Annotated in this window: 48 protein-coding genes (1 of these 48 running past the window's edge); 15 read left to right on the top strand and 33 right to left on the bottom strand. The window is 48.2% G+C overall.

The genetic code is table 11. The features are described 5' to 3' along the window. Positions 1–356, bottom strand: a 356-nt coding sequence (locus tag B9Y77_RS12550) for a hypothetical protein (RefSeq protein WP_139829324.1), incomplete at its 3' end; no start/stop codon positions are given. Between the two features lie 274 nt (positions 357–630). On the opposite strand from B9Y77_RS12550, the gene B9Y77_RS12555 reads away from it, so the two are divergent. Continuing rightward, entirely contained in the window at positions 631–3,192 is a 2,562-nt protein-coding gene (locus B9Y77_RS12555; RefSeq protein ID WP_085491880.1) for a VPS10 domain-containing protein, read from the top strand. 95 nt (positions 3,193–3,287) lie between these two features. Further along, positions 3,288–3,965, top strand: a complete 678-nt coding sequence (gene tsaA, locus B9Y77_RS12560; protein WP_085491881.1) for a tRNA (N6-threonylcarbamoyladenosine(37)-N6)-methyltransferase TrmO — start codon at positions 3,288–3,290, stop codon at positions 3,963–3,965. 356 nt (positions 3,966–4,321) lie between these two features. Here the strand turns inward: tsaA and B9Y77_RS12565 are convergent, their stop codons facing one another. After that, a complete protein-coding gene (locus B9Y77_RS12565) occupies positions 4,322–5,536 on the bottom strand; it encodes a sialate O-acetylesterase (RefSeq protein WP_085491882.1) in 1,215 nt (404 codons plus the stop codon). A gap of 152 nt (positions 5,537–5,688) precedes the next feature. Here B9Y77_RS12565 and B9Y77_RS12570 point away from each other — a divergent pair, with 152 nt between their 5' ends. After that, complete coding sequence (locus tag B9Y77_RS12570; RefSeq protein WP_073425035.1) at positions 5,689–6,243, top strand: hypothetical protein; 555 nt, start codon at positions 5,689–5,691, stop codon at positions 6,241–6,243. Here B9Y77_RS12570 and B9Y77_RS12575 read toward each other — a convergent pair. The 9 genes from B9Y77_RS12575 to B9Y77_RS12615 all read right to left on the bottom strand — a co-directional run bounded on the left by B9Y77_RS12575 (position 6,240) and on the right by B9Y77_RS12615 (position 16,545). Further along, positions 6,240–8,255, bottom strand: coding sequence for a transglutaminase-like domain-containing protein (locus B9Y77_RS12575; protein ID WP_085491883.1), 2,016 nt, complete (start codon positions 8,253–8,255; stop codon positions 6,240–6,242). The genes B9Y77_RS12570 and B9Y77_RS12575 overlap by 4 nt on opposite strands. Continuing rightward, positions 8,252–9,550, bottom strand: a complete 1,299-nt coding sequence (locus tag B9Y77_RS12580; protein WP_254900030.1) for a DUF58 domain-containing protein — start codon at positions 9,548–9,550, stop codon at positions 8,252–8,254. Before B9Y77_RS12580 ends, B9Y77_RS12575 begins: the two co-directional genes overlap by 4 nt. Before the next feature lie 50 nt (positions 9,551–9,600). Beyond that, on the bottom strand, positions 9,601–10,512 hold the full coding sequence (locus B9Y77_RS12585; protein WP_085491884.1) for an AAA family ATPase: 912 nt from the start codon (positions 10,510–10,512) through the stop codon (positions 9,601–9,603). Positions 10,513–10,593: 81 nt separating this feature from the next. After that, complete coding sequence (locus B9Y77_RS12590) at positions 10,594–11,367, bottom strand: glycosyltransferase family 2 protein (RefSeq protein WP_085491885.1); 774 nt, start codon at positions 11,365–11,367, stop codon at positions 10,594–10,596. Between the two features lie 20 nt (positions 11,368–11,387). Next, complete coding sequence (locus B9Y77_RS12595) at positions 11,388–12,470, bottom strand: NAD-dependent epimerase/dehydratase family protein (RefSeq protein WP_085491886.1); 1,083 nt, start codon at positions 12,468–12,470, stop codon at positions 11,388–11,390. Beyond that, positions 12,467–12,907 (bottom strand): hypothetical protein, encoded by a 441-nt coding sequence (locus tag B9Y77_RS12600; RefSeq protein ID WP_085491887.1) that lies wholly within the window; start codon positions 12,905–12,907, stop codon positions 12,467–12,469. Before B9Y77_RS12600 ends, B9Y77_RS12595 begins: the two co-directional genes overlap by 4 nt. A gap of 131 nt (positions 12,908–13,038) precedes the next feature. Continuing rightward, positions 13,039–13,749 (bottom strand): queuosine precursor transporter, encoded by a 711-nt coding sequence (locus B9Y77_RS12605; RefSeq protein ID WP_176221767.1) that lies wholly within the window; start codon positions 13,747–13,749, stop codon positions 13,039–13,041. A 2-nt stretch (positions 13,750–13,751) separates the two neighbouring features. Continuing rightward, complete coding sequence (queF, locus tag B9Y77_RS12610; protein WP_072827383.1) at positions 13,752–14,228, bottom strand: preQ(1) synthase; 477 nt, start codon at positions 14,226–14,228, stop codon at positions 13,752–13,754. Positions 14,229–14,319: 91 nt separating this feature from the next. Next, entirely contained in the window at positions 14,320–16,545 is a 2,226-nt protein-coding gene (locus tag B9Y77_RS12615; protein ID WP_085491888.1) for a fibrobacter succinogenes major paralogous domain-containing protein, read from the bottom strand. Between the two features lie 161 nt (positions 16,546–16,706). Here B9Y77_RS12615 and B9Y77_RS12620 point away from each other — a divergent pair, with 161 nt between their 5' ends. Next, entirely contained in the window at positions 16,707–18,995 is a 2,289-nt protein-coding gene (locus B9Y77_RS12620) for an endo-1,4-beta-xylanase (protein WP_085491889.1), read from the top strand. 146 nt (positions 18,996–19,141) lie between these two features. On the opposite strand, the gene B9Y77_RS12625 is transcribed toward B9Y77_RS12620, so the two are convergent. The 4 genes from B9Y77_RS12625 to B9Y77_RS12640 all read right to left on the bottom strand — a co-directional run bounded on the left by B9Y77_RS12625 (position 19,142) and on the right by B9Y77_RS12640 (position 24,103). Beyond that, positions 19,142–20,914 (bottom strand): diadenylate cyclase, encoded by a 1,773-nt coding sequence (locus B9Y77_RS12625; protein WP_085491890.1) that lies wholly within the window; start codon positions 20,912–20,914, stop codon positions 19,142–19,144. Positions 20,915–21,189: 275 nt separating this feature from the next. After that, positions 21,190–22,722: a hypothetical protein gene (locus tag B9Y77_RS12630; RefSeq protein ID WP_085491891.1), complete on the bottom strand. Its 1,533-nt coding sequence runs from the start codon at positions 22,720–22,722 to the stop codon at positions 21,190–21,192. A 758-nt stretch (positions 22,723–23,480) separates the two neighbouring features. After that, positions 23,481–23,759 carry a type II toxin-antitoxin system YafQ family toxin gene (locus B9Y77_RS12635; protein WP_176221772.1) on the bottom strand — a complete coding sequence of 93 codons (279 nt, stop codon included), beginning with the start codon at positions 23,757–23,759 and terminating at the stop codon, positions 23,481–23,483. Further along, on the bottom strand, positions 23,759–24,103 hold the full coding sequence (locus B9Y77_RS12640) for a type II toxin-antitoxin system RelB/DinJ family antitoxin (protein WP_217807243.1): 345 nt from the start codon (positions 24,101–24,103) through the stop codon (positions 23,759–23,761). Before B9Y77_RS12640 ends, B9Y77_RS12635 begins: the two co-directional genes overlap by 1 nt. Before the next feature lie 405 nt (positions 24,104–24,508). Between B9Y77_RS12640 and B9Y77_RS12645 the strand changes: the two genes are divergently transcribed. After that, a complete protein-coding gene (locus tag B9Y77_RS12645; RefSeq protein ID WP_085491893.1) occupies positions 24,509–27,049 on the top strand; it encodes a DNA gyrase/topoisomerase IV subunit A in 2,541 nt (846 codons plus the stop codon). Between the two features lie 195 nt (positions 27,050–27,244). Here the strand turns inward: B9Y77_RS12645 and ftsE are convergent, their stop codons facing one another. The 5 genes from ftsE to B9Y77_RS16060 are packed head-to-tail and all read right to left on the bottom strand — an operon-like array spanning position 27,245 to position 34,338. Continuing rightward, positions 27,245–27,934 carry a cell division ATP-binding protein FtsE gene (ftsE, locus tag B9Y77_RS12650; protein ID WP_085491894.1) on the bottom strand — a complete coding sequence of 230 codons (690 nt, stop codon included), beginning with the start codon at positions 27,932–27,934 and terminating at the stop codon, positions 27,245–27,247. Between the two features lies 1 nt (position 27,935). Further along, on the bottom strand, positions 27,936–29,219 hold the full coding sequence (locus tag B9Y77_RS12655) for a peptidylprolyl isomerase (RefSeq protein ID WP_073425046.1): 1,284 nt from the start codon (positions 29,217–29,219) through the stop codon (positions 27,936–27,938). Beyond that, a complete protein-coding gene (locus B9Y77_RS12660) occupies positions 29,219–30,022 on the bottom strand; it encodes a hypothetical protein (RefSeq protein ID WP_244536614.1) in 804 nt (267 codons plus the stop codon). The genes B9Y77_RS12655 and B9Y77_RS12660 overlap by 1 nt, the downstream gene beginning before the upstream one ends. Before the next feature lie 37 nt (positions 30,023–30,059). After that, positions 30,060–34,184 (bottom strand): DUF3418 domain-containing protein, encoded by a 4,125-nt coding sequence (locus tag B9Y77_RS12665; RefSeq protein WP_085491896.1) that lies wholly within the window; start codon positions 34,182–34,184, stop codon positions 30,060–30,062. A gap of 13 nt (positions 34,185–34,197) precedes the next feature. Then, positions 34,198–34,338, bottom strand: a complete 141-nt coding sequence (locus B9Y77_RS16060) for a hypothetical protein (RefSeq protein ID WP_012820363.1) — start codon at positions 34,336–34,338, stop codon at positions 34,198–34,200. 61 nt (positions 34,339–34,399) lie between these two features. Here B9Y77_RS16060 and B9Y77_RS12670 point away from each other — a divergent pair, with 61 nt between their 5' ends. After that, complete coding sequence (locus tag B9Y77_RS12670; RefSeq protein WP_085491897.1) at positions 34,400–34,885, top strand: acyl-CoA thioesterase; 486 nt, start codon at positions 34,400–34,402, stop codon at positions 34,883–34,885. Between the two features lie 136 nt (positions 34,886–35,021). Beyond that, positions 35,022–36,356, top strand: coding sequence for an MATE family efflux transporter (locus tag B9Y77_RS12675; protein ID WP_085491898.1), 1,335 nt, complete (start codon positions 35,022–35,024; stop codon positions 36,354–36,356). Between the two features lie 55 nt (positions 36,357–36,411). Here B9Y77_RS12675 and B9Y77_RS12680 read toward each other — a convergent pair whose 3' ends face one another. Beyond that, the gene (locus B9Y77_RS12680) at positions 36,412–37,356 is read right to left on the bottom strand and encodes an Rpn family recombination-promoting nuclease/putative transposase (RefSeq protein WP_085491899.1); all 945 of its coding nucleotides are present in this window, start codon (positions 37,354–37,356) and stop codon (positions 36,412–36,414) included. Positions 37,357–37,738: 382 nt separating this feature from the next. Here B9Y77_RS12680 and dnaG point away from each other — a divergent pair, with 382 nt between their 5' ends. The 4 genes from dnaG (at position 37,739) to B9Y77_RS12700 (ending at position 42,697) form a co-directional block, all read left to right on the top strand. After that, the gene (gene dnaG / locus B9Y77_RS12685; protein ID WP_085491900.1) at positions 37,739–39,925 is read left to right on the top strand and encodes a DNA primase; all 2,187 of its coding nucleotides are present in this window, start codon (positions 37,739–37,741) and stop codon (positions 39,923–39,925) included. 31 nt (positions 39,926–39,956) lie between these two features. After that, positions 39,957–40,706 (top strand): Fe-S cluster assembly ATPase SufC, encoded by a 750-nt coding sequence (sufC, locus tag B9Y77_RS12690; RefSeq protein WP_085491901.1) that lies wholly within the window; start codon positions 39,957–39,959, stop codon positions 40,704–40,706. A gap of 15 nt (positions 40,707–40,721) precedes the next feature. Further along, complete coding sequence (locus B9Y77_RS12695) at positions 40,722–41,756, top strand: SufB/SufD family protein (protein ID WP_085491902.1); 1,035 nt, start codon at positions 40,722–40,724, stop codon at positions 41,754–41,756. A 107-nt stretch (positions 41,757–41,863) separates the two neighbouring features. After that, the gene (locus tag B9Y77_RS12700) at positions 41,864–42,697 is read left to right on the top strand and encodes a hypothetical protein (RefSeq protein WP_085491903.1); all 834 of its coding nucleotides are present in this window, start codon (positions 41,864–41,866) and stop codon (positions 42,695–42,697) included. Between the two features lie 405 nt (positions 42,698–43,102). Here the strand turns inward: B9Y77_RS12700 and B9Y77_RS16265 are convergent, their stop codons facing one another. The 3 genes from B9Y77_RS16265 to B9Y77_RS12710 all read right to left on the bottom strand — a co-directional run bounded on the left by B9Y77_RS16265 (position 43,103) and on the right by B9Y77_RS12710 (position 46,436). After that, entirely contained in the window at positions 43,103–43,231 is a 129-nt protein-coding gene (locus B9Y77_RS16265; RefSeq protein WP_012820371.1) for a hypothetical protein, read from the bottom strand. 161 nt (positions 43,232–43,392) lie between these two features. Beyond that, the gene (locus B9Y77_RS12705; protein WP_085491904.1) at positions 43,393–45,297 is read right to left on the bottom strand and encodes a SulP family inorganic anion transporter; all 1,905 of its coding nucleotides are present in this window, start codon (positions 45,295–45,297) and stop codon (positions 43,393–43,395) included. A 209-nt stretch (positions 45,298–45,506) separates the two neighbouring features. Next, positions 45,507–46,436, bottom strand: a complete 930-nt coding sequence (locus B9Y77_RS12710) for an Rpn family recombination-promoting nuclease/putative transposase (protein WP_073425056.1) — start codon at positions 46,434–46,436, stop codon at positions 45,507–45,509. Positions 46,437–46,629: 193 nt separating this feature from the next. Here B9Y77_RS12710 and B9Y77_RS12715 point away from each other — a divergent pair, with 193 nt between their 5' ends. Then, the gene (locus B9Y77_RS12715; RefSeq protein WP_085491905.1) at positions 46,630–47,268 is read left to right on the top strand and encodes a hypothetical protein; all 639 of its coding nucleotides are present in this window, start codon (positions 46,630–46,632) and stop codon (positions 47,266–47,268) included. Between the two features lie 68 nt (positions 47,269–47,336). On the opposite strand, the gene B9Y77_RS12720 is transcribed toward B9Y77_RS12715, so the two are convergent. The 3 genes from B9Y77_RS12720 to B9Y77_RS12730 all read right to left on the bottom strand — a co-directional run bounded on the left by B9Y77_RS12720 (position 47,337) and on the right by B9Y77_RS12730 (position 48,829). Then, positions 47,337–47,678 carry a hypothetical protein gene (locus tag B9Y77_RS12720; protein WP_085491906.1) on the bottom strand — a complete coding sequence of 114 codons (342 nt, stop codon included), beginning with the start codon at positions 47,676–47,678 and terminating at the stop codon, positions 47,337–47,339. Between the two features lie 2 nt (positions 47,679–47,680). Continuing rightward, a complete protein-coding gene (locus tag B9Y77_RS12725; RefSeq protein WP_254900031.1) occupies positions 47,681–48,148 on the bottom strand; it encodes a hypothetical protein in 468 nt (155 codons plus the stop codon). A gap of 132 nt (positions 48,149–48,280) precedes the next feature. Beyond that, entirely contained in the window at positions 48,281–48,829 is a 549-nt protein-coding gene (locus B9Y77_RS12730) for a sulfurtransferase TusA family protein (RefSeq protein ID WP_085491907.1), read from the bottom strand. Positions 48,830–48,983: 154 nt separating this feature from the next. Here B9Y77_RS12730 and B9Y77_RS12735 point away from each other — a divergent pair, with 154 nt between their 5' ends. Beyond that, positions 48,984–50,537, top strand: a complete 1,554-nt coding sequence (locus B9Y77_RS12735) for a glycosyltransferase (protein WP_073425061.1) — start codon at positions 48,984–48,986, stop codon at positions 50,535–50,537. 130 nt (positions 50,538–50,667) lie between these two features. Here B9Y77_RS12735 and B9Y77_RS12740 read toward each other — a convergent pair whose 3' ends face one another. The 5 genes from B9Y77_RS12740 to B9Y77_RS12760 all read right to left on the bottom strand — a co-directional run bounded on the left by B9Y77_RS12740 (position 50,668) and on the right by B9Y77_RS12760 (position 55,328). Next, complete coding sequence (locus tag B9Y77_RS12740) at positions 50,668–50,946, bottom strand: type II secretion system protein (protein ID WP_073425062.1); 279 nt, start codon at positions 50,944–50,946, stop codon at positions 50,668–50,670. A gap of 25 nt (positions 50,947–50,971) precedes the next feature. Then, positions 50,972–51,274, bottom strand: a complete 303-nt coding sequence (locus tag B9Y77_RS12745; RefSeq protein WP_073425063.1) for a prepilin-type N-terminal cleavage/methylation domain-containing protein — start codon at positions 51,272–51,274, stop codon at positions 50,972–50,974. Beyond that, positions 51,274–52,206 (bottom strand): DUF4097 family beta strand repeat-containing protein, encoded by a 933-nt coding sequence (locus B9Y77_RS12750; protein WP_073425064.1) that lies wholly within the window; start codon positions 52,204–52,206, stop codon positions 51,274–51,276. The genes B9Y77_RS12745 and B9Y77_RS12750 overlap by 1 nt, the downstream gene beginning before the upstream one ends. Further along, positions 52,187–53,431 (bottom strand): hypothetical protein, encoded by a 1,245-nt coding sequence (locus B9Y77_RS12755; protein WP_254900032.1) that lies wholly within the window; start codon positions 53,429–53,431, stop codon positions 52,187–52,189. Before B9Y77_RS12755 ends, B9Y77_RS12750 begins: the two co-directional genes overlap by 20 nt. A gap of 100 nt (positions 53,432–53,531) precedes the next feature. Further along, the gene (locus tag B9Y77_RS12760) at positions 53,532–55,328 is read right to left on the bottom strand and encodes a type II secretion system protein GspD (protein WP_085491909.1); all 1,797 of its coding nucleotides are present in this window, start codon (positions 55,326–55,328) and stop codon (positions 53,532–53,534) included. A gap of 420 nt (positions 55,329–55,748) precedes the next feature. On the opposite strand from B9Y77_RS12760, the gene B9Y77_RS12765 reads away from it, so the two are divergent. Both B9Y77_RS12765 and B9Y77_RS12770 read left to right on the top strand, forming a co-directional pair. Beyond that, positions 55,749–56,822 (top strand): coiled-coil domain-containing protein, encoded by a 1,074-nt coding sequence (locus B9Y77_RS12765; RefSeq protein WP_085491910.1) that lies wholly within the window; start codon positions 55,749–55,751, stop codon positions 56,820–56,822. Between the two features lie 77 nt (positions 56,823–56,899). Further along, a complete protein-coding gene (locus tag B9Y77_RS12770) occupies positions 56,900–57,346 on the top strand; it encodes a hypothetical protein (protein ID WP_085491911.1) in 447 nt (148 codons plus the stop codon). An 80-nt stretch (positions 57,347–57,426) separates the two neighbouring features. On the opposite strand, the gene B9Y77_RS12775 is transcribed toward B9Y77_RS12770, so the two are convergent. After that, positions 57,427–57,671: the 3' end of a hypothetical protein gene (locus B9Y77_RS12775; protein ID WP_085491912.1), read on the bottom strand. It continues 1,216 nt past the right edge of the window; the window shows 245 of its 1,461 coding nt (coding positions 1,217–1,461); its start codon lies off the right edge, out of view; it ends in the stop codon at positions 57,427–57,429.

A 57,671-nucleotide genomic window follows, 5' to 3' on the forward strand; every position in this document is an offset into this window, starting at 1 on the left:
TGATTTTCATGCTGAATTTCAATCGAAATGCGGTCGCGCGGTATTTCACCACCACGTTCATTCGTCAGCAACAAATCAGGTTCAATACTGCGGTGTCCCAGTTCCCCCGGAACATAGGGGTTCACGAGTTTCGGATTTTCAATACGGTCTGAACCGACAAGGTTCAGCGCCGCATTAATCAAGTCCGTTGTCAGCGCGAGATTTTTCTCGCTCGCAAGAATTTTCTTGATACAGCCATCGTTAAAAAAGTAGACATTCCTATTTTCGTACTGCTTAACATAGGCATCAACATCTCCACCCTTTTCCTGAACATTTTTGAGTACCTTAAGAAAAAGCGAAAATTCATCTCTTGTCATTTCAAATCCTCATATAACGGCAAGGATCATTCCCCACCTATTACATTAACACGCTATTTTGAGGAAAAAATTCCGGAAATTTTTCTTTTTTTGCGTAAAATGATTTAAACACAGAAAAAGGGGCATAACATTTTACAACCAACCTCATTTTCAAAATGTTCTCAAAAATTTTCTCAAATTAAGGTTTATATAAGAACCGTTTTTTCAAATATTTATATATATTAACTATAGTTGTAAGGGTTTTAATTGTTCTCAAAATTCCAACGGAGACGATATGTTTGGTAAAATTTCAATAATCGGCATCGCCGCACTCGCCCTCGCCACGACCGCTAACGCCGAAAAGTACGAATGGGGCAACGTCCGCTTTGACGGCGGTGGATTCGTTTCTGCCGTGATGTTCCACCCCAAGGCCGAGAATTTGCTTTACGCCCGCACTGACGTGGGCGGTATCTATCGCTTCGATTTTCAAAATAAGACTTGGATTCCGCTGATGGACTTCATCTCGGAAAACGACAAAGGCCTTTACGGTACCGAAGCCTTTGCTCTCGACCCCAACGATCCCAAGCGCATTTACGTGCTCGCAGGTACCGGCTATTTCAGCAAGGGCCGCACGGCCGTGCTCCGCAGTGAAGACTTCGGCGCCACCTGGGACACTAGCTATGTGGAAATGCTCGCCCACGGTAACGGCATGGGCCGCCAGACCGGCGAAAAGCTCGCCGTGGACCCCAACAAAGGAAACATCATCTTCTGCGGTAGCCGCACCAAGGGACTTTACAAGAGTACCGACTACGGCAAGACCTGGACAAGCGCCTACAAGGTCGCCCTTTCTACCGCCACAGAATCCAGCCTGAACGGCGTGAACGGCATCAGCTTTGTGATGTTCGACGAATCGCAGGGCAAGAACGCCGACGGTTCCACCAAGACCATCTACATCGGCATTTCCGAAACCAAGGATAATTTGCAAGTAAGCCACGACGGCGGCGCTACTTGGGAAGTCATCAAGGGCGTCCCCACTGGACTCATGCCGCACCGTGCAAAGATTGTCGACGGCGACATGTATGTGACTTTCGCCGACGGCCCCGGTCCGTATAACATCGCAAGTGGTGGTTTTTACAAGTACAATATCGCTGGCGGCACGTGGACCGACCTTACCCCGAGCGATTCCGTGGAACACGAAGGCAGCACCACCAAGAGCTACGAAAAGGACAAGAGCTCTTACGGCGGCGTCGCCATTGATCCCAAGGACAAGAACCACATTGTGATTTCGACGCTGGGCAAGTACACCGGCCGCCACGTGACCAAAGACGAAAAGGAAAACTACGGCGACCGCATCTATGCCACCACAGACGGCGGCAAGACTTGGAATCACGGCCAGCACTACAACGACATTCCGAACATCGACGCCAACGGCACCGACTGGATCCCGGGCAACGCCATCCACTGGGCGGGTTCTCTTGAAATCAACCCGTTCAACAACAAGCAGGCCTGGGTCACTAGCGGTAACGGCATCTTCATGACCGAAGACGTTTCGGCAAAGGTTCCTCTCTGGAAGTTCATGTCTAAGGGCATCGAAGAGACTGTGCCGCTCGACATCGTGAGCATTCCGGGAGGCCCGCTGGTCACCGCCATCGGTGACTACGACGGCGCAGTCTATACGGACATCAAGCAGAGCGCCCAGCGCCACAAGCCGACCATCGGCACGACCGAAAGCATGGGTTACGCTCCGCTCACCGGAAGCTTGGTTCGCACAGGCGTGATTACCGTTTACGGCAAGTACGATTCGCAGAACTTCAACGTGATGTACCGCAGCGACGACATGGGCAAGACTTGGGACAGCGTGAAGACCACGCTCAAGGGCCCGAAGGGCTTGGTGGTACTTTCTGCTGACGGCAAAATCATGTTGCACCGTCCAGACCAGGGCGCCACCGTTTACCGATCCGACGACAATGGCGCCTCTTGGACCGCTGTTGAAACGGGCACGCAGACAAACTATTCCCGCATCGTCGCAGACCCGGTGGACCCCAAAACGTTCTACGTCATGGGCGGCATGGGTTCGCTTTACAGATCTATCGACGGAGGCAAGACTTTTGCTGAATCCGAAGCCCGTTTGCAGAACGAACAGGCCGGCGAATACTACAACGGCGGCGGACTCATCCGCACCGTTCCTAAGAGAGAAGGACATCTGTGGGTACCGATGGACCAAGCACAAGTCTGGCAGCCCAAGGGATTCACCGAATACGGACTTGCCTACACAGAAGACGGCGGCAAGAGCTGGAACCGTTGCGAAGGCGCTTCAACCGCAATCGCCGTGGGTATCGGCAAAGCTAAGGAAGGAGCCGACTACGAGACCATCTTTATCTGGGGAGCCGCAAAGTCTGGCGATCCGATTGGCATCTATCGCAGTACAGACAAGTGCAAGACTTTTGAACGCGTCAATGACGACATGCACCAGTTCGGCGGTCCGGGTAACGGAAACTTCGTGCAGGGCGACATGAACACCTTCGGCGTCGTCTACATGAGCACCGTGGGCCGTGGCACCATCGTGGGCGCTCCGGAAGGCACTGAATTTGTCGAAGTTCCGCCCACCGGCCTCAACAAGGTAGCACTCAACATTGGCAAGGCAACACTCACGCAGCAGAATAAAACTTTGCAGGTGAACGTCCCGAGCGAAAGCAAGCTAGAAGTTATCGCACTGAACGGCAAGACGCTCCTCACTGCAGACGTGAACGGCAACAGAAGCGTAAGCCTCAAAAAGCTCCCGAACGGCAAGTACATCGCAAAGGTTGTCGGCGCTAACGGCAAGTTGCTCTTGAAAAAAGCGATTGCGATTAAATAGGTTTCAATAATCATCAATCCCACACTTAAAAAGGCTAGAGTCCAAAGCGAATGCTTGCAAACTCTGGCCTTTCTTTTTTGCTATGTTGTTAGGCGATGCAAGAACTGACGTTTAAAATTATTGCGCGAATTAAAAGCGATTTCCGTGAAAAGTTTGGCATTCCGCGACAGAGCGGGCTTGTGCAGAACTTGCGTTCCACAATACGCTTTGAACCGGAATATCGCAATGCCGATGCACTCCGCGGTCTTGAGGGCTTTAGCCACTTGTGGATTATGTGGATTTTTTCGGAAAACATCCGCAGCACATGGAGCCCAACCGTGCGCCCGCCTAGACTCGGCGGGAACAAGCGTCTCGGAGTTTTTGCCACACGTTCAAGTTTCCGCCCGAATCCAGTGGCACTTTCTTGCGTGAAGATTGAAGCCATCAACCTCGACGGTCCTGAAGGTCCTGAAATCGTTGTGAGCGGCGCAGACCTCATGGACGGCACCCCGATTGTAGACATCAAGCCGTACCTCCCCTACACGGACGCGCATCCCGAAGCGGTCGGCGGTTTTGCAGACGCCGTGAAGCAGAACAAAGTACACGTCAAGAATCCCGAAGTACTTGCAAAGCTGAGTGAAGAAAAACGCACCGCTCTGATAAAAGTCTTGGAGCAGGACCCGCGCCCCGCTTACCAGAACGATCCCGAGCGCGTTTATGGTTTCCCGTTCGCCGAATTTGAAGTCAAGTTCAAAGTCGCAGGCGACGAGCTCGAAGTCGTGAGTATCGAATAAGTGTTTCCGCAACATTTCATTCTCAAAAAAGACTTTTTCCCAAAAACATGCTACTAAAACACGAAATTCAGCGATTTAGTAGCACAATTTTCGACTTTATATGTAGTAAAAAGGCATAAGCAACCCTGTTCGTGCTACTAATATTTCGTTTTTTGATATTTAGTAGCATATCCAACTCAAATTTCAGCGTTTACGCCCCAATTTTCAATTACTTTGTATCAAAATCATGCTACTAAAATTAAGTTTTCAATGATTTAGTAGCACATTTTAACACATTTCACTCTTTTTTCCATAAAAAAAACACAAGGAAAGAGCCCCGTGAAAATCACGGAGCCCTTAGCATTGAGGAGAACTTATTATTGTAAATTCACGCGCTGCACAATGTATGATGACGAAGTCATCACACTCATCATATAAACGCCCGCAGGTACTTTTCGCTTAGAGATCAAAACATTACTCAATCCCGAGCTCAATAAGCGACTTACACTAGCCACCTCTGTACCGAGCACAGAATAAAGGCGAATATTCACAAAGCCAGCATTCGATAGAGAAAGCGGAACTTGTACAAAATCACCTGCATACGCCACATGACCAATCGACACAGAACGCACAGCATCCGAGAAGATAATTCCGCCTACAGTCGAACTCGAAGAAACATCAACACTCGATGAACTTTCCGCTTCTGACGAACTCGACGGCGCTTCGCTACTGCTCGATTCTGCAACAGGATCCAACTTGTTTCCAAGGACTTCAATCATCTTTTCGGCATAACGCTTGCCAAAATCGCGGTATTCCTGCGATGTAAAATGCACATTCTGTCCATCGCCAAGAGCCTGATTAAATCCTTCGGATGAAACTACATAAAAGTTTTTTGACTGTTGCGGGAGTTTAGCGATATTGTTGTTCGCGCCCTTGCTAGAGCCGCTACGCAACACTTCGCCCGCAAGGAACGGCACATCATTGCCAAGACCCAAATCCTTAATAATGTTATCGTAAACCTTTTTGACCTTGGAGGGCCATTGACCGTCACCAGCATCCGTTTCACCCTGGTGGAAGATGATCCCCTTGATGACACCATCTTCTTGAGCCTTCTTAGCCATTTCAATCAAGCGACCGTAAGGATTTCCACCATATTCATTAATGCGCTGCGTCATCCAGCTCTGCTGGGACCTAGCATAATTGGCATAGCCATCCTTGTCGAACAGTTGGATACTGCACCCGGCAACAGCCACGACGATAACACCCACCTTAATTTTAGAATCCGTCTTTTCGACCATCGTGCGGCCAAAATAGTCCGTAGGTCCAAGTTTTGCGCCCTGACAATGCGCCAACGGAGGCACTGCCGTAGCCCATTTTCCCTTGGTTTTCCCTGAACAAGAACCATTATTTGCCGCCCAGAGCACCTGGAAACGTTCGTCAACGGTCTTATCCTGACTACCGACGTCGCCCTGGCCTTCCATATTGGATTGGCCAAAAGCAAGATAAATGTGGAAATTTGGATCTGGAGCAGCATGAGCCGACACGGCAAGCCCCAAACCGAAAAACAAGCCCACGAAACGCGAGACTTTCATCTAACACTCCTTGGGGCACTGAAAATGCCCCCCAACAACTATCTGAAATATATTTTCGATTATCCCTTTTATGTTAAATCTTTGGAAAATCGCGTTGTAGGGTTCTGCAACATCAATTTTTTTATTTATATTCCAACTAAAAGAGGATTTTTATGACAATCAAAATTTTGGCAACCCTTGCTGCAGCCGCTATGCTCGTCGCTTGCGGTGATGATACATCGACCACCCCTCCGTCCAAAGCACAGCAGTGCTCCACCGGGCTTTCCGCAGATTGCCTTATGGGCACCTGGAGCATCAACGGACCGACCGTTACAAGAACCGTTGAAGGAGAAGTCGTATCCCTCATCGACCCGAGCCACGACTTAACCGCAAACCCGGCAACACTCAAGTTCTATGTCGATGCCAAAAACGTCAATAAATTTGAATTCGTCAACTCCAGCTTAAGCAAGGCAGATTGCATTACCGGCACAGGAAAGACCTATGGCGATTGGAGCATCGCAGGCACTTCGCTCACGCTCGTGGCCAAAATCGGCAACGAATGCATGGCAAAGAGCACCATCTCGGTCACCCCCACCATCGCTGTCAACGGCAACCAAGTCACATTAACACTCCCCTCCATTTTCTTCATGGAACCGGAAATGAAGCAATCCGACGCTGTTGAAAAGCAGACTGCAAGCGAAGTCTACAAGTTCGAAACAGCCAATTAAGCACGCCAGCGGTTGCGTTCGTACTCACGCAACTGCTCTAATGCGGCAGACAAATTTTGTTCGAAGTGCGAGTCCTTGCGGCTCGCCTTTTTTGTTGTTCGCACAGTTGTCTGCACAGTATTTAACGCCTGTTCCACACGTTTAGCAAAAACGGGAACAGTCTCGCCGGGAGCCCGATTGAAGCCCAAGCGAGCAAGTCTTTTTTCAGCATCATCAAGGAGCGCAATCCATTGGGCAGCACTCTTCGAAACATTTTGTTGACTTATTTGGCGACGATGCCCACGGAACTTGAGCAATGCAAAAACAAGGAGCAAGACAACAAGAACAACATAAAGCATGGGGCTAGAAACTATACGTTCCGAAGCGGTTTGCCAGCTATCGACAATACGGCGCCACTCACCGTCCTTGAGTAAATGCATCACATAAGAGAATCGACCTTTCAAACCTTCAAGCTTTGTTGAAAGCCAGGAGGGTTTTGCAAAAGTCATTTCGGTCAATGGCGGTGTCGGATCAAAAATGTACCACTTATGGTCGATATAAACTTCGACCCAGGCATGGCTATGACGCCGGCGGAAAGTCGCATACGGACGCCCCGCAACGTGTTCAGGATGAGCAAAACCAGTCACGTAGCGCGCAGGGATTCCCTGATGGCGCAAGAGGAGTGTCGCAAGCGTCGCATAGTACTCGCAATAGCCTTCCTTGTTTTTCCAGAAAAGAGCAATGGGGTCATTTTTTGAATTTGGAGTTCGACCGGGAACGATGTACGAGTATTTGAAATTATGGATAAAATAGGATTCTATTGTTTTTAAAGTTTGGACCGGATGCGCGAGCGGGAGTGACATCGCTGTGGCGATCGTGTCCAAGAGCGATATTTCTTTACTCGGGATTTGCAAAAAAGCCGAAAATGTCGTTGAAGAGTCAACCAAAGAAGATGCCGAGGAATCCGCTGATAAATGCGCCGTAATCGCAAGTGTTTCCGCAGAGTCCGGCACGTAATAATACCAGTCGCTACGAGTTCCATTTGCGCCCGCAAAAATGTTCGTCGAATAATAATCCAAGGAGTCCGCATTTTTGCTTGCCACGCCCACAACATTCGCAGGCGCAAACATAAAGCCAAAATTGTTGAGTGTCGCTTGCACCCAAACTGATTTGACGTTTGGAGCTACAGCCGCTGAATCTTCAAATTCAAAGACAGCGTAATCCACTCGATAACGAGCCGGATAAAGTTTCTTTTCGGCCTTTGTCGGGAGTTTCCAAATGCCTGCTACATACTTTTCATAGGCGGCAGCACGTAGGTACGTGGGAGCAAGCGTATCCCAAACGCGAAGGACAATTTCGCTATTGTACTTGGAATTGTAATTACTAGAGAAGGAGCCTAAAGCAGCCACGGGATCAAATCCCATCACACGATTCTTGACGTAATACTCTTCAGCCCAACGGCCACTATAATAGCGATTGCTCTTCCAATATTTAAATCCGAGATACGATGAGCCACACAAGCTCGCATAAAGTAATACAAAAAGCAGCCGCTTGTAAAGAGCAACGTGCGGACGACCGAACGCATATACAGCAAGCAATAGCGCCACAACAGCACTGATTACGCTTGCGCGAGGCGCTTGGAACAGTCCCATGAAAAGCGCGGCAATGCCATTAAACACGACAAAGACTTCGTAGCCGCCATTCCCGAGACTCCGCTTTTGCAACCATGCCAAGTAAAGTAAATACCATGCCGGGATAAAGACCAAGTACGGCGAGACGCCCATTTCGACGCTCGGCGTGAGTACCCACCACAATGCACACGGGACAATCGCACCGTATGCGAAAATTTTTCTGTAACGCGGGATTTTTCTCTGGTTCGTCGCAGACTTTGAAAGCAAATATTGTTTGACGTGAATCGCGATAAACAAGGCTGCAAAAACAAAGCCAAGAATTTCAAGTCCGCTTGAAACGCCCAAATTGATGGAAACGATGCAGAAGAAAATCGTCTTGCAAATTTCACGGAAGTTCATCATAGACTGACCTCCGCTTCGCGGGAACTTTCAAGCGGACGCTCGCGAGAAGACTGTTCTAAGCGCAAACGTTCATTAAAAACGCGTTCGAGAAGCGCCGCGTTCACAGCCAAAACATCGTCAGAAATTGCGGTCTTCGACTCATTTGTCAACTTGGAATGCGCATCCAAAATCACCTGCTTATGCACAAGCGGATCTTCAGTCGCGAAAAGCCCCATGCGGAGCACAGGGCCAAGCGGGCGTGCCGCCGGCGACCAAAGTTTCCGCGCACTTGTCGCACTTCGAGATGCGCGCGTTTCCAGCCAAGACACAGCCGGAATTCGCGCAAGCGCTTCCAAGAAGCTCACGCCACCATCCCCCTGCACAAGCGCAATTTCGTCATCACCAATGAAGAATCGCCCAAGCGCCTTGCGTTCCAAAAGCCACAAACCCACGCCAGCCGCCAAACGAATCAACATTTCAACAGCCGATTTTTCGCGCAAGTTACGAGCAGTTACATCTAGCACGAGAATCGCACCCGCGCCACGTTCCGTTTCAAATTCTTTCGTGAATGGCTTTCCGTAACGTGCAAAAGCCTTGTGATGCAAATCGCGCAAAGAGTCGCCCTCGCGATATTCGCGCACGCCCACAAAATCCATCCCGCGTGTAAGACTCGGCATCAGCAGCGGAGCAAATACAACACCGCTTGCACCCGATGTCAAAAACGGGAAAGTCCCCACACGCAACGGTCGCGGGAACACAAGCAATTCCGCTTTCCCTGCATTCGCCGCATAACGCAAGGCACCATTGATTTCCGGAATAATCACCGCCACTTTTGGGATTTCAAATGCGCCGCGCTTTTTCGTCTGGATTTTGCAAGTGAGTTTTGCAGTTTCTCCAGCAGCAATCGCCACAAACGAAGACTCTTCGCACTTAAGCGAAGGATCCATGCGGAAACATCCAAGCGACACCGCATTTAGCTTGTCTTCAGCAGTAACGTGCAAGTCAATGGTCGACGTTTTCCCCTCATAAACGTTCCGGACAGAAATGTCACCCGCCTTGAACTTGCTCTTGCGTGCGGTCATGAAGAGGCATGGTACAAGCGCCAAAAAATACATGAAATCCAAGCCGCAAAACACCCACGCCGCCCAGAATCCAGGCACCGCTCCCGCAAACATCGAGAACAGCATCAGCGCTGCCGCCGCATGCCCCACCTGCGTAAAGCCTTCTTGCCAAATGTAGTACAAACGCATCAAGAGTCCCTTGCGCTTGGGACTTCTTGGAATAGCGTTTATAAACCAGCGGAAAAAATGCATCATAAAAACTTTACTGGATCCTTCCGCCTTTGGCGTCAGGATGACGAAACGTATTACTTCGGCACTCGCACCTGTTTCAAGATGCCTTCGAGAATTTGTCTGGAGGCGCCGGGAGTGTTCGAATCTTTTGCAAACACACGATGTTCCATCACCGGGAAGAACACATGCTGGATGTCATCGGGATTCACGAAATCGCGACCCGCGACATACGCGCAAGCTTGCGCCATCTTGATGAGGTTGATTCCCGCACGCGGGCTTGCCGCCAAGCGCACCGCCGGATTTACACGCGTTGCCTGCACCAGCGAAACCACGTACATTTCAAGAGATTCATCAATGTGAATCTTACGGACATCGTTCCGCACTGCAATAATTTCATCGGGAGTTGTCACCGCCTTGAGCGTATCAAGCGGTCGTCCATCACGATGCGCACGCAAAATGCCAAGTTCCGTTTCCGCCGTCGGATACCCAAGGGAAAGGCGCACCAAGAATCTATCCATTTGCGCTTCAGGGAGCGGGAACACGCCATGAAATTCCACAGGATTCTCGGTTGCAAGCACCATGAAAAGTTTCGGGAGCGCATGGCGTTCACCTTCCAGCGAGACCTGGCGCTCTTCCATCGCCTCCAAAAGCGCACTCTGCGTTCTCGGAGATGCACGGTTGATTTCATCCGCCAAAAGCACCTGCGTAAAGACAGGTCCCTTGCGAATTTCAAACTCGCCCGTATTCGCCTTGAACACAGCGCCACCCGTCACATCGGCGGGAAGCAAATCCGGAGTAAACTGGATACGCGCAAAATCAGCGCCAATCGCTGCGGCAAGCGCCTTTGCAATCGTCGTCTTGCCCGTCCCCGGCACGTCCTCGATAAGCACGTGACCATCGGCAAGGAGCGCCATCACAAGCATTTCAACCTGATCCTGCTTGCCAAGCAGAACACCATTCAAAGCATGAATTAAATCTTTAACCATGCTTATAATATATGTTTTTTAGTAGGAAGTAGGCGGCAGGAAGTAGACAGGGACCAGTTATTCAATTTTTGTGAGTAGAACTTAGAGCTTCGAAGCCCGCATTCTTCGCCAGATTTGGCACAAAACACGCATGCCGTACGTGACTACATTGAGGTTCGATTTTTCATCGGCGTAACGCGTCGGGATTGGGAGTTCCGCAATCGCGAAACGGCGAGCATCGGCAATCGCAATCAGTTCCAAATCGATATCAAACGACATGCTCAAGCGATTTAAGTCAACCGTTTTCAGGAATCGCGAAGAATAAACGATAAAACCACTGTGACGGTCCGTAAGTTTCACACGGAAAGCCAAATTTTCAAGTGCCGTCAAAAACGCTCCGCCAACGCGCTTGTACAAAGGCATGCCACCACGCTTTGCCTCCCCCGCTACCGCATGGCGCGAGCCCTGCAACAAGTCGAGATTGCAGTTTTCTATTTCGGCAAAGAACGCGCCCAACTTTTCAGCAGGGTATTGATTATCTCCGTGCAAGCAAGCGACAAACGCCGCACCAGAAGCTATTCCTTCCGCAAGGCCCTTTTTGACAACAGCACCGTAGCCGCTATTTTGTTCAAACTTAAAATATTGAAAACGCGATTTGAGGTCGCGTGCATTTCCCGCACTTTCCGCATTTTCCGCGCAATTCGACATAAAGTGTTCATACGCTTGAGCCGTTCCATCACGCGAGCCATCGTCAATCACGAGCACGTGTGCACGCGACAAAACAGATTCATCAATTTTGGAGAGGACTTCGCCAAGCGTATTTTCTACGTTGTACGCAGGAACGAAAATAAAGTAATCTATCGCAGAACAAGACATAACTGGATCCTTCGCGCAGCTCAGGATGACGATTTAGATCCATAGTGATTTACAAACCACGTCAACGATTCGCGCAGAACGACGTCAATCGGAGTCTTTGCCTTAAAGCCCAGCAAGCGTTCCGCCTTCTCTACAGACGGCAAACGGCGCATGGAATCTTCGTAACCTTCGCCGTAATATTCTACGCCAGAAACTACTTCCGGTTCAGGAATTGTATCAACACTTACGCCCTTGATTTCGGCAAAAATCTTGCGCATTTTATTGGAGAGTTCCGCAATCGTAAGTTCGTTTTCCGGATTCCCGATATTGAAAGCCTGTGACAGCGGCGATTTTTCCGCGGCATTTCCTGTTGCACTTGTCGAGAGTTCTGCTTCAAACAGCGCGAACATAAAATCGACCGCATCAAATACACTCGTGAAACTGCGCTTTGCAACACCGCCATTCACAAGCTTCAGCGGCTCACCGCGCACAAGAGCCGAGGAGAAATTCGCGAGCACTCGCGGAATGCCCGAGCCATCGACGCCCGGCATAAAGTCCATGTACGGTCCGACAAAGTTGAACGGTCGAACCACCGTCCACTTCAAATTCTTGAGGCCCGCGATATAACGTTCCGTCAAAAGCTTCGCAGTTGCATAGCTCCAACGGCTCGCCGTCACCGGTCCAAAAGTCAGCTCGGATTCGTCTTCAATAAGCAATCCCGAATCCGCCGACGTACGCCCGTAAATCTCGGACGTCGAAAAATGAATCAACCAAGAGCCCGACTTTGCGCAAGCATCAGCCAACGCTGCCGGATGGTCGTAATTGCTGCGGATAACTTCAGGAGCCTCCGCCATGTAGCGGCTCGGCGTGCAAATTGCCGCCAAATTCACGACAATCGGGTATTTTGCAATACGTTCAACGACGCTCTTATCGGCGAGGTCAGCGACCATGAACACGCAACGTTCGTCATTCAGTCGGTGCTGAATTCTATAAAAATCCAAATCAACGCCAAAAACGCGCCACTTAGTGCGCGTCAAAATGGCGTCAAGAAGGTGACAACCAATAAAACCACCGCAACCGACAACGGCTACGGTGATACTTTGATCATTGAATTGAGGAATCATTCCTTGACAATGAAGAGACCGGAGTTGTTGCCCTTATTCTGCTTGTTGTACGGAGCAACGCGAATAGCGCCAGTCATAGTAGCTTCAACAGATTCAGCATCGAGCTTGACCTTTGCCGTATAGCAGGTCTTGCCATCTGCAGATCCATTCAAGTCATAAGGTTCATCGAGCAAATCAATGCCCTGATCGCTAGCATTCTTCTTGAAGATGATGCGGTAGCCATTGTCTTCAACAGCAACACCGAAAATAACATCAATCGTTTCGCCAATCTTGAACGTTTCACCACCAGCCGGGTAAACAACCTTGACACCAGTTGCTTCGCTTACAGAGCAATCATAAGTCGGAGTGGACGGAGCTGCAGACGGAGAATCGTCATCACCACCGCAAGCAAAGAAAGCAAGGGAGCTAGCCAAAATCAAAGCATGGGAAAACTTCATAAAATCCTCTTCTCAAGTTTTTAAGTTTAATGGTAACAATATACAAATTTACACGCCCAATGCAATTAATCTATATCACATAGGCGAAAAAACTGCTCTGGATCCCGTCGCGACGCTCCAGGATGACAAGCCTAATCTTTCAGCAGTTCCGGGTGTTTTTCGGAGATGCGGCGGGCAAGGTACACAAACGGAGTATCCATAAGCGTCGTAATGACAAAGATGCCGTAGCCGAACACGAGAATTTCGCCAATGGTATTCCACGGGAAAACGCCCGCAAACGCAAGCAAATTGAACACGAACACATTCATGAGCTGGCTTACAAGAGTCGAACCATTGTTACGGACCCACAAGTAACCCTTCTTATCCTTGAATCTTTTCTCGGTCCACTTCCACCAGGCGTGATACGCCCAGACGTCGAACATTTCGCAAATGGCGTAGGCAAACAAGCTCGCGAGCATCACGCGGGGCGTATTCGAGAACACCGTACGGATCGGTTCTGCCATCGTATCGCCTGCAGCCGGGATGTACAAGAACCAGCTCTGCGAAATGAGAATAAACGTCACATTCGCGATGATGCCGATTTTCACGCAGCGGCTCGCCTCTTTTTTACCAAAGATTTCGCTCATCATGTCGGTCGCCAAGAATGACGATGCGAAAATGACGTTACCGAGCGTCGTGTCAAGCCCAAAGGCGTGCACGAGAATCAAGACTTCGATATTTGCGGCAATCGTTGCAATGACGGTCCAAGCGAAAATGCCCTGCTTACCGAAAAAACGGAAAAAAGCAACCAAGCCTCCAAAGAACACGAAAATGGAGGCTATCATAAGGAGTTCGTTTTGCACGATTACTTTCTCCTATCGATAGCGGCGAAGAGGCGCGTCTTGGCGATAGCTTCGAATTCAGTACCCGGCTTGCCGTAGTTTGCGAACGGGTAAAGCGAAATGCCACCGCGCGGCATAAAGATGCCTTCGACTTCAATGTACTTCGGGTCGAGCAATTTCACCAAGTCCTTCATGATGATGTTCACGCAGTCTTCGTGGAAATCCCCGTGGTTGCGGAAAGAGAACATGTAAAGCTTGAGCGACTTGGATTCCACCAAATACTGGTCCGGAATGTAGTTGATCTTGATTTCGGCAAAGTCCGGCTGACCGGTTTTCGGGCAAAGGCTCGTGAATTCCGGGCAGTTGAACGTGACCATGTAATCGTTACCCGGATGCTTGTTCGGGAACTTTTCGAGCACTTCGGGGCTGTAAGTGGTCTTGTACTGTGTCTTGTTGTTGCCGAGCAGCGTAACGCCTTCGAGTTCAGCTTCTGAACGCATAAAGTCTCCTAGTTTTGTTTTAAGTCAGGATGGGTTTCGAACTGACAGATTTGAACGCAAAGATAGAAAATTTCGCACTTCAAAAAAAGGACTATTCTTCGGATTCATCCTCAGTCTTTACGCAGCGAACAGAAAATCCACGTTCCTTTTCGTTATAAACGCTAGCTGTCATTGACATATAATCTCTTCGATAATCAAAGAAGACATAAACCGCTAAATTAAATTCTTTACCTTCCTCGGCAGACCAGAAGTTCGCAAACAAACCGTCATCATCAAATTCCGTTTGACTGAAATCCGCATGAGCATCGGCATATCTTCCATAATAGGCGCCCACCGGAATTACAGAAAATCCATAGGGATCTGTCGACGGCTTATAGCTTGAAGCTTTCCAACCCTTAGATGACATCAAAAGTCCCGAAGAACCGTCAACCTTTTTTACATAATCTGCTAAAGTACGCCATTCAGTAGAATCAGGGATATGCCAACCATCTGGGCAAATTCCCTGATGCGGATATTGAATATCTTTATCATACCAACTGAGTCTATACTTCGTAGAGATATTCATCGCAGCGGTCCACGAATAAAGCCTACCTCCAACATCGCAGTTTTTATCTTCTTCCTGATAGCACTTGGCATTACCGACCAAATTATAATTATCCTTATCGTAATAGTTCAGATTTTCAGCCATCCAAGTCTGAGTACCAATAACGACCGTCTTATATTCCTTACCATCACGGGTATCCTTTAACTTGCCGTAATCCACTTCATCATTCATGTAGTATTCTTTCGGATGGTCGTAAGTCGTTGCTGGGCGCCAATATCCATTACCCCCATCGCAGATATAAATTTCATTGCGCGGGGTCGTCATAAACTCTCCAGCCCTCTTGGCAGTACAAGCTCTTTCATAAAGTTTTTCAGTGGAGAACATCATTCGCCATACATTATCTTCACAGACATAGTATTCACCGAGATTCTTGCTATTACCATTTTTCAGCTGAACATAATCACCATCATTTTCATCCGTGCACGCGCCGAAGCCATATGCTTCACCAACAAACAAGCTTACATACTTTTCGAATGCCGGTACTTGAGGATTGAATTCTTCGAGCATCTGGCGAATGCCGACCATCCCATACGAATAGGACATAATCCAGTCTGCCATAGAAACTCGCATTTTTTCACTGTTGTCCCAAGTGCCATCTTCTTCAATATTATTAGCAATGCTCGTAAGACGACTCAACAAATCCGTTTCTTCCAAATCTCCCTGCAAAAGAATCGATGCGGCAAGCAATTTAGCATCGTCCGATGTTTTACCAAAAATCGTCAAATCCTCAAAAGGATGGTTAGCACCACCAAAACCAAAAGCCTTCATGATTTCCTGTTCAGCGGCAGCCTTTGCCGCAGGAACATTTTTATACTCGCCACTCTTGGTAAAAAGATAGACCACACGCTTATAAGCCAAATGCATCAGCACATTGATGTTTACGCTTTCTCGATCTTTCAAGTCAACAATACCACGCAAAGTCACCGGCGATGTTGAATTTTTGAACAAGTTTTCATTATAGTAATTGCCATTGACTTGTAACTGAGCATATTGACTAGACAACGTAACCTTTGGAGAGGTATAGCCCCCCTGTTTACCAGTCACTTCCCATTCAAAGTTCGTTCCGGTTAAATCAAGCTCACCATCAAGTTCAGACAATTTAACGGTACTTCCCACCGCAAAAGGTCCCTTTTCAGCAACCCCCTTAAAGGATTTCTTATTAATTGCAATCGTCTTTACATTTTCTCCAGAACCAACAACACTAGAACTCGATTCAGGTGTGACACTAGAACTTGATTTTTGTGAGCTACTGGACTTATCGCGAGAATCAGAAGAAACTGCCTTAGACGACGAGGATTTTTTGTCGCCTGAATCAGACGAAGTTATCTTCGATGACGAAGAACTGTTCTTAGAAGAAGAGGATTTATCCTTAGACCCAGCCGATTCTTCCTTAGACGAAGAGGAGCTATTCTTCGAATCGGAGGATTTCTTTGAAGACGAAGAAGTCTTTTCATCACTAGAACTAGATAATTTCTCAACCTTTTCCCACTTTTTATCTAGGCAACGATAGTCTATTTCTTCATCCTCAACAAAAATGACAGTGCCATCCCTATCGGATGTACACTTACCTAAGTCAAAAATAGACTCCACACTTGATCCGTCCGCAGGAACATTATTGGATACGGAAGAAGGTTCAGACGGGGAATCTTCACCGCAGCCCACTAAAAGTAATGCCGAGATAAACGGAAGCAATGCAAGTCTATTCTTTTTCATATTATCCCTAAATTGAGTATACAAAGCAATGTATATTTACGTGGATTTATGCAATAATAGATATTTTGTCAATGAAAGATTTCTAGATAAGAGTAATTTTCCTACGTTTTCGAGGTAGTTTTATTATTACATGCTGTAGCCATCAAATTTCAGGGGTCGCAATGAGTATAAAATCAACGGTATTTAAGGCACTCGCTTTTACATTCGCCGCATCAACATTTTCTTTTGCGGGTGTAGGCATGGCCGATGGAGCTACCAAATTTTTAGGCAACACCACTACCTTTGGCGAAATCCCTGACGACTTTGGAACTTACTGGAACCAGATTACTGCCGAGAACGAGTGCGTTTGGGGCCATGTCGAAAAAACGCGTGGCGAATACGACTGGACGGGTTGCGACCTCGCCTATAACTGGGCAAAAAAGAATCATGCGCATTTTACGTTCCACACCCTGTTGTGGGGATCGCAAAACCCGCAGTGGTTACCTAGACTCGACGTTGACGAAACCAAGAAAGCATGGACTGATTGGATCGATGCGGTTAAAGAGCATTACCCCGACCTCGAAATGATTGAAGTGGTCAATGAGGCTGTCAAATCGGGCAAAAACTACCACTCCAGTTTTACCTCTTCCAAACTGGTTGAGGCTCTCGGCGGCGACGATGGCGACTACAAATTTGTGGTGACGGCATTCAAAATGGCGCGTGAGCGTTGGCCGCATGCAATCCTGATTTACAACGACTATAACACAATCTTGTGGCAAGTGAAAGAAGGGATTGACCTTATCAAGAAAATCAAGGCCCAGGGCGCTCCCGTCGATGCTTACGGGATGCAGTTCCACGAGACAACACAACAAGGGACAGGCTATTATTGCCTAAATACATCCTTACTCAAACGCTCCCTTTACGAAGCACACGAACAGACAGGACTCCCCATATATATTACTCAATACGATGTCGGTTCCATAGACGATGAATTTCAAAAAAAGTGCTACCAAGAACATCTCCCAATCCTGATGGAAACGGATTATGTTGCCGGCATAACGCTTTGGGGATACATTTATGGCAAAACTTGGCTTTCTTGTAACGGTTTAGAACAAGGTTGTTCCGGCCTTATCAAAGACGGTGTCGAACGAGCGGCATTGACCTGGCTCAAGGAATATTTCAAGAATCCGAACGCCCGTTACGGCCGTGGCCTTGCCGATGGAGCGACCAAGTTCTTCGGGAACATGATTGCCGACAAGCAAGAAATCCCCGAGGATTTTCAAACCTACTGGAACCAGGTTTCGCCCGAAAACGCATGCACTTGGACCGTTATTGAAAAAGTGCGTGACGAGTACGACTGGTCTGGCTGCGACCGTATCTACTATTGGGCGCAAAAAAACAATGTAAAGTTCAATTTCCGTAGCTTGCTTTGGGGAACCCATACCCCCAGCTGGCTCTACAACCTTGATATAGACGAAACCAAGAAAGCCGTTGAAAATTGGTTTGACAAAGCCGCTATGCGTTACCCCGCACCTTACATGATCGAGGTGGTAAACGGAGGTTCCCGCGACAGCTATGGTCATTATCATTCTGGATTCGGGAGCGGCAATAAAATCATCGAAGCTCTCGGTGGCGACAATGATGACTACAAATTCATAGCCACGGCGTTCAAGATGGCTCGCAAGCGCTGGCCCAAAGCAATCCTAACTTTGAACGACTACGATGATTACGGCTGGAAAAACAATCAAGGCGCCGAAGTTATCAAAAAAATCCAGGAGCAGGGCGCACCCGTCGATGCGTACCAAATCATTTTCGCACCCCTCGTCCAAGGCTCCGGCCCGGAAGCGCAATGTTTTAGCACCGAACGCATCCAAAGCGGCATTCAGGAAATCTACGACAAAATAAAGCTCCCATTGTTTATCACTGAATATAGTGTGGGCACAAGCAACGACAGTCTCCAAAAAGCATGCTACTCCGAACATATTCCGCTCTTTATGGAATCGGAATACATTGCAGGAATCAACCTTTGGGGATACCTTTACGAAGTTGGAGCAAGCGTATGGGCCGACGAATCAAATCCCGGACTTATTAAGGACGGTGTAGACCGCCCTGCAATGACATGGCTCAAGGAATATTTCAACGAGCACTTCTACGACAGCAAGAACATGTGGTATGATAAAGGCATCGAGAGACATCCGCTAGATTCGCTTGATTCAATCGCCTTGGAACCGCCGATAGCCATTGACGATAACGGCGGCAAATTCGGCAACAAGATTCGCTTAGAGCAGAGCACGCTGCAAAATTACGACGTGTTTGACGTGCAAGGCGTACGCTTGGGCAAACTTACGGCATACAGCTTTAGCGATGCATCAACAAGGCTCAAGTCTGCCAACGTCGTAAAAACCTCGGGAATCTACTTTTTGAGGAGCCGTGCCACCGGCAAGATGCAAAGCGTGAGGGTTGTGAGGTAAGGAAGGGTGACGCAAGACTGCAATGAAAGTTGTCTTCTGCAAAACAGTCATTCCCGCGAAAGCGGGAATGACTGTTTAAAAACTTAAAGCCCTCAGCTGTTTAATGCCTAGGGCTCAATTTTTTCTGTCTAAACAAACTGCAAAATTTATTCTAAATAAGATTCATCGAATTTGGGATCCGGTTTCACATCATCACGAGCAATATACAGACGTGTAAAATTATTTTTCTTTATAAAGTCTTCGGATTCATGTCTTTTCTTATTGATCTCATCACATTGATTTTGCGACAGATAAAAACTTAATTCATATAATCGATCCCTAGCCTTATAATACTTATTTAGATCAAATTCGTCATTCAACGGAAAATTTTTATACTCTTCAACCAACCGCACAATATCGTTCTTTTTCAAAATTGGACGCAATTTGGGGATAATATCAACCATTCCATCTTCGGAAATGATAACGACAACAACTTTTTCGTTTCGACTTCTTCTATAATCACAATAACGAACAGAACTATTATATCTAGAACCCCGTTCTGGATTTCCGTTGTCATTTGCAATTCCATCAAGAATCGTTCCTATTGAGTAGCAAATACAATTGGTATCAACAAGAACGGCTCCATCAATAGAAGATAACTTTTTAACGTTATCCGGCGTAAGGGCCATTGGCACTATGGAAATACTTTGATTTTTCAAACGTTTGGCTTCGTCCATTGCATGGTCACTTACAACTAAAATTCCTCCTTTATGTTCAAGAACTAATGTATTTATGCAATGATACAATTCAGACAATTTTTTCTCTGATAAATCATTGAATATTCTCTTTGTTCTTGAATTAAATTCTTCTTGTGAAAAAACAGCCTTAGGCAAATAAGGATTTCCGTATTTTGACAGCAAAAGTTTTTTTCTATCGTGTATTAATTCCCATTGATAATGTCCAGGAATATTTATTTGGAACAAATCCTCATTTGTAGGAATATATTCGCCTATTAGTCGCCCTATTCCATAAACATTCACCGCATCACATAACAAGCACAAATCATCGTTGGTCAGTTCAAGTAGTTTTCGAATAAGTCTAGGTCTGCGAATGGAGTAACCTTGTTCAAATTCTATTTCTACCCGGATATTGGAATGATTTTTTCGCGCAACAATTATCTTTCCACAAGCATCTGAGGATTCATACTTTAAAGAAGAAATTGTATTTAACGAATCAAAAAGTCCATAACTTTCAGCAACATTATCACCCTTGATGGACACTGCCCCCAAAAAATTATTCCCAGCTTGTTTTATAAGACTACTAATATCAACAGAACTTAAATCCCATCCATTACTATTTCCATCAACAAGACATTTTTGGGCTTCAGAAAAAAACAAAGGAACAGCTGAATCAACTATTGATTTTGAAATTCTAAATCGGCTATATGAAGTTAGATTTAATTTATAAAAGGAATCATATTCCTTTTTATTCAATTGCAGTACAAGGGAAACATTATATTTTTCTATTGGAACCGCAGTAGATACAAATGTCAACACATCCCTATTAATCGCAGATTTTTTTTCAATACATTTTTTTATAGCGTCTCGTAATGCATGTACTTTTATAGCGCGCTGATGCGATTCTTGTAAACCTGGGTGATCATAAAATGTGTAATTTTCTGGAGAGACATGTTGCAGTTGTACCGTAAGGTCGTCAACATCATTAAAATCCTCTTGTTTATAAAAAGTTTCTTCCTGCTGAATACAAACTTTGTCATTATCATTTTTTCCAGGCAACAAAGTCCCAATAATAAAAACCTGCTTAAAAATTCCAGGTAATATTACATTGAAGTAGTTTTCAGCAAAGTGCTTCAAATTGAAATAATAAAGATCCTGATACCCCCACATAAACTGATCTATTGTTCTTTGATCCATACTCATACTAATAATCTCCTTTTATAAATTCTATGCAGAAGGTCTTACTCTGAGATCAAATTTATAAAATATAAAAAAGTTAAAAAAACAATAGAATATATTCGCAAACATAACCCTATTATATCTTTCATAACAGGATTACACAAAAAAACATATATCATAAGTACAACAAAAAAGTTGTCGCTTTTTAAAGCAACAACTTCAACAAAAAAAGTCCAACAAAAACAATATGAACTCATTTTAGCTATAAATTCATAACAACTAACAACAAATAAGCCAAACTATTCCTTAATATAAATAGCCTCTAAACTAGGAAGTATCGTTTCCACTCCAAGTCCATTCTTATACGAAGTAGCTCCATTAGAATAATAGAAGCCCCAAATCGAGCTATTAACAGGAATAGATTTTTTCGACTTAACAAGAACTGGTGCATCATTTTCATTCACGAAATACGCTTCATTTCGACTTTTTAATTTTGAGAAATATAAAACTCCCACAAAGCATTTGCCCTTTGTATCATAAGGATTTTCATTATTAATATAAGACACCAACTTTAGGGACTCCTTTAATTTTTTCACCGATGAAAAACTGCATTTTTGACGAACTGATTTAAAGATAGACTGAGCCTGTTGCATTGAAATGTCATACATAGTAAATAATTGGCATTCTATTGCACTAAAACCATTTTTTCTCCATTTATTAGCCTCTTTAGGGTCTATATAAATGTCCCCAATTATCCAAGCTTCATCTTTTTCAACATTAAAGCCATTCTTTTGCCATTCTGCCGCCTTTTCTGGTTCAATTTTTAAAGATTTCCATTTTACAGCTTCGTTTCGACCAATATTCACATTTCTCCATTTTTTTATTTCATCTAAAGTCATCTGTGAACCAACCCATTCTTTCAGTTCATCAAAGGGAATTCCTGAATTCATACACATAATGGCCAACTCAGTATGTTTCCCAATTTGCATCCACTTTTTAGCTTCTTCGAACTCAACATTTTCATTCAACCATGCTTTTATCTCTTCACATGATTCTGAAATTTCAGACCATTTGAATAAATTTTCATCTGAAACACTACATTTTAACCAATTATTTAAATCGTATTTAAATTTACCACTAGAAAGAAATTTCATCCTATTACTATTCTTCTGCAAATCATCAAATGTAATACCATCAAATTTAAAGTTTTGAGCTTGTATATAGCTATAGCCACCTTTATACCAATCAATCATTTCTTTTGCACTAAATTCCTGTTTATCATTATATCTCATTTTTTTCCTGTCTCTGGTTCCTGCATTCCAACTTATTGCAGAATCCAAAGGAATTTGATTCTTCATAAACAAATCAATTTCTTCACGATTATAATACCCCTGTTTTTTCCACTTAACAATTTCCTTATAAAACTCAAATTGTTCATTTATATTTTCTATTCGTTTCTTCAATTTTGAGGAACCAACCTTTGTTACACTAAGACCATCATAGTAAAGTTTATAAGTCCATTCACCAATTTTATAACCATCTCCAGGACAATAAGAAGGTCCACACGCAGCTACTTTTTTAAAAAATTCTTCTGCAGTAGCTATATAGCTACATGCATTTTGAATATTATTTATTATTACCATTCCTTCTTTTGATTTTTCCGAACTTAAACGAAATGACAACTGTTCACTTTCTTCTTTTATCATTTTACGAGCAGATTCACAATCACCATCCGCAACTAAATCATACGCCTGCATTACAGAATATTCGGAAGCAAAAGAAAAAACAGAAGCAAGAGCAATTAATTCCGTCATCTTGAAGAAAACTGACATATTCCCTCTCCTTAGGTCTTCATAAATTCAGCCAGTACATTTGGCACTTGCTTTATTCCCAAAAGAGATTCAGGCAACAAAAAAGGGCGTGAATCGGGCTCATTGCATTCTGAGGTTCCACTACGACCCTACACTCAATAAGCGCGAACGACCCACGCCCCAATTGGGACGTGAGCGTTTGCCAACTTATCCCCAGTGTTCGTGAATTTAGTGGATTCCAGAATGGAGAATAAGAGCAAATGCTCCAAATGTCAATACGGCATTAAACTTATAAAGCACCTCGTTATATCGTTTCCGATTTAAATATACCTCTATTTTGAGTCAATTTGGGAACTTTCTCTAAAAAACGATCAAAATTCTAAAAAAAACAATGTTTATCCGAGAATGGACAATCCAACTTGGAAGGGCTTGGCTTTTGTGTGGGCCAAAAGGTATCTTTAGAAGAGACACCCAACCGAAGTAACATATGCTTGATATTTGCAAATGCATAAAACCCGACTCAGATGTCAGTTCTAACATTGACGATGTTATGACCTTTAATCTGCTAAAAATCATTCAACTTTCTGAACGAGACGTTCAAGACGGGAAAACTGAATCAGCAACATCGGTATTTCAGGAATTAAGGCAGAAATACAACGTCGCAAGATGATGTTTACAATGTAATTGTATCTCGATTTCCCCAAAAGATATCTATTGCCAAAAGGCGCAGACACAAATGAGGCTGCGTCTTTTTCTTTTTAGGGCGGGTAAGCCGGGCGTTATTTCGAAAACAAATCGGAATGCGATCCCGTCGCCACAAGCGTTAAGGTCAGAATTCCTTGATTTTTTCTGTAGCACAACGACCAATCAGGACGAATATGGAGCTCTCGCGTACCATGAAATTCTCCAACTAATTCATGATCATGATATTTAGCATCCAAAGCCTGATCCGTTCGCAGCAATTCAACTACGTCCTTAAGCTCCTGTAACGGGAGCCCCCTCTTTTGGCAAAGTTTGTACGATTTTTTAAAACGACTAGTCCAAATTACTTCGTATATCATTTGTCAAGATCCGCCCACATTTCGTTCATATCCGTATATCGTTTTGTGTTCGGATCAGCCTCTAGGCGTTCCGCTTCGGCAACAGCCTCGCGTAGACCTTTAGGATATTCCGGATATTTCACTTCAAAGGGCAAACCTCGTTGCAGCACAACTTGGCGCAGGAACATGGATACCGCTTGAGACATGGAAAGGCCTAACCCTTCCAACAATGCTGTCGCCTGATCATTCAAATCAGAATCAATGCGGAAATTTTTTGCCACGGTACTCATACCATCAAATATATATCGTTTGTAAAGCATTTGCAAGTATTTGATGGGTTTTATAGCGATATTATTCTTCATTTTAACTCCTTCCCCGCAGACAAGCTGAAACTGCAGGGCTTAACATTTTGCTCTTTCGAGCACTAAATAAATATAATCTCAAAAATTTTCACTGTCAAGGGAATAAAATTTTTTCAAGTAACATTTTAAAGGCCCCCCTGTCGTAAGACAGGGTGTTTGTGTATTAGGGCGGGTGGGCGGGATAAGCCGGGCGTTGCGGGTGCGGCGTTTGAGCACCCGCTAGAGAGGGTAGCGGAAGACCCGGCTAGATCCTTCGACTACGGCGCAGTGCGCCTTCGCTCAGGATGACACAGCCGGGGCTGAAGCGAGGGGGATACTTCCCCCTCCTATATAAAAAACTGTACATTTTGCCCTAATGAGCACTACAAAATTTTCTGACAGGAAATTTTTACTACATTTCGAGCCATGAATCAAGAAACACCCGATACTACTCTAGGTTTATCTAACGTCAATCACCTAGAACGACTTTATGACGGCTGGTTCCTCGATTACGCCAGCTATGTGATTTTGGACCGTGCGGTCCCATATTTTGAAGATGGCCTGAAGCCTGTTCAGCGCCGTATTTTGCATTCCATGTTCGAAAACCACGACGGACGCTACCAGAAGGTGGCTACGATCGTCGGTCGAACGATGGCCTACCACCCGCATGGCGATGCCTCTATCGGCGATGCACTTGTGGGCCTCGGCCAGAAGAATTTGCTCATCGACACCCAGGGTAACTGGGGCAACCCCTACACGGGCGACCGCGCTGCAGCCCCCCGTTATATCGAAGGCCGCCTCACGCCGTTCGCTGTCGATGTCGTGTTCAACCCCGAAACGACGGAATGGATCCCGAGTTACGATGGCCGTAGTGAAGAACCGGTCACGCTCCCGGTCAAGTTCCCGCTGCTTTTGGCTCAGGGCGTCGATGGTATCGCCGTCGGTCTCTCGACATCCATCCTCCCCCACAACTTCCGCGAACTCTGCGAGGCTAGCATCGCCTGTTTGCGCGGCAAGAAGTTTACGCTTTACCCGGACTTTTTCACGGGCGGCATTATCGACGTCACGGACTACAACGATGGTCAACGCGGGGGCAAGGTCAAGGTCCGCGCGAAGATTGAAAAGGTCGACAACAAGACGCTCGCCATCCGCGAAATTCCGTACGGCACCACGACCGTGAGCTTGATTGAAAGCATTGTCAAGGCAAACGACAAGGGCAAAATCAAAATCAAACACGTGGACGACAACACGAGCCAGGGCGTCGAAATCTTGGTGCACTTGCAGCCGGGGACGGACCCGCAGGTGGCCATCGATGCGCTTTACGCCTTTACGGACTGCGAAAAGTCGCTCTCTCCGTGCACTTGCGTCATTATCGACAAGCACCCGAAATTCGTGGGCGTCTCGGACATCTTGAAGCTCAACACGGAACACACCGTGAAGCTTTTGGAATGGGAACTCGCCAACGAGCTCAAGCACCTCGAAGACAAGTGGCACATGACCACACTCGAAAAAATATTTATCGAGAAGGAAGTCTACGAAGTCATCAAGAAAGCTAAGGACCGTGAACAAATTATCCGTCTCGTTCGCGAAGGCCTCACACCGTACCTCAAGCGTCTGCACCGCCAGACCGTTACGGACGAAGAAATCGGCAAGCTCATTGAAATCCCGATCCGCCGTATAAGCCATTACGACCGCGAAAAGGCCGACCAGCTCTTGAAGGAACTGGAAGAGAGCATTGCAACTTGCAAGTACAACCAGGAACACATTATCGATTACGCCGTGAACCACTTCAAGAACATCTTGAAGAAGTACGGCGAAGGCAAGGAACGCCGCACGCAGATTGCCGAATTCGGTAAGGTGAACGCCGTGCACGTGGCTCTTGCAAACCAGAAGCTTTATGTGAACCGCAAGGAAGGTTTCGTGGGCACGGGCATGAAGAAGGAAGAATACCTCTTCGACGTGTCGGAATACGATGACTTGATCGTATTCAAGGCCGACGGTAGCTTCAAGGTCGTGAAGGTCAGCGACAAGGACTTTGTCGGTAAGGATATTATTCTCGTTGAAAAGTTCAACAAGGACGACGAACGCCATATCTATAACGTCATCCACCAGGATGGCAAGGACGGCTATGCTTACATCAAGCGCTTCAACGTCGGCGGCGTAACTCGCGACAAGGATTACTACATGGGCAAGAACAAGCCCGGTAGCAAGATTCTTTACATGTCGAGCAACATGAACGGCGAAGCCGAAGTCGTTGAAGTCATCTTGAAGCCGCGTCCGCGCATCAAGCTGAACTTTGAAGTGGACTTCAGCGAAGTCGAAGTCAAGGGCCGTGGCGCTCTCGGCAATATCGTTTCGAAGTACCCGGTCAAAACGGTCAAGAGACTCCGCAAGGGCGTTTCGACACTTGGCGCAAGAGTGCTTTACTTCGACGCTCCGAGCGGTATCGTCTCGACACAGAAGAAGGGCGATTGCCTCGGTGAATTTGGTGAAAACGACAAGTTGCTCATCATCAAGCAAGATGGTAGCGCTCGCGTCCACACCATGGCAGACCCGATTCTCGTCGGTTCGAACATCAAGTATCTGCACAAGTACGACCCCGCACAGGTCTTTACGGTGCTCTACTTCGAAGGCTCGAATTTCAACTACATGGTCAAGCGTTTCAACCTCGAAGGCTGCCCCATGACGACGGAATTCAGCGTGGTCTCCGATCACAAGGACACGAAGCTCATCGAGCTCTTCGCTACAGATGACGCACGCGAACTGATGGAATACCAAGTCGGTCGCGAAGTCCAGAAGGAAGAACTCGACTTGACGGAAATTGCGGAAGTCAAGGGCTACAAGGCTCTCGGCAGCAAGTTCACCGCCAAGAAGATCAAGCGCGTGAGCCGCATTTCGCCGGCAGACCCGTTTAGCGACGGAAGCGGTGAAAGCGAAGGTTCTAGCGAAGATCCGAGCTTGTTCTAAGTTCTAGGATTGCCGCGCCCCTTACGGGGCTCGCAATGACGTAATTAATGAGTTATGCCCCGCGGAAGCGGGGCATTTCTTATCCAAGACGAGAATGGTGATCCCGGAACTGAGTCCGGGATGACAATGCAATTAAACAAAGTGTTTATGATGTCATGCCGCACTTGTGCGGCATCGCCTTTTTTAATCGATGTTTTAAAGAATATCTCTGTTAAGCAATTCGCCGTGGCTGAGTTCAAGACGGCGGAATGGGCTGTTCAGATAAAAGTCCGGGTTATGCGTTGCCATGAGGATGGTCGTTCCGCGGGCGTTGATTTCCTTGAAAATGCAGAAGACTTCTTCAGCGTTTTTCGGGTCCAAGTTACCGGTCGGTTCGTCCGCCAAAAGCAGATACGGGTTGTGCACCATCGCACGGGCAATCGCCACACGTTGCTGTTCACCGCCCGAGAGCGTGTAAGGCATAGCAAAGCGCTTTTGGCTAATGCCCACGAGTGCAAGCGCGTCAAAGACAGCCGCATTAATCTTGTTGCTCGGAGTACCCACAATGCGGAGCGCAAGCGCCACATTTTCAAAAACATTGCGGTCCGGCAACAGCTTAAAGTCCTGGAAAATAATTCCCATCTTGCGGCGGAGCGCCTGGATTCTATCGTCCGGAGTGTTCTTGCTATCGTACAAGACGTTGTCCGAGAACTTGACCATCACCTGGCCACCACGTTCTTCGTCCGGGCGTTCATCCATGTAGATGAGTTTCAGCACCGTCGATTTTCCGGCGCCGGAATGCCCCGTCAAGAAAACAAACTCGCCTTTGTTAATACGGAAGGTGACGTTGTTCAACGCCTTCCAGTTGGCTTCGTAAGATTTCGTGACGTGGGTAAAATGGATCATATTATTCCGTCATTCTGATTTCGACGAGAACTTCCTTGCGCCACTTCTGGATGAGCTTCTGGAGCTTTTCATTTTCCAAGTGAGTGGCAGCCATCATTTCAATCTTGCCGTAATCTTCTTCGAGCGTGAGTTCGCGCACCTGGCGGGAATCGTCGAGACGGAACAAGTGATAAGCGCCATCAATAATGACCGGTTCAGAAATTTCACCGACGTTCAAATTGGCAACCGGATCCACATAAGCGGGTTCCATTTCGTTACGCTGGAACCAGCCAAGCAAACCACCCTGGAAGTTGCTGGATTTGTCTTCACTGTACTTCTTTGCTGCCTTGGCAAATTCATCCTTCGTCTTAATATTCTTGCGGAGCGAATCGGCGAGAGCAACGACTGCAGCAGTATCCTTTGCGGTCGGAATCGTGCGCAAGAGAATTTGCGCAGAGCGAACGCCATCTTCCTTACGGCCAAGCACACGGGCAATGTGCCAACCCAAGTCCGTCTTGACCGGAGTCGATGCATAGTGACCATTTTTCAAATGTTCAATAGCCTTTTCGAAAGCCGGGTCCAAAAGACCGCGCTTAAAGTAACCGAGGTCGCCTCCCTTTGCGGCAGAGCTGTCCTGCGAATGGCGCTGAGCCAAAAGTTCAAATTTGATGCCGAAGTTGAGACTATCAATCAAAGATTCAGCCACATGCTTCACAGAATCCACAATCATGGAATCCGGTTTCACAGGAATCTGGATATGGCTTAGCAAAACGCAGTTGAACTGGCGCGGGAGCGAATCCTTGTAATCCTTATAGAACAAATCCACTTCTTTCTTGGTCGGGTGGATCGTGCCCACATGGAGCTGACGCACACGGGAAATTTCCATGTGGTTGCGAATCTGCTTACCGAGCTGTTCGCGATACTGAATCATCGAAAGACCGAGCTGGGCACGTACAGCCTTTTCGAGCGTTGCCATATCAATTTTCTGGCTTGCGGCAATAGACTGAAGGTGCGAAGTCACACGCTGGTCCACTTCGTTTTCCGAAATCACAATCGAATCGCGGTCAATGCGGCTGAGCAAAACCTTTTCTTCAATCATGCGATCCAGCACTGCATCTTTCTGCTGCTGTTCAGTCATATTTGCAGCTTCGGGTGTTTCCTGGAACCTGTAAAGGTTGTTCATGAACTCCGAACGCATAATCGGCTTGCCATCGACAACAGCCGCAATCCCCTCCATCAACACAGGCTCAGCAAAGCAGCCAACAGAGAGGGCAAAAACTAAAGAGGCAATTCGATTACTGATCATTATCTTTCCTTTTCACTAAATACGTTCATCTTCGTAATTATGGGAATTCCCGTTTTCCATTCATCCTTGAGGCGTTTCACAACCGTATTCTGGTGTTCCACCCAAGCATGCATAGAGACATCTTCAATCACTTCATCAAGCGGACGGGCATCAGCGGAGTCCAGGCGGTTTGTCACCACGGCAATCTTAGCGGCGCCATCGCAAACCTTCATCGGAGTAATGCGGCCCACCACAGCACGGCGAATAGACGGAATCATGCACGGGTCCGGAGTCACATCGACACCATCAAATTCTCTCATGCGCTTTACCAAGCGATGGTTAGGCGGAATCGATTCAAACTTGGTATTCTTGAACTCTTTATAATACAGCACCGCAGACTTCCAGTCGGCAAAGGTGAGAATTGCACCCGAGACCGAAGTTTTCCCATTCAAATACAAGTTCTGGTTCTTATGGTAAAAGTCAATCTTTTCGACATCGCTTACAATCATCGTATCGAGATAAGTCTGCATGAAATAATCAGCAACGATTTTGCGCTTTGTGCGTTCAATCATACGGATGAGCACAGAATCTTGCAATGCGCCATTTTTTACCGCCTGCTGATAAACGAGTTCTTCATCAATCCAACGCTGCAAAAAGAGAATGCGCTCGCGGTCGCCCCAGGAATCCCAATCGGGAGCGTACGTGTAAAGCTCCGACTGGTGCAACTTGGAATCGCCCACAGTAACAACGACAGGGTCTTTTGTCTTACAGCCAGCCATCATCGCCAAGCTGAGGACAAGCAATATGCGAATAAGAGATTTCATCGCGACAAATTTAGCAAATTCGAGGTCGAGAGAGTACTTAAAGCCTTCCAAAACGACCTTTCAACCTTGCTAAAGCGTCTTCTTCTACGATATCTTCGGCGTCACCCCCCTTGCGCTTGTACTTGAGGATTTCAAAATCTTCGAGCAAAGCCTTCGCCTGCAAGTAAAGTTCGGCAAATTCCGGGTCATCTGTTGGCGTACGGTCGATTTTTCCGAGGAGTTCACGAGCATTTTTCAGTTCGTGGTCCTTGAGGTAACGAGCCTTGAGGTACGGGCGGAAATACTCGCGGAGGGTATTGGCCGAAAGTTCCGTGTTTTCGCGGGACACGAATTCGCGAGATGCGCTAGAATTGTGAGATGCGCCAAACGGGAGTTCTATGTTGAAAAGTTCAGCAAGAACGCGCAGACGTTCAAACAAAGTAAGTTCTTTTTGGTACGCCGTATGGATCGCAATTATGGTTTTATTTTTTACGGTTGACTTACCGCACCCATTTCGCATATCCACGCTGAAATCTTTAAGCAAATTCCAGTTCTTTACAAAAGCTTCAGCACTGATAAGGCCCGATTCATATGTCGCACGAACGAGCGAGAGGCGGATTTCTTCATCTTCGCTGCGAGTGTTTGCAGCAAGGCTCTTGAAGTCACGAATCTTTTTGCCGCGCGAAAATTCAAGTCCTGTAAAACGCACACAACGAGTCGCATCAAGGCTATCAGCGGCAAGTGATTTCGCCACCCAAATTTTGAGAGCCGTTTCAAAGTTATCCGCAAAAACACCACCCATTTCGAGCAAGTTCAAGCGGTCGGCAATGAGCTGTTTTTTCTCTTCCGTGAGTGAAGTCTTTTGCTGCGCGGGATGCGCCGCAGTTTCGGAACGCGCACCTTCCACACGCTTGCGGAAAGCTTGCCAAAAACGAGATTCATCCGACACCATCAACGCCGACTGCCCAAGACGCCAACCAAAGCGCATCCCTTCAAGCGGGAAGTCAATGCCAAACGTCACCAATGCCGGACGGACCGCCAAGAACATGCGGTAAGAGCCCCATTCAGGCGACACTTCGATTTTGTATGGCTCCGGGAAGCCCGGCTTCGAGACGACCAAATGCAAGCGCAAGTGATTTTCTTTGTCGGGATTCACCGTCGGAACGTCGATGCTTGCGCCGTTTGCACCCAAGCGGATTTCCTTTGTATTCGAAAGGACTTCGTAAAGCAACAGAAGCGGAGCTTTATGCGAGAAGTTATCGAGCGCCGCAAAGAATTCATCATCAATCGCGGTGCGCTTGGCTTCGAGCAATTTCTTGACGCTCTTAGGCATTTCGCGAATCACGGATTCAATCATCCATTCACGCCATTGCTGGATGCTCATCGCAAATTTTGCCGGAGAAATTTCAGTCAGCAAGTCATAAGGCAACGAGAGCGTAATGCCATCGCAATCGCGAGTGGCGTCAAAGACCATTTCACCTGTGACAACGCGCTCACCAATGCGGAAATGTTCGATGGAACCGCCAAGAGTTGGGGCTGGAGCCGCATCCTTAGACTTGACTGGATTCTTCACCCTTTCAGGGTTCAGAATGACATCGCCAGCATTCGTCATCCTGAGCGCAGCGAAGGATCCAGTGCGGAACCCGTCAGCATCACTAGTCCAGGTTGTTCCACTCGTGCCGCCATCCAACTGATCCAACCAATACTTTTCATCAAATTTGAGGAACTGGTCGGTGTGCTCGTAGATGTAGCTTTTGAGCGTCTTGATGGAATTGACGTTACCCGCAATTCGCGTGTAGTAATCCACAAGTGCATCTTCGCTCGGAGCAAGCCCGAACTGTCGTTTGCGCGCTTCGAGAGCATGCAGATTTTCAACGACGCGGTCGTTATGCGTCATAAAATCAAAAGGCCTTGCCACCTCGCCCATCACCACCGCTTCGCGCCAGAAAATCTGGGCGCAGTCTTCGGGATTCACGCGAGCGTAATCCACACGATGGCCACGGCTAATCACAAGCCCTCTAAAGCTCACTTCTTCGACCGCTTCGACAAAGCCACGTTCCTTGTTCCACGTCGGTTCAAACCAGCGGCGAGTACAAAACGGTTCAGCCACTTGCAAAATCCATTCCGGCTTGATTTCGGCAGCTTTCGTGAGGAACGTGCGACTCGTTTCGCGCACTTCGGCACTGAAAAGCCATTCCACGCTCTTGGCGTACAAATCACTACCCGGGAACACATGCGTTTCACGGCCGCTCACCAAGCGGTAACAGCCGTTTTCAATATCGCGATGCGCAATCCCGCCCAAGAATCCAGAGAGGAGCGCAATGTGCAAATTGTCGCGATGGAATGCATCGAACGGACAAACTTTATTTTCAAATTTCACTTCGAGAATGCGGCTGAACTGTTCGTACAAATCCACCCATTCACGCAAGCGCAAAAAGTGCATGCTGTTCTTATCGCAGAACTTGCGGAGTTTGTTCCAAGTTTTGCCGTCCCAGTCCGTGCAGAACGCATTCCACATCGAAACGTAAACGAGGAAGTCGCTCTTGTGACCGCAGAATTTGCGGTGCAGCTGACGGATGCGAGTGCGTTCCGGTTCATCGTTCGGCACCACGCGCGGATCCTGGATGCTAAGAGCCGAGCACACAATAAGCGCCGGCTGCAAAACGCCCAAATCACGAGCACGCAAAAGCACCGCCGAAAGCGACACGTCCATCGGGAGGCGCGTCATATCGCGGCCAAGCTTGGTCACATGACCGCTAGAATTGTCTGCCGTGAGTGCGCCAAGTTCAAACAACGTCTTGTAAGCGCCACGGAACGCTGAATGCGGTGGCGACTGCAAGAACGGGAAGTTTTCGAGTTCCAGCCCGAGACTGCGCAACTGCAAAACGACATTTGCCAAATTGCTACGGCGAATTTCTGGCTCCGTGAATTCATCGCGCTTTTCAAAATTCTCGGGAGAGTAAAGGCGAATGCACACGCCGGGCTTCACGCGCCCCGCGCGTCCAGTGCGCTGCCGCGCGCTGGCCTTCGAAATTTCTTCGACGGGAAGCCCTTGGATTCTCGCCTGCGCATTGTAGCGCGAAATTCGGGCCATACCCGTATCGACAACGTAAGCAATTCCCGGAATCGTAAGAGACGTTTCAGCAATGTTCGTTGCCAAGACCACGCGAGTCTTGCCCGTATGCTTGAAAATGCGGCGTTGCTCGTCAGGGCTCATGCGCCCGTAAAGCGGGAGCACGTCAAAAGTTGCTGCATCTAGTTCGTGCGCAAGTTCGCCCGCCAAATCCTGAATGTCGCGTTCCGTTGGCAAAAAGCAGAGCAAGTGGTCTCGATGGCGCGTTTCCAAATCGAGAATCGCATCGCGCGCTTCTTCAATCAAGCCAGAATCGCCCTTGCCGCTGATGTCGCGGAAATCCTTCGACTCATTTCCCTTCGACAAGCTCAGGGAACTGAAGGTCGGTGAGCCTGCCGAACCGCCGAAATAATATTCCACATCCACGGGGTACGTGCGGCCTTCGGCCTCCATCACGCAGCTGTTGTCATAAAATTCTTCAAAAAGTTTTGCGTCAAGCGTTGCCGATGCAACAATCAACTTGAAATCCGGACGACGAGAAAGTACCGTCTTGAAAATGCCAAGCAAGATATCGATGTTCAACGAGCGTTCGTGCGCTTCGTCAATCATAATCGCATTATACTGCCGGAACAAGCGGTCCTTGCGGAACTCCTGCAACAAGATACCGTCCGTCATCACCTTGATGGGGGCTTCATTTATACCTTGTTCCCAGAAACGAATTTTCGTCGAGACAAGCTCTTCGTCCTTGAGTTCTTCGCGCAAGCGGTCCGCAATGGAAATCGCCGCCAAACGCCGAGGCTCGGTAACGCCAATTTTGAAAGGTCGCACTTCGTGCTCTGAGCACAAGCGTTTGTCATCCTGGAGCCGAGAGGCGATAGGATCCATTATTTTTTGGATTCTATCGGGGCCTTGCCCCTCCAGAATGACAGCGTTATTTTGCTGACTTAGAAACCACTCCAACAAAAACTTCGGTAATTGCGTAGATTTGCCGGAACCGGTATCAGCCTTGACGATGATAACTTGATGTTTTTCTAAAAGCTCAAAAAACTCCTCCCGATGTTCAACAACGGGAAGCTCCGGGTACTCAATTTTCAAGTCGGTTAATTGCATTACGAGATAACAATTACTCTTTAATATGCCCGCACTTATCGCAGGTGAGTTTATAGCTGTTATCGGGGTCTACGACCATCACGCCGTCACATTCCGGCACTTCGCACGGGAGTTCGCCCGGCATCACTTCTCTATAAGTCTTTTTTTCTTCCATAATAACCTGAATATAGAAATTCAAGACCCTGCTCGCCCACGACAATATTTATTTTTCAGATATGGAAAACGCAAAGACAGTCAAGCAATCTCAAGTCGAAACCCGCGACATCGTTCACCCCTCCGACGTCAACGCCTACAATTTTGTATTCGGCGGACACCTGACATCACTTCTCGACAAGGCAGCCTGCATTGCCGCCTGCACCCATTCCAGACGCAAAGTCACAACGGTCTCGATCGACAACGTGCGTTTTTTCAAGCCAGCCACAGTCGGAACCATTCTCACAATCAAGGCATCCGTCAACCGCGCCTTCAACACCTCCATGGAAATCGGAGTGAAGGTCTTGGGAATCGACCCGCAAGTATCCTGGCAGCCCCAAGTCATCTGCCACGCTTATATGACATTTGTCGCCTTGGACGAAAACGGAAGACCGACCCCGATACCCTCGATTATTCCCGAAACTGAAGACGAAATCCGCCGCTACGAAGAAGCCGGCATCCGCCGTGAAGCCAAGAAAAAACTGGCAACGGCCCTAGAAAACAAATAAACTCTCTCGTCCCGGAACAAGTCCGGGATGACAAAAGAATTTTATTCTCTCGTCTAAAAAACACTGGATACACTTGAAAACATTTTCATCAAAAAGGCCCTTTGACGGGGCCTTTGTTGTTTCTAGATTTTTACACATGAAACAGATCGACGTCAAAGACCGTTCGCTCATCAGCCTTTCGTGGCCGCTAATCCTCACATTTGCCGTGAGCATGATCCAGCCCATGATGGACAGCTGGTTTTTGTCGCGCACTTCCGAAACCGCAGCCGCTGGCGTCGGCGCCATGCTCCCGATTCTCGGGGCGCTTTTTACAGCGCTCCACGCATTTTCGCAATCGGGCGCAAGCATCGTTTCACAGTACATTGGCGCCAAGCAGAACAGCCACGCAAGCAGCACACAGACAATGGTCCTGTTCGGGAGCATCCTTCTCGGCATCGCGCTCACGCTCATCATTTATCCGCTTTCCGGGAACATTCCGCAATGGATGGGACTCACCGAAGCCCCCGCCGCATACGCCACGCAATTTTTGAGCGTCGTTTCGTTCGGGTTTGCCTTCCGCGCTCTGCAAACCATTTTGACCGCCCTCATCGCGACCCACGGCCTTACCATTTGGAACTTTGTCGGCAACACTCTCACGATTGCCACAAACGCAGCCTTGAACGTCGTATTCCTCGAAGGATATTTCGGACTCCCTAAAATGGGCGTTCACGGCGTCGCCCTCGCAACCGCACTTTCCTGGCTCATTTCTTCGGGAATCCTGTGGCTTGTGCTCAAATTCAAAGTGCACCACCACAGCAAAATTCGCGACTGGAAACGCACCCGCGTTCTTTTGCCCGACTGGATCCGCATCGGCCTCCCCGCCGCCGCAGAACCCATCAGCTTCCAGCTATTCCAAGTGTTCATTACCGCGATGGTCGTCTACATCGGCACAACAGCAATGACCGCCCGCGTGTTCGCCGGTAACTTCGCCGCATTGTCCGTCATTCTCGGAGTCGGCCTCGGCAGCGGCAACCAGATTCTCGTAGCGCACCTCGTCGGTGCTCATGACTACACCAAAGCAAACCGCCGCGTTCACCAAACTCTCGCCGTGGGCATCATCAGCGGATTCTTGCTATCCGTCGCAGTAGCACTCCTCGGCGAACACCTGCTCAGGCTCTACACCGACAATCCAGAAGTTCTCCGCCTCGGGAAAATATGCCTCTGGTGCGATGTCGCCGTGCAACCGTTCAAAGCAGTGAACTTTATCGTCACCACATCGCTCCGTGCCGCTGGCGATTCCAAATTCCCGGCACTCGTGGGTAGCGGCATGATGTGGACGCTCGGCCTTGCCACCTCGCTTATCCTTGCATTTGTCGTTGGGCTTGGGCTCCCCGGCCTTTGGCTTGGTATGGCTGCAGACGAATTCTACCGTTCGTTCGCAAACATTTGGCGCTGGAAGAGCGGCCGCTGGAAAAGCAAGGCGGTGGTTTAGAAAGCAAAAAGTCCGGCATGAAAGCCGGACTTTTTAACTAAAGAGCTTCAGCAATTTACGATTGGCCGAGAGAAGCCTTAATGGCAAGAACATCTGCTTCAGAAAGCTCAGTAAAATCGATAATTTTATCAATAGGTTCATTTTTCAACAGCATTTTTTCTGCAATTTTGCGCGCTTTTAGAATGCCTCCCTGACGCAAGCCGCTATCAACAGCCGCTTTATGAATTGCGTATTCATCCCACTTGGCTTTCTGTGCTTCGTCAATCATCTTCTGTTCCTCTTTCGATAATTTAGCCAATTTCGCCGTCGAAAACAAGAGTTCGAACACCGTGTTCACATACTGCTTAGGCATCTGCGTCATGTTTTTCATGTTCTTGAGAGCGTAAAGTCCCTTGTCAAGCGTCGTTTCTAGTTCGTCCAAAGGCTTGTTGAACTTAGGAAGTTCTACAAACGCAAAATTGAGAGCATCGCTGATGCTAGCGCCGTTGACTTCGCGAAGTTTTGCCCGACGGATGTAGCGGTCGTCGGCAAACACATTGAATTCCATGAACACTACCGTAACGACAGGGCTCAATTCGTAATTGTACTTTTTGCCGCGTTGCCCCTGAGCAATGATTGTCTGCGAGGCGTAATAAATCGAGCGATTGACTATGTTTTCCTGAAAAAGAATCTGAACCTCGATGATGAACCTACGCTGTGCCGAATCGATGCAATGCAAGTCGAAAACGGAAGTCCGATTTTCGTTCGAACCGTCACTGTATTCCTTGTTTCGGGACTGCACATCAACAATCGGAGATGCTATTTCGCCTTCAAGTACGGCGTTCAAAAGCGCAATCAAACAGACCTTATTCTGCGTGTCAGGATTGAACGCCTTCTTGAAAGTTCTGTCGAGAAGAAGATCCGCGAAGACGCCAGCCCCTTTGAATTCTTCGAAAGTCTTAGCTTCGCCAATCATTTCACCATGGTTATTTTTTATTTCGACCACAATATTATTTTCCATATTTTTCCAGTGTTAAAACACCCGATAATGTCGGGTTCATAGACAGAAAACCGCTCCCTGTCCATTACATTAACACGCTTTTTTGGAAAAAATATTTCACTAATTTTTTGACTTGAAATGAAATTTTACAATTGCCACTGAGATAAGCAATAAGTCCAACAAGAATACCAAACAATTTTCCTATTAGCCAACAACAATCAACTAGAACCATTATTCAAGTACAAATTAAATTTACTTAAATAAAATCTTAATAGACAAAAACTATAAATGGCAATATAATAAGAAAATTTCCACATCAGCAAGCGATTTCAAAAACCAAAGCAAAGCGCACCAAAGGCATGTAGCGACGTTTCCGCGCCCCAAAAATTTCTACATTTGGCGCATGCCTTTCTACTCCGACGAAATCATCCAAGAACTCAAGAACCAGGCGGATATCGCGCTGGTCATTCAGCAGTTCTTGCCGCTCAAAAAAAGCGGGGTCAACAAATACGTCGGCGTGTGCCCATTCCACGATGACCACTCCCCATCCATGTCGGTAAATTCCACGCTGGGCATTTACAAGTGCTTTGCATGTGGCGCAGGTGGCGATGTTTTCAAGTTCATCCAAGAACACGAGAAACTCGACTTCAAGGGCGCTGTAGAATGGGTCGCAAACTTTGTGGGTTTTGCACTTCCGAACCTCGGCAACAACGTCAATACCGAAGTGCTCGAAGAACGCACGATGGTCCGCAAGTTGAACGAGCTTGCCTGCGAATGGTTCGAGCAACAGCTCACGTTAAGCCCCAAGGCGTTGGAGTATTTGAACAAGCGTCATGTTTCGCCTGAGACGCGCAAACAGTTCCACATCGGCTACGCCCCAACAGGGCGAGAAGGCTTAATTGGCTACGCCGCACGCAACGGTTTTTCGCCACGCGATTGCGTCAAGGCAGGGCTAGCCGTTGAAAAAGAAAACGGCGGTATCGCAGACAAGTTCCGCGACCGCTTGATGATTGCCATCCAGAACCTTTCGGGAGTCGTTGTCGCATTTGGCGGTCGAGACCTGAGCGACCCCGCATCGCATAACGGAATAAAGCTAGCCAAGTACATGAACAGCCCGGAAACCGCCCTTTACAGCAAGCGCGATATTCTCTTCGGGTTGAATCACAGCCGAAACGCCATCATGAAGGAAAATGCGGTCATCATTGTCGAAGGATATTTTGACCTCATCAGCCTTTACCAAAGCGGCGTGCAAAACGTCGTAGCCGCCTCGGGTACGGCGCTGACCGAAAATCACGCAAGCATTCTCGCCCGCTATGCGAAAACGGCTTACCTTGTTTTTGACGGAGATGCCGCCGGGCAAAATGCCACGCGCCGCAGTCTCGAAATTGTGCTCCCCAAGGGCCTTTCGCCAAAAGTCTTTGCGCTTTCGCGACCGGACGGCACCAAAATTGACCCGGACAACTTTGTAAACGAGCAAGGCCCGGACGCCTTCAGAAGAGCGCTCCGCACCGCCGAAGACTGGCTCAGCTATCTCGGACGAACCATGCCGAACAACAGTCCCGAAGACCGAGCCGCATTCATCACGCAAGCAAAGACGCTTATCAAGAGCATCGAGAATCCGGAGCTCCGCAACCAGTATTTGAAGCTTGTTTCAGAGCGTTACAGCACAACGCGTTCCCTCGCAGGCATCAAGGTGGCACACCCGAAACGCGAAAAAGCACCCACCGCCGAACAGCCCGCAGCACCGCAAGTAAGCGTCCCGTGGGAACTTTTGTCGCCGATTGAAGTGCGCTTTGCAAACCTTCTTTACCGCAACCCCACCCTTCTCGACCGCGCTGCAGAATATTTCGACATGGACTTTGCCGCAAGCGGAATCCAAATTTTTGATTCTCCGCTCATCGATGAATTTATCCAGTCCATTCTCGCGCAATATGCAGAAACGGGCACATTCTCGCCGAGAACATTGTACGAATCGCTTTCGCCGCAGTTGCAGCTTTTCTTGGAGCAACTCCCCGACGAGACGTGGAAAACGCCGAACGAGATTCTGGAATTTTACGACACGGTTGCCGTGCTCACACTCAATCTGTGCGACCGCTATAAAAAGCTCATTCCGCTCGACTCCGAAGCGGGCATGCGTCTCCGTATGCAGTTGAACAAGTTCACGCAGGGCATCCAGACGATTTCCAAGAAGCGCAAGATTTCGGCCATTACGCCGGACGTTTTCGCCGAGCAGATAATTCAGAGCAAAGCTCCGCTCATTGACCTTTATACGTCAATTAAAGATTTGTCGTCGGGCGTTGCGCAATCCACTACCGCGCAGTTCAACAACACGCAGTTTGCAATCCCGCAAGCCACGACCGCAGCACAACCAAGTTCGCCGCAGTTTAACAACGCACAGCCGGCGCAGTTCGCACAACCCGAAATGCCCCCGGAGATGGAAGCCCCGCCTCCATTCGATAATGGCGAGCAATTCGCATCGAGCGAACCTCCCGAAGAAGCACCTTACGATCCGAACGAAGAGCCTTACGTCCCTGATGATGAGCCCTACGTTCCCGACGATGACTTTGGAGCCATGGACGATTTCGGCTAAGCCCACAAGATTTTAAAATTAAAGAGGAAATATGTTATCCATCAAGAACCTTAAAGCAAGTATCGAAGACGGCACCCAAATCCTGAAAGGGATCAATCTCGAGGTCAAGCCGGGAGAAGTCCACGCCATCATGGGCCCGAACGGCTCCGGCAAAAGCACACTTTCCAAAGTGATTGCAGGGCACCCCGCTTACCGCGTGGACGGCGGTTCCGTAGAACTGGACGGCAAGAACTTGCTCGAAATGGAAATCAACGAACGCGCCAACTCCGGTCTCTTCATCAGCACGCAGTACCCGACCGAAATTCCGGGCGTGAACAACGTCGAATTTTTGAAGATGGCGCTCAACAGCAAGCGAGCCTTCCTCGGCCAGCCCGAAATGAGCGACGAAGATTTCAAGAAGCTCTGCGAAGAAAAGATGAACTTGCTCGAAATGGACGAACGCTATCGTGAACGTGGCGTGAACGACGGCATGAGCGGTGGAGAAAAGAAGCGTAACGAAATCCTCCAGATGGCTATTCTCGACCCGAAGGTGAGCTTCCTCGACGAAACGGACTCCGGCCTCGACATTGACGCCCTCCGCATCGTGGCAAACGGCATCAATCACATCATGTCGCCCGAAAAGGCCGTGATTCTCGTGACGCATTACCAGCGCTTGCTGGACTACATCAAGCCCACTTACGTTCACGTGCTCCGTCACGGCAAAATCATCTTGAGCGGTGGCCCGGAACTCGCCCTCAAGCTCGAAGATCAAGGCTACGACTGGATTGAAGAAGCCAAGTAAAGTCGAGGACGCATAATGAACGCTGAATTTATACAGAACTTGCCCACCGCGGAACAGGCGATAGCACGCCTCCGCGAACTCGGCATGCCCAAGCGCAATAACGAACTTTGGTCGTTCTTCCCGGTTGCCAAAATCCCGACCCCGGAATTCATGGGCACGGATTTTACAGCAGCCCCAATGACTTCCCCGGCAGCAACCCCGGCCAACCAAGAAACCGACTTTGCGGCCCTCCTCCCGATTGCAAACAACGCCCGCCCCATGGTTCGCGAAATCGTGAACGGCGCAGCCGAAATGGCGATGCTCAAGTGCAACAACGACTTCGGTCACACAGTTCTTGACATCGGCAAAGGCGCCAAGGTGAGCCTCGAAATTCTCGACAACAAGGTCACGCACGACATTGTCGCTGAACGTTTCGACATCAACGTTGGCGAAGATGCAGACGTCGAAATTTTCTTTGCAAATCCGGCTTGTGATTTGCCGCTCCGCTTTAGGCATTTCAACATTTCGCAAGCCGCAGGCTCCACCGTTCGATTCTCCAGCATCTGCAAAGATACAGCTATTGGTCGCGTGAGCGTCGAATGCCACCTCAAGGGCGAAGGCGCCAACTTTGATTACCGCAGCCTCCACGTTCTCGAAGGCGAAGCCTCGCAGCACAGCCGCCTCACAATTTACCACGAAGCCCCGCGCACCACAAGCACACAGCTTGCCCGCAACCTGCTTTCGGGTTCTGCACGTGTAAGCTACGACGGAAGCGTTATCGTCGGTTACGACTGCACCGGCGTCAACTCGAGCCAGCTCGTGAATACAATCCTCTTGAGCGAAGATGCTAGCGTCTCCGTAAAGCCCGTCCTCAAGATTTATCACGATGACGTGGAATGCACGCACGGCAACACCGTCGGCGAACTCGATGCGGAACAGATGTTCTACCTCGTGAGCCGCGGCATCCCGAAAAAGGCAGCCCAGGAAATGCTCATGCGCTCGTTCGCACAAGAGACATTCTTGCCGCTCCCCGACAGCCCCGCGAAAAAGCGGCTGATGAGCAGTCTTTAGACGAGAGGGAGATTCCCGCTCGGAGGCGGGAATGACAATACTATAAAAAGGCGGCTTCGGTCGCCTTATTTTATTTATGCAAATAAGATTTTTGTATATTCTTCTATATGAAAAAACTTATCCTTATAATTACTTTGGGAGCACTAAACGCATTCGCTATCGATTGCCTCCGTTCCACCTTTGACATTTTCGCCAAAGAATATCCAGCATCTAGTGAGCCTACAACAGCGATTTACAAGAACTTCTTCGTAGATAGCATTTACCTCCATTATGCGGACACAAGCCATAGCACAGAGTTCGACAACAACAAGTATTACTACACAGACACTCATGTTGACAGCGCCAAGACCTACACCAAAGAACACGGCTCCGACGATTGGGAAATCAAAGTCCTAAGTCCAGAAGAGTTAACTCTTGAAGCCTATGGAGTCAAGACCACCATTACACAAGAGGGCGATTTCAAAAAGGTCCGCCAAGAAGGCAAGGGCAATCCTCCAATCATTGAATACCTGATTTACGAAACAAAAGACTCCGTTTACTACATCGTATCTTATCTTTATGCGAGCGGGAATAAAGATTCCTACGAACACAGAGTTTACATTCGCAACGATACTTTATATACAACAGAAGAAGGACTAGGGGCCTATATCGTTCGTGACTCAGCAAACGAAAGCAAATGCTACGAATATGACTCTTATCCCCAAAAAGAAATTCGCGCCTCTTACGAATACGAAATGAGAAGCGACACGCTTACTGCCACCGAAAAGATTCTCGGAGGTTACCAAAGCACGTTCACCATATTCTTCGTCCCCAGTGAAAAATACTCCACAGCCATTATATCTGGCAAACGTCGCCCAAGGCTGAATCCGGCAAAATCAAAGGACTTCGACCTGCTCGGCCGCCCCGCCAAGAACAAGCACATTTTTATAATCAAGCGCTAAAGAAAAATAATGGATCCCCGACGCTTCGCTTCGAGGATGACAAATTGGGACAAAAAAATCCGTCGGAGAAATCTCCGGCGGATTTTTACATTGCTGTGAGAACTCTCATTACCTTTCATTCCCGAATCGCAGCCTCAGCTGCGACAGAACTCACGAGCAATGTACCCACACACCCCAAACATCCTAAACCAAACACCCTAACGCTTCCCCTTCTTCCAGCGTTGTCAGTGGGCAACCACCGACACCTATAAATGTACCCGATAATTCTGGGTTGCGCTAAAAATATTTTCAAAAGCAAAGTCCAAACAAGAAAGTTCCAAGTCGGAATATTTTTTTAAAGGAGATTCCCGCGCGGTGGCGCGGTATAATAAAAAAATCCCGCGAAAAGCGGGAAATTTAAAGGTTTTACATGATGTTCACAAGGAACAATAGAGCGGAGCCGCTAAAGGCAACCACAAAATTTACGACGAATTCCTCAAAAGCAGTGCGCTTCGGGTCCTCATCCGTGTATTGATTTTCTTCCCAGTATCCCATTCTCATCTCGTAAACCGTAGGATTCTCCTACGAAGCTTAATTTAACTTTTTTTTTCAAAAATCAAAAGACTTTTTTAAAAAATTATTTACGATATTTCAGAAAATTTGAGCAAAGTCACCTAATAAATCCGTACAAAGTTTACGCATTTCGTACGAACTTATTACTTACGTTCTTCAATCTTCTTGATGGGTTCGTCCATCATGCGTTCGGCAATGACTTCCGGAGTTTCTTCAGCCACGGCAGCGTTCGATTCTTCCGGCATCCACGGCTTGTCGAGGCTCTTTTCCCAAGAAACCGTCGGGGCGGCCACAGCCTCGTTCGAAGTGTCAATCACCGGGAGGCCCAAAAGTTCGCGGGCGCGGTTGAGGGCCGCATCAATGTTACCGAGAGCGTTTTCTTCGCCAAGCTGGGCAAGCACACCGGCACGGGTCAAAGCCACCACCGGCTGGGCATGCACGCCACTCAAGAGAAGCTGCGTACCTTCGCTCTTGCAACGCTTGAGCAAGTCTTCAATCATGTTGATACCGGCAGCGTCAATGCTAGAGACGCTACGCATGCGCAAAATCAAGATCTTCGGCTTTTCGGAAATGCGGTTCATCGTTTCCTTGAACTTGTCCACAGCACCAAAGAAGAGCGAACCGGCAAGTTCGTACACAAGCACACCCTTCGGTACCTGGCGGCCGAGAGTATTGCGGGCAGCTTCGTCATCGTCATCCTTCAAGGCAGAAGAAACCGCTTCGACTTCGGCCACATCGCTCATGCGCTTGATGAAGAGCACGGCAGCAAGGAGCACGCCCACTTCGATAGCGACCGTAAGGTCAATAATCACCGTGAGGAAGAAGGCAACAAGCATCACCGTCACGTCGCTCTTCGGAGCCTTGAACATCTTGATCACGCTGCGATAACCGCACATATTGAAAGCAACCTGGAAAAGCACGGCAGCAAGGGCTGCCATCGGGATCATTTCGGCATACTTGCCAAGCACGAGCATAATGAGCAAAAGAACGACGGCGTGAACAAGGCCAGAAATCGGGCTCACGGCACCGTTACGGATGTTCGTTGCGGTACGGGCAATAGCACCCGTTGCCGGGATACCGCCAAAAATCGGGCTCAAGATGTTAGCGACACCCTGACCGAAAAGTTCCGTGTTGGAGCGGTGCTTGGTACTCGTCATACCGTCAGCCACCACAGCAGAAAGGAGCGATTCGATAGCACCGAGCATAGCAATCGTAAGTGCCGGCTGGAACACCTTTTGCATCATTTCGAGGCTGATATTCGGGAGGTGCGGCACCGGGAATCCGCTTGGGATGTGATTCTTCATGCCAATCGTCACCACGCCGTGACCGTTCACCGGATCGTCCCAGCCAAGGACCTTTACCATCACCGTCGCCACAATAATCGCAATGAGGGAACCCGGAACCTTCGTGGTAATCTTCGGCCACAAAATGCAGACCGCGAGAGCGACAACGCCCACAATCACAGAGTAGACGTTCATGGAACCGAAAGAAGAAACGTAAAGCTTGATTTTGCCCACGGCATCAGCCGGATCAGCGCCCGCAAACGTAAGTCCAAAGAAGTTCGGCACCTGACCAAGCGCAATGATAATAGCGATACCCGCCGTAAATCCGACCGTCACCGGATACGGGATGAACTTGATAATCGCGCCGAACTTAGCAAGACCGAAAATGACGAGGAAGATACCGGCCAAGAGCGTTGCCGAAGCAAGGCCATCATAACCGTACTGGCTCACGATGCCGTAAACGATCACGATGAATGCGCCCGTCGGGCCGCCAATCTGGAAGCGGGAACCGCCCAACAGCGAGATGATGAAGCCAGCGATAATGGCGGTGTAAAGGCCCTGTTCCGGACCCACGCCAGAAGCGATAGCAAACGCAATCGCCAACGGGAGAGCCAAAATGCCGACGATCAAGCCCGACATCAAGTCGCTAGTGAAATCCTTGCGAGTGTAGCCGCGCTTGAAGCTACGAACGATTTCCGGGGTGATTGTCGAAACGACGCCTGTCAAATACTGCTTGACGGATTCCTTGGCGTGAATATCAGACATTGAAGGTCTCCATATTAAATTCGAGACCCAAATTTAGGAATTTACCCCAATTTCGTTAAGGGGGGTAAGATTTTTTTATAAAATATATTTTACAGCAGTCCTCGATTTTTTCCGTTTTCCCTCTTTTTCGATAAAAAAACATCCGAGGTCTTTGATTGACCTCGGATTATTTTTACTGTCATTGGCTTTTTTAATGCCTAGAGCATTAATTACTTTTGATCGATTTCCGCTTTAATCGCTAAGACATCAGCTTCAGAAAGCTTTGAAACGCGTACGACCTTTTCTACAGAATCACCTTCAATAAGCAAATCTTTTGCCACTTCGCGAGCCTTTTGATTACGGCCTCGATCAAGGGCGGCCTTGTTGATTGCATATTCATCCCATTTGGCTTTCTGCGCTTCGTCAATCATTTTCTGTTCCTCTTTCGATAATTTAGCCAAAAACGCACTCGAAAACAAGAGCTCAAACGCCGTATTGGCATACAGCTTGGGCATCTGCGTCATGTTTTTCATGTTCTTAAGCGCGTAAAGCCCCCTGTCTAGCGTTGTTTCAAGCTGGTCCAGAGGTTTGTTGAACTTCGGGAGTTCCACAAATGCGAATGAAAGAACTTCGCTAACGCTAGCCCCATTGATTTCACGGAGCTTGGCTCGGCGGATGTAGCGGTCATCGACAAATACGTTGAATTCCATAAAAACTACTGTAACAACCGGCTTCAGCTCGTAATTGTACTTTTGTCCACGCTCGCCCTGCGCAATGACCGTCTGCGATGCGTAATAAATCGCTCGGTTGACAATGTTTTCTTGCATGAGGAGCTGCACTTCGATGATAAAGCGTCGTTGCGCCGAATCGATGCAGTACAAGTCAAAGACTGTTGTCCGGTTTTCGTTCGACCCGTCATTGAATTCCTTGTCACGGGACTGTACATCCACAATTGGCGATGATATTTCTCCTTCAAGCACAGCATTCAAGAGCGCAATCAGACAAACCTTATTCTTGGTATCAGGATTGAAGGCTTTCTTGAAAGTCCTGTCCGTAAGAAGGTCAGCAAAGACACCTGCTCCTTTGTATTCCTCATAAGTTCTAGCCTCGCTAATAGTTTTACCCCAATGGGCTACAGCAATGTTATTATTGTTTTCCATATTTTTCCGTTGTTAAATTCCCGATAATGTCGGGGCATAGACGAAAAATTGCTCCCCGTCCTTTATATTAACACGCTTTTGACGCCCGTTTGGCCCACATTTTTTGTGTAAAATTTTCGCAATTTATTATAATTTACCCAAAACACAAATTGAACATTTTGAACTTTATCTCAATTAAAAATACATTATATGTATGAAAAAAATTTCCTTTATACTCATTCTTATTGCTTTGGGCGAAGCTATGGCTCAGTCCTGCAAAATCAGCAGCACTCCCAAAGGAATGCAGATTCAGAATGAATTGCCTACCGAAAACACAGACATGCCCTCATTCCCTAATTTGGGCAACACCGTAGATATTTCAGGCATTGTCGCTGAAACGAATATTGACCTCAGTACGGATCCAATTTGCATGAAAGCAATTCCCGGTTGCAACGTTACCGTAAAAAACTCTCAAAGTGAATCCGCAAAAACAAGTCGCGGAGCTCGAGCAGTACTACACAATTTTAAAATTCATTCCGAAAAAGAAACCCTTATGTCAAAGGTCGCAGACTCAACATGGATTCTCTACCCAAGCGATCTTGAGTTAAATATCGGTGATACGCTTTACGTCAAAAACTACTCTGCATTATATTACAACGTATGGGACGAAAATACACATTGCGATTACGTACCCAAGCTTTCTGCAGTAGGCGAATACACCGTTATTCAGGGGAATCAGACGCAAACAATTCACCGATTGCGCACCGCAAAAGATTCAAAGTCAAAGACGTTCAATCGAGACGCTAGCGGGCGATTTTCGACAAACAGCAATTGTCATATAATCAAATATTAATGGATACGCCCGCCTTCGCGCGGACATATCCCTTTAAAGTTCAAAGCTCTAATTTCAGCTTGTTTTTACTACAGCAAGCCCTTCTTTGCAGAGCGCATCAGGTTCTTGACTTGCTTTTTGTCCATCGCAGGCACGTTTGCGTCCTCGAAGCGCTTGGAGCGCGGAGCACAATCTTCGCAGAGGTGCTTGACCACGGTCCCAAAACTTGCGGCTCCGTCGGACATGGACATTTCACGGGTGCGGTAAGAGCGCAGCAAGGCTTCCTTGTGGCACTTGTCGCAGATGCCCATCTTGGGGGCGGCAGGTTCGCGGGGAGAATTGCGCTTCTGCTTGTCCTTTTCGGAATCAATGGAGAAAGCACGGCTCATAGCCGCATTTTTACTAGCAAAACGATTGTCAAAAAGACCCATAATTACATCTCCTTTAAATCTTCTACAAGTTTATCCTGCAAATATAGCGCTAAAAGCATGCAGCAAAGCGACGTGGCTGAGCCGTCTTCCATAAAGAGGGAGCGCCCGAATTTGCCGCGTTCCATCTGTTTTTCCTTGAACGTCTCGGCAAATTCAGCAAAATCGAGGAGTGTTACGCGCGGGGCATTCGCCGCACAGACTTCGCGAATCATAGTATTTAAATATTCCACCTCGCTTACCGCAATCGGGAACATTTCCGGGGGAATCGTAAGCAAAAAAAGTCGCGACTGCGTCTTGTTCACGAGTTCGTTCACGAGCGTTTCGTAAAGCGAGGCTATTGAGGCGCCATCGGTACCACCGTGGTTCAGTTCACGCAACCCAAGCCCCATGATAATGCGGCCGGCATTTTTACCAATGACATCGGAAGAAAGACGCGCTTTGATTTGCGATAACGAGACCGCAACAGGCACATTTACGGAAAACTGTATAGGTCGGCTAGGTTCCCGGCACAGCACGGCTTCCACAAAACGGTTTGCTGCTTCGCCCTTTGGCCCAAATAATTCATCGCCTATAACTAATACTCTGTTTTCCACATAAACAATCTATACTTTAGAATCCGATTTGACCACAGAGATTTCCCAATAATTGCCTTTTTTTTCGCGTGAAAGCACTTTATGGCCGTCGGCAATGAGCGATCCGGGCACATTTTCGATCGGGGAACCCTCATCGAGCCAGATTTTGAGCGTTCGGCCTGCCGGATAACCGGACATGACGATTCGCGAACGGACAGAATTGAGGGGGCATTTTACGCCACGGAGGTCCAAAAGGGAGGGAATTTCGCCCTGGAGGGCGGCTGGCAACGGCAAAATTTTCACTTTTTCGCAGAAATCGGCGATTTCGTCGGTGTATTTTTCGGGATTTTCAGCCCATTCCCCCACCGGAAACTCCGAAAGTCCGCAACATACTATTTTAGATAGAGCCTCTTCGGGGGTAAGGAGTGCCGATGTTCCGCGACGGATCCATTCCACACACGCATACATTAACAATTTACGTAAAGATTCTGTAAAACCTGCGGTTTCGCGGTTCGCATCTATCCAGCGAGCGATTGGAGATGTTAAATTTTTCTTGCGTTCATCTGCCATTTTTTGCATATTTCGCCATTGTAAAAAAGTCTAATCATACCTATGTAAAAATACACTTTCCAAAGCAAAAAATGGGCCAAAATTCCTGAAAAATGTAGCAAAGGTCACATTGCGTTTCTATATTTGGCCCCAAGCATTCAATAAATGCAAAGGTTACAGTAGAATGAGTACTATACTACTATACGCAATGTTCGTCGTCTACGTTATCGCAGGCGTGGGATTGGTGATTTACGGGTTCAGTTGCTACTATAGCATCTACCTGTTCCTCAAGAACAGCCGCAAGACGCGACTTTCAGACCGCAAAGCGATCTTGAAGTACTACCGTGAACATTCGCTCGCAGACCTCCCGCAGGTCACGACCCAGCTCCCGGTTTTTAACGAAGCCAACTGCGTTGAACGTCTCCTCGAAGCCGTCTGCGCCATCGACTACCCCAAGGACAAGCACGAAATCCAGGTCTTGGACGACTCCACGGACGAGTGCTACGAAGTTACCAAGAAGAAAGTTGCTGAACTCGCCGCCCGCGGTTATGACATCAAGCTCATCCACCGCACGAACCGCAAGGACTTCAAGGCTGGCGCTCTCAAGGAAGGCATGGCAGTCGCAAAGGGTGAATTCCTCGCCATCTTCGATGCCGACTTCGTTCCTGAAAAAGACTTCCTCCTGAAGACCGTTCCGTACTTGGTCATGGATCCGCAGGTCGGCCTTGTCCAAGGTCGCTGGGGTCACTTGAACCGCACCGAATCCGGTCTTACGCTCGCCCAGTCTATCGGTATCGACGGCCACTTCGTGGTGGAACAGTCCGCACGTAGCTGGGGCAAACTCTTTATGAACTTCAACGGTACCGCCGGTGTCTGGCGCAAGGACGCTATTTACGGTGGTGGCGGCTGGGAAGGCGATACGCTGACCGAAGACATGGACCTTTCTTACCGTTCCCAGCTTGCTGGTTGGAAGATGAAGTTTGTGTTCGACGTGATTGTTCCGGCTGAACTCCCGAACGACATCAACGCTTTCAAGGCTCAGCAGTTCCGTTGGGCAAAGGGTTCCATCCAGACCGCTATCAAGATTTTGCCGAAGGTTTTGCGCTCCAAGGTTCCGCTCCGCGTGAAGATTGGCGCCATCCTCCACACGACGCACTACTCGATCCACCCCTGCATGTTGTTCACAGCACTCTGCGCTTGGCCGTTGCTCGCGTTCTTTGAACCGGTCGGACACCTCCCCACTTGGGCATACACGGTTGGTTTCGCATTCATCTTCCTCGCCGCAATCGCGCCTTCTGTTCTTTACTTTGTCGCCCAGCGTTGCTCCGGCTACACCGGTTGGAAGATCCGCTTGCTCTCGCTCCCCATCTTGATGGCCCTCGGCGTTGGCATCGCAGTCAGCAACTCCCGCGCAGTGTTCGCCGCAGTTCTCGGTACAAAGGGCAGCTTCGTTCGTACCCCGAAGAACGGTGGCGCCAAGAAGAAGGCCAAGAGCCATTACGCACAAAAGTTCCCGTGGATGGCACTTATCGAACTCCTCGTCGGCGTCTACTGCATTTTCGGTTTGCTCGAATACATCAACGCCAGCAAGTACATCATCGGACCGTTCCTTGCCCTTTATGCAATCGGATTCCTCTCGGTGAGCGTGCTTAGCTTTATGCATTACATCAGCAACATTTTCGAAGTTCGCAAGGCCATTAAGTGCTCCGAATGCGTCGAAGAACAGGCAACGAACTAAACTATAGTTTACGCAAGATGCGACGGGAAGTCGCAGACAGCAAGACTAGATGTTAAGGTGATTCAAGAGGCCCCGCAAGCGCGGGGCTTTTTTCGTTGCTTTAGTTGTTGGTCATTAGTCACTGTTATTTCTAGAATCGCGCGCGAATGGCACCACGGAATGCTCGAGATTCGTCCGAGGGGGTATCGCAAGGCGGGAGGCCACGCACAAAGCGGGTGCGGCAACGGAGTTCTTGAGCTTTCCCGGTCGCAAAGTGGACATAGTTGTCCGAAATTGCAACAACGCCATGATGGAACATCGAATAGACGTTCAACGAGACGGTTGTAAGGATCGCGGCCACAGTCATGGCGATAAGCATTTCCAAGAGAGTAAAGCCGTGACGAGAAGTTTTAGGCTCAGCTAGATTCATTCGCAAAGAAAAACGCCTCCGATTCTCATCGACAACGCACGAGGCGTTTGAGAGAATAATGTTCACTCGCAACAACAGCCCACGCCAAATGCGGACTGCCAGGAACACGAGTGAGGCGGACCGACAGAGAGTCCGCGCAATCCGGACGCGCCGCAACCAACGATTCCATTGTTTCTAGCACATCATAGAACTCATCCAAGCGCATCCGCTCGTCAGCCACTTCGCGATTGAAGAAGTTCCAACCGCCAAGGAGCGCCGTTGTTCCAACAAGAAAAACGGCCAACGCCACGCAAACTTCGGGCAAAGTAAAGCCATGACGAGAGTGCATCACAAGCGCCTCCGGGAAAATACGAGATTGCGAGAGTCCATACAAAATGGCAAAAGCGCCTGAGTTGAATCGAGAAGCTTTGCCGAAGAATCTCGCTCAACAGTTCCGGACGGAGCCACCGCCAAGCCCTCGAATGCAGACTTTTCAAGGAGCGACAATCGATTATTGCGGTAACCTACCGCAAGCGCCACACTCGGAAATTTCATTTGTGCACGGTCAGAAATTTCAACATTCTGTTTTGAGAGGAGCGCCCCCGCAAGCGAAACATTCCCTGAAACAGTCACGCCAGCAATCCCAAAGATTTCAGCAAAGTCAGCGGCTACATTTCCTTGAACGCTCACAGAACCGGTTGCATAAATTCGAAGTGTATCAAAGTGAACATTCCCGCGAATCTTGACATCGCCCTCGACATTTGCCATAAAAGAACGAACTGAAAAATCACCGAGGTCGAGCGTCAAATCGCCAGCGCTCACGTTTATCGCCATCGAGCGTTCCGCAGAAAGCCCATCCGAAGAATCCAGCTTAAAAAAGCGACGATTCCCCGACAAGTTTTTCAAGCCATCCGAATGCAAAATGCGTTCATGCAAATTCTGCTCCAGCACCACGGCGCAACGCACCCATTCCGAAGTCGAGAATCGCCCGTATTCACTCCCCAGCATGAACTGGAATTTATCGCGAACACTCCATTCGGTCCATGGCCCAAGAATCCGAGATCCGACAATCGGAAGCTCCGCAAAATAGCCGTCCGGAAAGCCATTCAGTTTCGCGAGCACCGCAGATTCCGCGAAATACATTTCCTGAGTTTCTTTTGCAACAAGCGATACGCTTCGGCGAAGCGCCCCCGGCATGCGAAGCATGGCTGTCACGAGAATAGAAAGCACAAGCAGCAGTCCCAACACAAGCGGAAGAACGTTACCGCGTTTTGACCGCATAACGAACCTCCTTGCGACCACAACGCATCACAACATCGTTCATTCCAATTCGCTTCACGCGGTATCGAGAAAGCGAATCACCGACTGAGAGCGTTTTCGTTTCACCTGCGGATGTTTTCACAAGCGCCACTCGCCCGCCCACAATTCCAAGCAAACTGAATTCCGACGAATCACAGGTTCCTCGTGAAGTTCGCCAACTTCTAGATGCGACACCGTCCACAAAACCCGCACGTCCGAGAGTCCATTTTGCAGGGAGCAAATCGCGATGCCCTTCCGCCCACGCAAGCATTTCCAAATCGCGAGCGGCAGGCTGACTTAATTCAACTGGCGCAGCATCAACAATTAAATCAAACAGTTCATTGTCAAAAAACTTTGCATATAACAAATTCAAAGAACCGCCGCACATTGCAAAAACACACGCACAACAAACAAACAAAGCTACGGCACTCATTATCCAACGCCTACGTTCGCAAGGTTTCATTGAATCGCACTCGTCTAAATCCTTGCCACACCAAAATGGATCGCGTGCAGCCACTTGAAAGAGATCTTTCACATGCAGCGATTCCTCGACAGTCCCAACTTTCACACAGCAAACAACAAACTCCCCCACGTCATTCATTTTCGCAAACAGTTCATCGGCTTTCAAGAATTCCTTAAAGTGCGCCACCCGCTCACGGCAAGCATCATCAAACGTTTCTCCGTAGCCGTATTCTTCTGACCAATGGCATAAACGGCCTTCCATAAAAACGAGAATGTACAGGCAATGTTCCCAAAGCGCGACAAACAACAAATTTCCATTATCCGCAACCTCCGCGCAGTCATTATTGAGCTCAGCACATTCACCGTCACACTCCGTGCACGCTTCATCACACTTCAAGCAATTCTCACCATCCCATTCGCCTCGCAATATTTTATCAGCGATTGCATACAACGCGATTTGTTTTGGCAAGCAACGGTCAAACGTTTTTCGGTAATTTTCCAAAGGTTCTTCCGCCACAGCCACGAGATAGCGATGCTTGCGTCCATCCGATGCATTGAACGAAACTAGCGGCCAAAAGAAAACCGCGCACTCGCCATCTGCAAAACCGGCATTAAATACATCTCTAAAATCTTCGTCAAATCGCTTGCGCAATTCCGTTTCCGTGAGAGTCCCGTCAAAAGACGTCGTTACCTCCCACGTCATCATCCGAGCTGCAACTGGCGTGATTCTTTTTTTCCAAAACAAAAATTTACCCTCCATTTTTTTATTTCGTTTACTAGACTTCACTGGGTCCTTCGACTTCGAACCTGCGGTTCTTCGCTCAGGATGACGAAGAAAAAAACATTTATCGTTTAACTTCAACTGTTGGCGTAATGAAAATCGCGAGTTCACTTTCGTCCTCTTCTTCGGAGGTGTAACTGAATAACCGCCCAAGAATCGGAATACTCCCCAAGAACGGCACCGCCGAACGCACCTCCGTCTTGTTCTTGCGAATGAGCCCGCCCAAGCACAAAGTTTCGCCATCACGCAACACCACAGTTGTCTTCATGTTCCGGGAACTGATGTCTCGCGGCCCATCGCCAGTGCTCCTGCCCGCCGTCTTGATTTCCGGCGACACAGACAACGTTATCAAACCATCTTGCGTCATCGTAGGCGTGAGTTCCAGCGAAATACCATCGTTAAACGAGCGGTAATCCGTAATCGGGTACCCATCTGCAGAAACTTGACTGACAAGATAATAGACCGTATTCGTCACGTTGAGTTCCGCCTTATTGCCGTTCAGTGTTGTCACACGCGGGCGCGCAAGAACCTTCGCCTCATTATTCTCTTCCATCGACGAAAGCTCCAGCTCAAAGCGGTCCGGCAAAATCCCGATTTTTCCGAAAGCTCCCGATTTAGAAATATCCTTGCCCAAGAAATCAAAGAATCCGCGTACCTGAATATCGCGCTCTCCCACATTTCGCGTTGCCCCACTCCGCACACCAATCGCAAAACCACGTCCCTTGCGAAACTCCACAATCACACACGCAAGCGTCACCTGCATTTGGGGCACATCGACCATTTTCAAGAGCTCCGCAGCACGCGCAATCGCTCGCGGCGAACCTCCAAGCACCAGTGAATTCTGCTCGCGATATTCCGAAACATTCAGTTCCGATCCTTTCATAAACTTCGAAAGCAGCGCCATAGCCTTCTCAGGCGACACATGCTTTAGCGGGAATACCTGTACATCGGCAAGCGCTTTCGCCCCTTCTTCCGAGACCCAAAGCGACGACGAATCTAGCCGAAACGTGAACGCACTTCCGCGAAAAAGTGACGCTAAAAGTTCCGGCAACGAAACATCCTTGAACGACATCTGCACGGTTTCATTCAAGTCGCCATAAACCGCCAAATTGAGCCCCGCTTCTTCAGCAATTGCCTTAAGCACCGATTTGAGCGAAGCCGACTGCAAATCCACCGAATAAAGGTCTCCCGCACGTTCCACAGAAACTTCCGCGCCATCCGGCGAACCGTTCAGAGCTTTCCCGCCGATCCCCGCTTTTGCACGAGAAACCCGCAAACACCCGCGCTCCCCGCGTACCTTAAACCCGTTAGATTCCATCAGCACGCGAAACGCCATTTCCGGAACCATTCCCCTCAGATTCCCACTCACCACACCATCCACGTTGTAATCCGCAAGCACATTCACGCCCGTGTTCAGCCCAAATTCCTTCACGAACTCGCGCACGTTCATGTTTTTGACATCAACGACTACACCTGAATCCGAGAGCGCAATCGAACCATTTTGCACACGCGATCGTCGAATATGGTACACACGCCCCTCCAGCACCACATCTAGCCCATGCGCAGCGCAAAGCGAAGTCAGCCCTTCGAAAAGGCTAACCCCCTCCAAGTGAAACGTCACGCGCACATCGCCCGCATCATCCGTCAAAATGGAAGTCCCATACGCAAGCGAAAGCGTCCGTGCCACCTCCGAGAGCGCGACATCCGCAAAATCAAGCGTAACCGCCCCCGATGAAGTCCGAGCAGACCTCAAGAACGTTTTCGGCGTACTAACAGAACGCGCAACCGAAGACGAAGCGCCCGCCAGCGACGAAGACAACAACAATATCAAAAGGAAAATTCCCAAGATCCTTAGAAGCATACGATTCTCCTAAAATGCGCATGCCCGCTTTTTCAATGCGAACGCTCTTTGGCGCTACAATTGCGGCCCCTGCCCGGGATAATATTAAGGATCTAAGAAACGATATAATAAGTTGCGAAGTCAATGTACAAAATTGCGAACGCAAAAGCAAGGCGGAGGCCTTTAGTCATTGGTCATTAGTTATTGGTTTATAATCTAAGAACCATTGACCAAAAACCAACAACCAAATAAATTTTCGGAACTTTTATCCCCACTGAGGCGAATTACCTCGTTTTTTCATGGGTTTTAAGACCAGCAAAAAAGACTTTTCGAACAAAAACATCGAAATTTACGCAATTTCGCCACATTTCCAAAATTGGCACGGTTCTTGCTAAATACAGGGTGAAAACAAAAAATCCACCCACAACCATAGGAAGAATCATGAAATCAAAATTCATCGCAATCCTCACAATTTCTACGCTTGCCTTTTTTGCCAATGCATCTGCCAAGAGCGATGCCTCTGACATGAAGAGCGTCAAGGCCGAAATTACCGCTGAAATTTCAGCAGAAGTCCAATCCGAAGTTGTCGACAAGGCAGACTTCAAAAAGATGCGCGAAGAAAGCAAGGAAGCTCGCAAGGGTCTCCTCGACAAGATCAAGCTCGAAAAGGACGAAGCTAAGGTAGAAGCTCCGAAGCCGCCGAAGCCGGAAATCGAACCGCCGACCCCGAAGACGGAAGAAGAACTCCAGGCCGAACGCGAAGCTCACAAGGCTGAACTCGAAGCCAAGAAGGCCGAACGTGAAGCTAAGAAGGCTGAAGAAGAAGCAAAGCGTGCTGAACGTGAAGAAGCTTTGAAAGCTGAACGCGAAGCTAAGAAGGCCGAAATGGAAGCCAAGCGCGCCGAAGAAGAAGCTAAGCGTGCTGAACGCGAAGAAGCCCGCAAGGCAGAACGCGAAGCCAAGAAGGCCGAAATGGAAGCAAAGCGTGCTGAACTCGAAGCACAGCGCGCAGAACGCGAAGAAGCCCGCAAGGCAGAACGCGAAGCCAAGAAGGCCGAAATGGAAGCAAAGCGTGCTGAACTCGAAGCACAGCGCGCAGAACGCGAAGAAGCCCGCAAGGCAGAACGCGAAGCCAAGAAGGCCGAAATGGAAGCAAAGCGTGCTGAACTCGAAGCACAGCGCGCAGAACGCGAAGAAGCTTTGAAGGCTGAACGCGAAGCTAAGAAGGCCGAAATGGAAGCCAAGCGTGCTGAACTCGAAGCACAGCGTGCAGAACGCGAAGAAGCTTTGAAGGCTGAACGCGAAGCTAAGAAGGCCGAAATGGAAGCCAAGCGTGCTGAGCTCGAAGCACAGCGCGCAGAACGCGAAGAAGCTTTGAAGGCTGAACGTGAAGCTCGCAAGGCTGAAATGGAAGCTAAAAAGGCTGAACGCGAAGCACAGAAAGCAGAACGTGAAGCCCAGAAGGCAGAAAAAGAAACTGTAAAAGAAGAAAAGACCGTAGCACAGGTTGAATAAGGACTTTCCTCCTAAAAATCTGGGCGACGGGAGCATCCGTCGCCCTCTTTTTTCCGAGTCTTTTCAAGGTTAACGCTATGAGAAACGCAAACATACTTATTGCACTTTTGACTAGCTCGATATTCGTGGCGGTTCCGTTTGCTCAACCGGAATCCGATATCGCGACGCCTGCAGAAAGGTCTGAAATTTCGCAAGACGTTCCTGATCTTGGACAGAAACAGAAAGAAGACTGGCAACGCTTACGTGAAGAACGCAAGCAAGCACGGCAACAAATTCTCTCGGACATCAAGGCAAATGCCCATGCCGAAATCAAGGATATCCAGCAAGACATCAACTTGCAAAAAACGAGCAACAACGCGCTAAACGAAAACAAGAATATCGCGAAAGAAAATATTATCAACAAAGAAAAAGGGCAAATCGAAAAGAATCGCGACGAATGGGAAAAACAGCACCCAGAAAACCCGCCGTTCGATGTTCCACGTCCAAACGAACACATCCCTTTCCCTAAAGGTCCTAAATTTTAAGACCAAAGATTTGAATTTTACCAACCCACACAAAAGCGACGCCGAATGGCGCCGCTTTTTTTTGATCAATTTTTAGCTTATCACCACGCTGGCGGCGGAGCGTAGAGGAAGTGACCCGCGCTGCAAAGGAACACGCAGCCATCGATATCGCTAGGCTCGCCTTCGTTTTCGCAAGCGGTTCCGATTACAGGGCTTGACGGGCAACGCAGAGACGGGCGGTCGCAATCGACTTCTTCACCGCATTCGTAATACTTGAAGCGTTCCACCCACTTGTTATTGACGCAGATGTAGTTTTCGATTCTGAAACTATTATTGGATTCCACGA

The organism is Fibrobacter sp. UWB13 (genome assembly GCF_900177805.1).
GTDB lineage: Bacteria > Fibrobacterota > Fibrobacteria > Fibrobacterales > Fibrobacteraceae > Fibrobacter.

Excerpts from the sequence above, each read along its gene's own strand:
- B9Y77_RS12555 (WP_085491880.1), top strand. The coding sequence starts at position 631 with ATGTTTGGTAAAATTTCAATAATCGGCATCGCCGCACTCGCCCTCGCC.
- tsaA (WP_085491881.1), top strand. The coding sequence starts at position 3,288 with ATGCAAGAACTGACGTTTAAAATTATTGCGCGAATTAAAAGCGATTTC.
- B9Y77_RS12565 (WP_085491882.1), bottom strand. The coding sequence starts at position 5,536 with ATGAAAGTCTCGCGTTTCGTGGGCTTGTTTTTCGGTTTGGGGCTTGCC.
- B9Y77_RS12570 (WP_073425035.1), top strand. The coding sequence starts at position 5,689 with ATGACAATCAAAATTTTGGCAACCCTTGCTGCAGCCGCTATGCTCGTC.
- B9Y77_RS12575 (WP_085491883.1), bottom strand. The coding sequence starts at position 8,255 with ATGATGAACTTCCGTGAAATTTGCAAGACGATTTTCTTCTGCATCGTT.
- B9Y77_RS12580 (WP_254900030.1), bottom strand. The coding sequence starts at position 9,550 with ATGATGCATTTTTTCCGCTGGTTTATAAACGCTATTCCAAGAAGTCCC.
- B9Y77_RS12585 (WP_085491884.1), bottom strand. The coding sequence starts at position 10,512 with ATGGTTAAAGATTTAATTCATGCTTTGAATGGTGTTCTGCTTGGCAAG.
- B9Y77_RS12590 (WP_085491885.1), bottom strand. The coding sequence starts at position 11,367 with ATGTCTTGTTCTGCGATAGATTACTTTATTTTCGTTCCTGCGTACAAC.
- B9Y77_RS12595 (WP_085491886.1), bottom strand. The coding sequence starts at position 12,470 with ATGATTCCTCAATTCAATGATCAAAGTATCACCGTAGCCGTTGTCGGT.
- B9Y77_RS12600 (WP_085491887.1), bottom strand. The coding sequence starts at position 12,907 with ATGAAGTTTTCCCATGCTTTGATTTTGGCTAGCTCCCTTGCTTTCTTT.
- queF (WP_072827383.1), bottom strand. The coding sequence starts at position 14,228 with ATGCGTTCAGAAGCTGAACTCGAAGGCGTTACGCTGCTCGGCAACAAC.
- B9Y77_RS12615 (WP_085491888.1), bottom strand. The coding sequence starts at position 16,545 with ATGAAAAAGAATAGACTTGCATTGCTTCCGTTTATCTCGGCATTACTT.
- B9Y77_RS12620 (WP_085491889.1), top strand. The coding sequence starts at position 16,707 with ATGAGTATAAAATCAACGGTATTTAAGGCACTCGCTTTTACATTCGCC.
- B9Y77_RS12625 (WP_085491890.1), bottom strand. The coding sequence starts at position 20,914 with ATGAGTATGGATCAAAGAACAATAGATCAGTTTATGTGGGGGTATCAG.
- B9Y77_RS12630 (WP_085491891.1), bottom strand. The coding sequence starts at position 22,722 with ATGTCAGTTTTCTTCAAGATGACGGAATTAATTGCTCTTGCTTCTGTT.
- B9Y77_RS12640 (WP_217807243.1), bottom strand. The coding sequence starts at position 24,103 with ATGAAGAATAATATCGCTATAAAACCCATCAAATACTTGCAAATGCTT.
- B9Y77_RS12645 (WP_085491893.1), top strand. The coding sequence starts at position 24,509 with ATGAATCAAGAAACACCCGATACTACTCTAGGTTTATCTAACGTCAAT.
- ftsE (WP_085491894.1), bottom strand. The coding sequence starts at position 27,934 with ATGATCCATTTTACCCACGTCACGAAATCTTACGAAGCCAACTGGAAG.
- B9Y77_RS12655 (WP_073425046.1), bottom strand. The coding sequence starts at position 29,219 with ATGATCAGTAATCGAATTGCCTCTTTAGTTTTTGCCCTCTCTGTTGGC.
- B9Y77_RS12660 (WP_244536614.1), bottom strand. The coding sequence starts at position 30,022 with ATGAAATCTCTTATTCGCATATTGCTTGTCCTCAGCTTGGCGATGATG.
- B9Y77_RS12665 (WP_085491896.1), bottom strand. The coding sequence starts at position 34,184 with ATGCAATTAACCGACTTGAAAATTGAGTACCCGGAGCTTCCCGTTGTT.
- B9Y77_RS16060 (WP_012820363.1), bottom strand. The coding sequence starts at position 34,338 with ATGGAAGAAAAAAAGACTTATAGAGAAGTGATGCCGGGCGAACTCCCG.
- B9Y77_RS12670 (WP_085491897.1), top strand. The coding sequence starts at position 34,400 with ATGGAAAACGCAAAGACAGTCAAGCAATCTCAAGTCGAAACCCGCGAC.
- B9Y77_RS12675 (WP_085491898.1), top strand. The coding sequence starts at position 35,022 with ATGAAACAGATCGACGTCAAAGACCGTTCGCTCATCAGCCTTTCGTGG.
- B9Y77_RS12680 (WP_085491899.1), bottom strand. The coding sequence starts at position 37,356 with ATGGAAAATAATATTGTGGTCGAAATAAAAAATAACCATGGTGAAATG.
- dnaG (WP_085491900.1), top strand. The coding sequence starts at position 37,739 with ATGCCTTTCTACTCCGACGAAATCATCCAAGAACTCAAGAACCAGGCG.
- sufC (WP_085491901.1), top strand. The coding sequence starts at position 39,957 with ATGTTATCCATCAAGAACCTTAAAGCAAGTATCGAAGACGGCACCCAA.
- B9Y77_RS12695 (WP_085491902.1), top strand. The coding sequence starts at position 40,722 with ATGAACGCTGAATTTATACAGAACTTGCCCACCGCGGAACAGGCGATA.
- B9Y77_RS12700 (WP_085491903.1), top strand. The coding sequence starts at position 41,864 with ATGAAAAAACTTATCCTTATAATTACTTTGGGAGCACTAAACGCATTC.
- B9Y77_RS16265 (WP_012820371.1), bottom strand. The coding sequence starts at position 43,231 with ATGGGATACTGGGAAGAAAATCAATACACGGATGAGGACCCGAAGCGC.
- B9Y77_RS12705 (WP_085491904.1), bottom strand. The coding sequence starts at position 45,297 with ATGTCTGATATTCACGCCAAGGAATCCGTCAAGCAGTATTTGACAGGC.
- B9Y77_RS12710 (WP_073425056.1), bottom strand. The coding sequence starts at position 46,436 with ATGGAAAACAATAATAACATTGCTGTAGCCCATTGGGGTAAAACTATT.
- B9Y77_RS12715 (WP_085491905.1), top strand. The coding sequence starts at position 46,630 with ATGAAAAAAATTTCCTTTATACTCATTCTTATTGCTTTGGGCGAAGCT.
- B9Y77_RS12720 (WP_085491906.1), bottom strand. The coding sequence starts at position 47,678 with ATGGGTCTTTTTGACAATCGTTTTGCTAGTAAAAATGCGGCTATGAGC.
- B9Y77_RS12730 (WP_085491907.1), bottom strand. The coding sequence starts at position 48,829 with ATGCAAAAAATGGCAGATGAACGCAAGAAAAATTTAACATCTCCAATC.
- B9Y77_RS12735 (WP_073425061.1), top strand. The coding sequence starts at position 48,984 with ATGAGTACTATACTACTATACGCAATGTTCGTCGTCTACGTTATCGCA.
- B9Y77_RS12740 (WP_073425062.1), bottom strand. The coding sequence starts at position 50,946 with ATGAATCTAGCTGAGCCTAAAACTTCTCGTCACGGCTTTACTCTCTTG.
- B9Y77_RS12745 (WP_073425063.1), bottom strand. The coding sequence starts at position 51,274 with ATGCACTCTCGTCATGGCTTTACTTTGCCCGAAGTTTGCGTGGCGTTG.
- B9Y77_RS12750 (WP_073425064.1), bottom strand. The coding sequence starts at position 52,206 with ATGCGGTCAAAACGCGGTAACGTTCTTCCGCTTGTGTTGGGACTGCTG.
- B9Y77_RS12760 (WP_085491909.1), bottom strand. The coding sequence starts at position 55,328 with ATGCTTCTAAGGATCTTGGGAATTTTCCTTTTGATATTGTTGTTGTCT.
- B9Y77_RS12765 (WP_085491910.1), top strand. The coding sequence starts at position 55,749 with ATGAAATCAAAATTCATCGCAATCCTCACAATTTCTACGCTTGCCTTT.
- B9Y77_RS12770 (WP_085491911.1), top strand. The coding sequence starts at position 56,900 with ATGAGAAACGCAAACATACTTATTGCACTTTTGACTAGCTCGATATTC.